Origin of the sequence: Macrococcus sp. DPC7161 (assembly GCF_004117835.1) — a bacterium.
In the GTDB taxonomy this organism is placed as follows: Bacteria; Bacillota; Bacilli; order Staphylococcales; family Staphylococcaceae; genus SDSC01.
This window is the reverse complement of record NZ_SDSC01000001.1, coordinates 173,014-230,684: the sequence shown is the minus strand read 5'-3', so window position 1 is coordinate 230,684 and position 57,671 is coordinate 173,014. Positions and strand designations below refer to the sequence as shown.

Genomic DNA, 57,671 nt, shown 5'->3' with positions numbered 1-57,671 from the left:
CATCAGAACTATTAGGTCGCATATAGTTAACCACTTTCATTTATAGATATCATACTTATTTTACCTTAAAACAATAAATATTTATCTTCCAAAGGGTCATTATTAATTAATTGTGTATTATTTTTTTCATTTATTTCTTCTACATTTTATTATTAAAAGTAAATTTGGAACGTGTAGGACTTACATGAGAAAAAACTACCATTCAACTCTATACACATGTAACTGATCAGATGGCTAAGGATTTAATAAATAAACTAAATGAACACGAAAAAAGGTGATATGACATTAAATCATACCACCTATTTTTATGCAATTTTATTAAATGTCCTATAAGTTGTCGTTTTTCTGTAGTTTTTTATAGTATACGAAACACCAAACACTATATAAAAGCTTATATAAAGCTACTTTACACCTATAACTACATCATCATATAAGGATTTATATCTATATTCAAAGTAAATTTCTCTTTTTGATAGAGCTCAAAGTAATAGTCATCCAAATAGTTTAAAGCTTTGAGTAATGCGGGTTCTGATTTGAATTTGATGAGTATTTGGAATCGGTATTGATTATTAATTCTTGCGATTGGTGATGGTGATGGTCCTAATACATAGCTTCTTGGCGTGAGGCTTTGTAATAATATTTTATGGATGTGTTTACTTTCTTTTAGGACGAAATTCAAACTTTCATGTTGAAATCCGATATGTATCATATAAAAATACGGTGGGTATTTTGCAAGTTTTCTAAAGGTCATTTCTGTTTCATAAAATGTTTGATAGTCATTATTTTTTGCACATTGTAATGCATAATGATCTGGATTGTATGTTTGAATAATGACTTCACCTTTTTTATCACTTCGTCCTGCTCTTCCGGATACTTGGGTGATGAGTTGGTATGTTTTTTCACTGGATCTGAAGTCTGGTAAATTCAATAATGTATCGGCATTTAATACACCAACAAGAGTGATATTTGGGAAGTCCAATCCTTTTGCGATCATTTGTGTGCCAAGTAATATGTTGGCTTCTCCATTTTTGAATTGGTTCAGCAATTTTTCATGTGCACCTTTTCGACTTGTTGTGTCAACATCCATTCGAATGACTTTTGCGTTTTCGAATTTTTGATACAAGAGTTCTTCTACTTTTTGTGTGCCAACACCCATTTCTCTAATGTGTTCTGAGCCACAGCTTGGGCATATATTAATTGCTGGTTCTTGGTAACCACAGTAATGACATTTGAGTTGGTCGTTGAATTTATGATATGTCAAACTGATATCACAGTTCGGGCACATCGGAACATGACCACAATCTCGACATAACATAAAGTTCGAATGTCCTCTTCTATTTAAGAATAGTACGATTTGTTCACCTTTATTGATTTTTTCCTGGATTTTTTCTGTCAATTCATTTGAGAACATTGAACGATTGCCATTTGCAAGTTCGTCACGCATATTGATAATGGTTGTTTCAGGCATATCGTTTAAATTGGCCCTTGTTGTCATTTTGAGTAATTGATAAACGCCACGCTCTGCTCTTGCATAGCTTTCTAAAGATGGCGTCGCACTTCCTAGGACAACTGGACATTGATGGTACTCTGCTCTCTTATCTGCTATTTCTCTTGCATGATACCTTGGATAATCCTCTTGTTTATATGTCTGCTCATGCTCTTCATCAATAATGATAATGCCTAAATGTTTAAATGGTGCAAAGATGCTAGATCTGGCTCCTACTGAAACACGTGCTTCCTTATTTTTGATTCTTCGCCATTCATCGTATTTCTCTCCTTGGCTTAATCCTGAATGTAACACTGCAACTTCATCACCAAATCGCGATTTGAATCGTTCAACCATTTGCGGCGTAAGTGCAATTTCAGGAACTAATAATATCGCTTCTTTGCCTTTATTTAATACTTGTTCAATCAGTTGTAAGTAAACTTCTGTTTTCCCTGAACCTGTAACTCCGTGTATGAGAAATGTGTCTTTTTGATTATTTTGAATGCAATGATTTATTTTGTCAAAAGCGTTTTGTTGCTCTTTATGCAATGTTTTTTTCTGATCTTCATAAAATACCTTATTTGCATATGGGTCTCTTAATTGTTCTTGTTCAAATTTAATTAAAAAGCCTTTTTTAACGAGTGCATTGACCATTGCTCTTGAATAACCCATATCAACTAATGTTGTGATTTCAAAACCATTTTGTGCATCATTCAAAATTGCAAGTATTTCTTTATGATTGTCAGATTTACACATATCTATTGCATGGTCAATATCATAATCTTGATTAAAGCGAACGCATTGAAGTTTTTTAATTTTATTTTGTTGGGTAACTTCGCTATCTTCAATAATGTGACCTTCAGCTATATACGGCAGCATTAACGGTAAAATATTTAATTCTTGCGCCCTTTGAAGTGTGATGCTGTCATTTTTAAAATATGATTTGAGTTGAACATCTACAACATCATGATTGACCAATTTTAATACTTTCTTATATTTGCCTTTAACAGCACTCGGTAACATTACATCCAATACAGAAATGCGTTTTGAAATGTGTGTGTGCGCCATCCACTCACTTAATGCAATCAGTTCTTCTGTCAATTCTGGCTTAATATCTTGAATTGCAATAATGTCTTTAAGTTTGCTTGTATCATAATTCGTTTCCTGACTGAGATTAATGATAAATCCTTGAATTTTTCTTGGACCAAAAGGAACTGCGACACGTTGTCCCACTTGAATCGATGATTGTAAATTTTCAGGCACATGATAATCAAATACTTTATCTACCCGTTTGCTATTCACATCTACAATGACATTTGCAATCATTTAAATCCCTTCTTATTGACATTTGATAATATTTGATTTGCAATGGCTTCTTTAGGTTGCTTTTTAATTTCGATTTTATCACCATCTTTAAAATGCATCGTCACTGCATTTTCATTGGACTTAAATCCAATAGATGTATCACCTACATTGTTTGAGACGATAACATCTGCATTTTTTCTTTTTAATTTGCCAATTGCGTTTTCTTCAACGTTTTCAGTTTCAGCCGCAAAACCAATGACATATTGATTTGTTTTATGTGTACCAATATAACTTAATATGTCTACAGTGCGTTTAAAAGTGATGGTTAAATCACCTTCTTTTTTCTTTAACTTTTGGTCATAAACTGTTTCTGGCGTGTAGTCTGCTACTGCAGCAGCTTTAATGATAATGTCCATGTCATTCATATGAGATTGAACAGCTTCAAACATATCTTGTGCACTTTCAATAGAAACCCAATTAATTGCAGGATGTCTTTCTAAAGGTAATGGATTAGAAATTAATGTAACATCTGCACCACGGCTAGCTGCTGCATTTGCTAGTGCATAACCCATCTTTCCAGAAGAACGATTCGTTAAATATCTCACTGGATCGATATTTTCAATGGTTGGTCCTGCAGTAATCATTACTTTTTTTCCTTTTAAATCTTGTTTTTGTTGATGAGATTGTATTTGCTCACCCTTTTTGTATGCTTCAATATATTCTATAATTTCTAGTGGCTCGCTCATTCTTCCTTTAGCAATATAACCACATGCTAAAAATCCAGCACCAGGCTCAATGATATGAATACCACGATTACGTAAAATATTAATGTTATTTTCCACTGCAGGATTAGCAAGCATATTAGAGTTCATAGCAGGTGCAATAAAAATCGGTTTTGTAGAAGCAAGTAATGTTGCACTTAACATGTTATCTGCAATGCCATATGTCATTTTAGCAACAGTATTTGCTGTTATCGGTGCTACTAATATTAAGTCTGCCCAATCCGCTAGATCAATATGCTTAATAACAGATGGGTCAGTTTCATCAAAAATATCAGTATGGACTTCATTTCGACTTAGCGCTTGGAAAGGTAATGTTGTAACAAATTTTTCTGCACTTTTTGTCATGATAACTTTTACTTCATGACCTTTTTGAACCAATTTACTTGTTAAATCAATCGCTTTATAACTTGCAATGCCCCCAGTTACACCTAATAGTATTTTCATAACGTCCTCCTAGCATATAAAAAGCTGACAAAAATTTTGTCAGCTTCAATTAATATTATTTTATTTGTTTTTTTAGTTTGTTTCAACAATGTGAATCTTACCTGCTGCAATCTCTTCAAGTGATTGTCCAACTGGTTTATATGATTTATATTTTTCTAATAAATTTGAATCTGGTAAGTCTTGTAACTCACGCGCACGTTTTGCAGCAAGTGTCACAACTAAGTATTTTGAATTTACATTTTCTTTTAATTTATCTAATGGTGGATATAACATTATTTTTTGGCCTCCAATATCATTTTTCTGAATCTACTTTCAATACGTTCACGTTTGCAATGTTCCGCTTCAACAATCGTTTGTACCTTATTCTTAGCATGAATGACTTCATCATTGATGACCACATAATCATATAAATTCATCATTTCAACTTCTTTTCTAGCTTCTGAAATGCGATGTTTAATTACTTCATCACTTTCTGTACCTCGACCAATTAAACGTGCTTCTAAGTGTTCCATCGTAGGTGGCGCTAAAAAGATGAACAATGCTTCAGGAAACTTTTTACGGACTTGTTTTGCACCTTCTACTTCAATTTCCAAAAAGACATCTTTACCTGATTCCATCGTATTTCTTACATAGTCTACAGGTGTTCCATAATAATTACCAACATATTCTGCATATTCAATGAAAGCATCTTGCTCTATTAATGCTTCAAATTCTTCTTTTGATTTAAAGAAGTAATCCACACCATCGACTTCTCCATCGCGCATTTTGCGAGTCGTCATCGAAATTGAATATTCAAAATTAGTAGTTGGATCATCGAATATTGCTTTTCGTACTGTACCTTTACCTACACCAGAAGGTCCAGATAGTACAATTAATAAACCTTTTTCTGTATCCATGGGGACGACCTTTCTTAATTAAAATAGTTATTAATAAATGTATCATAAATTCACTTAAAAATACAGGTTACTTTCAATTTAATCTTTAGAAATGTTTGTTCTATCATAATTTTATAATTAAAATTACATTTCGTGTTACAATAGACAATTGAAAGTGGTGATATTATGGCATTTGATGGATTATTTACACATCAAATTATGAAAGAACTTCAATTTTTAACAACAGGTCGTATCAATAAAATAACACAACCTGATCAATACACTGTCGTTATGACAATTCGTGCTGAAAGAAAAAATCAAAAATTACTTTTATCTGCGCATCCAAATTTCGCACGCATCGGTATTACAGAAACAACTTTAGAAAATCCATTTCATCCACCGATGTTTCTGCGTGTGTTACGAAAACACATTGAAGGTGGCATACTGACACATCTTGAACAAATTGGTAATGACCGTATCGTGAAATTTACAATACGAAATACTACTGAGATTGGTGATCCCATCACGCGTCATATTTATATCGAAATGATGGGTAAACATTCAAATATGGTTGTAACAGATGCTGATAATAAAATATTGGAATGTTTAAAACATTTAACACCAAATACCAATTCGGCAAGAACAATGATGCCTGGTTTTACTTATGAATTACCGCCTACAGAAAAGAAATTTAACCCTTATACATTGGATACTATAAGTGAACATATTAATCCCGAACTTAAATTAGAAAAAGCTATATTAAATGCATTAGAAGGTTTTAGCCCTTTAGCGATTAAACATATGCTTTCTTTAGATACGGATTTAGATAAAGCGTTCGTATCATTTATGGAACAAACAAATACTGTTCAAGCTCAAAGTTTTCAAATCATTGATCAAAATAAAGAAGATTTTTATTTCATGTCTTTAAAAGGCACTGAAAATGAGAAATATTTTGATTCATTAAGTCAGTTACTTGATGCTTTTTATAAAGACCGTGCACATATAGAAAAAATTAAAAATCAGACAAATGATTTATCTAGACATTTAAATGCTTTGAATCAAAAAAATCAAAAAAAATTAATTAAACTAATCCAAGAACTTGAAGAAACCAAGCAAAAAGATCAGTTCAATTTATATGGTGAGTTATTAACTAGTCATATGTATATGATGCATCAAGGAATGTCTGACATCGAAGTTACTAATTATTATAATAATGAACAAGTAGTGATTCCTTTAGACAAAAGAAAAACCCCTTCAGAGAATGCACAATATTATTATAAACAATACAACAAATTAAAAACGAGAAAGGTTCATGCCGAACAACAAATCAATGAAACAAAAGCAGAAATTGAATATATTGAAGGGATATTAAATCAACTTCAATATATTAAAACAGATGACATTGATGCCATTCGAAATGAATTAGCTGAACAAAAACTCATTAAACCGAAATACAAAACTCAAAATAAAAAGCCATCTAAAGACTTAAACATTGATTATTATTTATCTAGAGATAATGAAACCATCGCTGTGGGAAGAAATAACTTACAAAACGAATATGTTACACATAAATTAGCAAGAAAAGATTACATTTGGTTTCATGCAAAAGATATGCCTGGTAGTCATGTGGTTATCATGCATGATGATCCTACTCAAGGCACTATTGAAGATGCAGCAATCATTGCGAGTTATTTTTCAAAAGCACAAGAAGGTGCAAAAACTGAGGTCGACTTTACTGAAATTAAAAATGTCCATAAGCCAAGTGGTTCAAAACCAGGATTCGTTAATTATTTTGAGCAACAAACAGTCAATGTTATTCCTGACGCAGCATATGTACAATCATTAAGAGAGAAATATTTAAATCAATAATTTAAGATTACACAACTAAATAAAACATCAGTTTCTTCATATTTAAATAAATTATTTTTTTTATAACCGTTTGATTGGGCAGTCAATTTATGAAATTATATAATTGATTATTGTAAGATAATTTCCGTAAATCAAAATCACTTCAAATAGTACTTGTAATATGTTTGTAATCTTTGTAATATAATATATATATTTAAATTTGAATTTAGGTGGCGTTTTATGAAAAAGAATTACTTTCCTGGGTTAGACGGACTCAGAGCAGTTGCAGTTATTGCAATCATTATATATCATCTAAATCCGCAATGGCTTCCAGGAGGATTTTTAGGAGTAGATACATTTTTTATCATTTCGGGTTATTTAATAACCTCTATCCTACTCAATGAAAAGAATACAACAGGTAAAATTGATCTTGTTAAATTCTATATCAAACGATTAAGACGATTATTACCAGCTGTAATCTTTATGATATGTTGTGTATTCCAGTATTGTTTAATGTTTGAACAATCGATTTTATACCAACTAAAAAAAGATATGCTTGCTGCTTTACTGTATGTTTCTAACTGGTATTATATTTTTGATGGATTAGATTATTTCCAAAGTTTTGAGATGCGTCCATTAAAGCATTTATGGTCACTCGCAATTGAAGAACAATTTTATTTATTCTTCCCATTGTCATTAATATTGTTAGGTAAGTTCTTTAAGAAAAAAGGTATTATCATTACATACCTTGTTATTTCTATCCTTTCTTTATTATTAATGATGTTTTTATTTGATCCAGCAGAAAATATTGCAAGAATCTATTTCGGAACAGATACAAGACTGCAATCGATGTTACTTGGTGTTATTCTAGCGTTCATTTGGGTGCCATTTAAATTGAAAAGTGACATTCCTTGGACGTATCGATTTGCAATTGATTTAGTAGGAATTCCAAGTTTTATTATTTTATTATTAGGTTTCTTTTATGTTTCAGAAACTACGCCAATGTTATTTGAAGGCGGTCTTTACTATTTAGGGTTTATCACATTATTTATTATCGCAAGCTCAATTGTTAATAAAGGTATTCTTGCAACATTCTTATCAAATCGTTTGTTTGTACAAATCGGTAAATATTCGTATAGCCTTTACTTATGGCACTACCCTATCATTGCGATTGTAAGTCATCATTTTGTTCAAGGACAAATGCCAGTATATGCATATATGTTATGTATTATCTTAACAATTTTAATGGCTATCATCAGTTTCCATGTTATTGAAGAACCATTCAGAAAGTACTCATTTAAGAAATTAACAAACGTTAAGCAACGTAAAAATATTTTCACGTTAGCTTTAGCATTATATTTAGTAGTTTCAACACCTTTCTTCTATGCTAACGCAGATGCTAAAGCACCAGAAACTGCACATAAGAAAACAACAACTGCTAATCCAAAACAAGCTAAGAAAACAGTTGCTGATCCTAAAAAAGCTAAAGATAAAGCTGAAAAGGAAAAACTTGCAAAAGAGCAATCTAAAGCAAAAGAAGATGCTAAAAATAAAGATGCAAAAGATAAAACAGATAAAGAAAAATCATCTAAAGAAAAAACTCAAAGTGAAAAATATGCAGATATTATCAATAAATACCAAGTCTTGATGATTGGAGATTCTGTATTAGTTGATATTGAAAGTTGGGTAAGAGAAAAATATCCAAACGCATATATTGATGGTGAAATAGGTAGAAGTATTTATAAGGCCATTCCAGTAGCATCTGGTTACCAAAGGTTTAATAATAAAAATAGCGTGGTTGTTTTAGAAGTTGGAACAAATGGTGATTTCCAAGATTATCATTTAAAAGAACTTGTTAAAATGTTCGATAAAGCCAATGTTTACCTCGTTACAACACGTGTTCCAAGATCTTATGAAGGCCACGTAAATCAGTTAATGAAAGAAGCAGCAAAAAAATACAAAAATGTTCATTTAATTGATTGGTATGCCGCTTCAGCGGGTCATGTAGAATATTTCGCACCAGATGGTATTCACTTAGAAGCACCAGGTTCTGAAGCGATGACAGAATTAATCAATACAGAGATTGGAAAATCTTTAAGTAAATAACAATAAAAACGTAAACAATTTAATTTGTTTACGTTTTTATTTTATAAATATTGATTCTGCTTCAATAATGTTATAATGTAACTAATTCTTAAGATAGGTGGAAAATATGGATATAAGACAACTCAAATATTTTATAGCAGTCGTAGAAACAAAAAATATTTCAAAAGCAGCTAGAAATTTATTTATTACTCAACCTACCTTGTCTCAAAGTTTAAGAAAGCTTGAAACAGAACTAAACGCTAATTTATTTAATCATCATAATAAAACGTTTCAGCTTACACATACTGGGAAACTATTATATGAAAAAGGTAAATCCATTGTTGAATCTTTTGATGAATTAGTTGAAGAACTTCAAAATATTCAAGAACAAAAAACAGAAAAATTAAAAATCGGATTAACCTCATTATTTGCACTCCAGTTTATGAGGCAAATCAGTAAATTCATTTCAACACATCCGAATGTTGAAGTTTATTTAACACAAGAAGGTTCAAGAAAACTGCAAGAAAAATTAGTCGAAAATCAAATTGATATTGCGCTTGTTTCATTTCCTATCGAACAAGAAGGAATACATATTGAGCCACTTAATACAACGACTAAAGGATATGAGGTCAGTGTGGTATTACCGACGTCTAATCCACTTTCAGATCGAAAATCATTAGGATTTAAAGATTTAAAAAATGAAAATTTCTGTTCATTAACTGAAAATTTTATGCTAGGTAAATTATTAATAGAACGTGGAAAAGAATTAAATTTTACACCAAAAATTGCATACACACATAGTGATTGGGAAATATTAGTCCATAGTTTACATGATTTAAATGCTGTAACGCTACTCCCATCGGATTATGAAGATTATAATCATGTAGAAAATTTAAAATGGATTCCCTTAGCAGATAAAAATAATTTTTACCCAATCGGTATCGGATTACGAGAAGATTTTCCAGTAACCGAACTGATTCATGAATTTATAGACATGATTAAACAAAACTAAGCTCAGGCAAATGCCTAAGCTTAGTTTTCGTTTATCAATATTTATTCATTTTAAAAGCATCTGTGTTTTCACTACAAATTTAAATCAATTTCCAAATATCAGTTGCATACTCATGAATCGTTCTATCACTTGAAAACTTACCTGATTTCAAGATGTTCATCAAACTCATTTGGTTCCATTTCTTTTCGTCACTATATGTAGCCATTGCTGTTAAATGAATGTCCACATAACTATTGAAGTCTTTTAATAAGAAATAAGGATCATTATTCTTTAAAATATTAAAATATAAGTCTTGGAATGCAAAGTCACGTCCAAATTGACCGTCTTTTAATGCATCTAATGATGTTTGTACTCTAGAATCCGTATGATAAATATCTGATGCGTTATAACCACCATTTGTTTGATAGTGAATCACTTCATCTGAACTTAATCCGAAAATAAAGATATTTTCTTTTCCAACAAGTTCAGCAATCTCCACATTCGCACCGTCCATTGTGCCTAATGTAATCGCACCATTCATCATCATTTTCATATTTCCTGTACCTGATGCTTCCATTGAGGCTGTAGAAATTTGTTCAGATATTTCAGCTGCTGGCATGATATATTCAGCCAAAGTGACATTGTAGTTCTCTAAGAACACTACTTTAATTCTGCCATCCACATCTTTATCGTAATTTACAACTTCTGCAACTGCGTGAATTAATTTAATAATTTCTTTTGCAATATGATAGCCTGGTGCAGCTTTTGCACCAAATATAAATGTTCTTGGTTGTACTTTAATAGATGGCTTACGCTTGATTTCATTAAATAAATAAATGATATGTAATACATTTAATAATTGACGTTTATACTCATGAAGTCGTTTGACTTGTACATCAAATACTGAATGTTCATCAACTTCAATACCTGTTTTATCATAAATCACATCTTTAAGTACTTTTTTATTATGCAATTTGACTTCTTGTAATTGTTTTAAGAATGCATCATCGTTGTAATAACGCATTAATTGAGATAATTCTTGAGGTGATTTAATCCATTGATCACCTATTGCATCCGTAATTAAATTCGATAATTTAGGGTTAGATGCCATTAACCAACGACGATGTGTAATACCGTTTGTTTTATTATTGAATTTCTCAGGTGTTAATTTATAGAAGTCATTAAACGTATAGTCTTTAATGATTTCAGAGTGTAAAGCTGCAACACCATTAACAGAAAATGAGCCGACAATTGCAAGTTTACTCATATGTACTAAATCATGGCTAATTACTGCTAAATCAGCAATACGATCACGGTATTGTGGATGATTTTCGTATACATCACGGCAGAAACGTTCATTGATTTCATTGATAATCATAAATATTCTAGGATTCACGCGTTGCACTTGAGAAACTGGCCATTTTTCTAATGCTTCTTGCATGATGGTATGATTCGTATATGCATAAGTTTTCGTTGTAATTGCCCATGCTTCATCCCATGATAACCCTTCATCATCCATTAAAATACGCATTAATTCCGGAATACCAAATGTCGGGTGCGTATCATTGATTTGAATACAATTGTACTCATGAAATTTCGTAACGGGTTCGTTATATTTTTCTTTTAATTGCTTTATCAACGTTTGAATCGTTGAAGACACTAAGAAATATTGTTGTTTTAAACGTAAGAAACGCCCCTCTTCTGTTGAGTCATCTGGATATAAAAATCCTGAAATGCGTTCTACATTTTGCATGTATTCTAATTGATTTGGATGCATCGTTAATTCTGTGTCAGGAACTTCAGCACTCCATAGTCTTAATGTATTGACTACACCGTTATCATAACCAGCTACACCAACATCATAAGGTACTGCTAAGACTGTTTCTTGATTTTGATAATGGAATTTTAAACGTCCATCTGGCATCGTTTCAGAATAAACTTCTCCACCAAAATGTACTGTGATCGTTTCATCGGCTTTTCGTACTTCCCATGGGTATACTTCTTTTAACCAATTGTCAGGTAATTCAATTTGTGTCCCATCAATAATACGTTGCTCAAACAATCCATAACGGTATCGAATTCCAAACCCATTACCTAAATAGCCTAAAGATGCAATAGAATCTAAGAAACATGCAGCTAATCTTCCTAAACCTCCATTACCTAGACCCGCATCATTTTCTTCTGAATAAATTTTCTTAGGATTTCTACCTAAATCAATTAATACTTCGTTACATACATCCATTAATCCTAAATTGAGTAAATTTGATTCAATTAATCGACCAATTAAAAATTCCATTGATAAATAGTTAATTTGACGTTTTTTAGATTGAATATTGCCTTTTTTTGTCGTTACATTTGCTTGATTCATCTCATCTTTTACAATTGAAGCAATTGCATAAAATAAATCCGTATCTGATGTATCCTCTAAAGTTGAAGTACGTTTATTTATTAACTTTTTTTCAAGTAATGCTCTAAACGATGCTTTCGTATATTTATTCATGACTTTCTCCTCTGTAAATATTGATATACTGATTTGCCGATTGAATCCAACTATTATTAACTTTAGCAACATTTTGAATCAAATGTTTGTAATGTGAAGGATTATGATAAATAAACAATGCATAATGTAAGCGATCAAGTAGTTCATGTGCATTATAGTTCGCAAATGTTAAACCTGTTCCTTCATTTGTGTGTTCATTATATGGTTGTACAGTATCTTTTAAACCACCTGTTTCTCTAACAATTGGAATAGATTTATACTGTAATGCAATAAGTTGTGACAAACCACATGGTTCAAATAAAGAAGGCATAATAAAGAAATCACTACCTGCATAAATTTCTCTTGAAAAACTTTCATTAAATCCTAATGTCACATGTACTTTTTCAGGATATTTACTTTGTAACATTAAGAAATAATTTTCAAATTCTTTCTCTCCATTACCTAATACGACCAATTGTACATCTTGTTGAATAAATTCTTCCATAATGCGCATCACTAAATGTAGACCTTTTTGCTCTACCATTCTTGTGATAATTGCAAAGACAGGTATGTCTTCTTTAACAGGTAAATTCAATTTTTCTTGTAAATATAATTTATTTTCCTTTTTCTTAGGTATTGAACTTTTGAAATTCACATGAATATTTTTATCTTTCATTGAGTTATAATCATTGGCATCAATACCATTGATAATACCTAATAAATCTCTACTTCTCATTTGTAAAATCGTTTCTAAGCCTTCACCATAAAATGGTGTTTTAATTTCTTCAGCATATGTTGGCGATACTGTTGTAATTTTATCTGCATGGAAAAGACCAGCTTTCATTAAATTCAACATACCATTCCATTCAAACCCCGCAAAATGTTCTCTTTCAATTGTCAATAACTCATCGAAAGCATCATACATTAAATAGCCTTGATATTTTATGTTATGGATAGTAAATACGGTTTGAATGCCTGGCACAGGTTTTTTTATATTGCAAATCGCCACAGCAGCACCTGCTTGCCAGTCATGGCCATGCAATACATCAGGTTTAAAATCTCCACGATAAATAAATTCTATTACAGCATTTGAGAAGAATACAAAACGCTCTCCATCATCACCGTAGCCATACATGCCACCACGACCAAAATATTGTAAATTATCAACAAAATAATACGTAACCCCTTGATGAATCAACGAAAGTATTCTCGTATATTGAAAACGCCATCCCACTTGCGTTTGAAAAATCATTTCTTCTTTTAATGCATTTCGAAATGGTTCTTTTAATCCTTCTACACCATCATATAAAGGCAAAATTACACGTACATCACACTTTTTCGTTGCGTTCAAATATTGAGGAAGGCTGCCGATTACGTCAGCCAGTCCTCCAGATTTATAAAAAGGTGTGCATTCTGATGCAACAAACAATATTTTTTTCATGATTATACCTCTTTCTAAATGGTTTGACGTTTTGCTACGACAAATGGTTTTTCTTCAGAACCAATTAATTTTTTTCCTTCTGATACAACAACATCTTTATCTAATATTACATTTTCAATTTGTGCATTCTCATGAATGTCGCAGCCTGTCATAATAATAGAATTTTTAATAACGGCACCTTTTTTCACACATACACCACGATAAAGAATACTATTTTCAACTGTACCTTCAATTAAACAACCATTCGCAATTGCTGAATTTTTAACTTCACAGCCATCAACAAATTTTGTCGGTGGTTGATTAGATGTTTTCGTTTTAATTCTTGTATCTTTCATAAATAAATTTTTATATAAGTCTGGACGTAAAATACGTAAATTATTTTTATAGAATGACTTTAAGTCATTAATATACATCGTTGTTACATCAATATTGTAATACGTAACAAACATTTCAAGTAATCGTTCTTGAATACCATTCAAGAAAAATTGCTCTTTATAGTTTTGAATACAATAATCAACGATTTCTAATAATTTATCTTTTTTAATAATATAAGTACCTGTAAAAACATGTGGATTATTCGTATCATGGTTGATAAATGTAACTCGATTATCTTCAGAAATAATACGTTTTAAAGGATTATGCATTGCCTTAAATTCTTTAATATCTTCAGTAATTAAAGTTACATCTGCATTTGTTTCCACGTGATATTTAAATGCATCTTTAAAATTTGTGTTTGTAATAAACTGACTTCCAGAAATAATCACATCTGTCGCTGTTGAACGATTAAAGAAATCTCTATTGTTATGGAAATGTCTTAAGTCCCCACGAGAAATATCACTTGGATCATGCCAATCTGGAGGTAATACAAATAATCTTGATTTTTTTCCATCTAAACCAAAGTTATCACCATTTTCTAAGTGATCGAGTAGTGAACGATATTTAGTGTTGGCAAAAATTGCGACTTCATGGCAACCAGAATTAACAATATTAGAAAGACTGAAATCAATTAAACGATATCGACCAGCAAATGGTACGCTTGCACCTGTTCTAAAGTATGTTAACTCTTCTAAGTAATCATTTTCATTTGCTAAATTAATAAGACCCATTAAACTACGCATTTATTTTGCCCCCTTGTTAAATTCATTGATATTATCTGGACCAATTACAATCGGTTCATCATATTGATTGCCATCGATGACAACATCATTATCAATATTGATCCCTTCCATAATGATGGCCTTTTTAATTGTGCAACCTTCACCAATTACTACTTCTGGATGAATGATTGAATCTTCAACGACTGAATTTTGGCCTACTGTAACTTCACTAAAAATAACTGAATGCTTAATGTGTCCTAATATCATCGATCCTGGACAAATTAATGAATCAGATAAAGATGCTGTCTCTCCAATAAATTGAGGTGGTAAATTCGCCTCATGTGAATACGTTGGCCATGATTTAGAGTTCAATAATTGACCTAAATCTTCTTTTAATAAATCCATCGTTGCTTCCCAATAGCTTTGAATCGTTCCAACATCTTTCCAATAACCATCGAATCGATAAGCATACATTAACTTTTGATCATTTAGCATTTTCGGAATGATGTCATTACCAAAATCGTGTTCTGAGTTTGAATCCTTCTCATCTTCTAATAAATATGCACGTAATGTTTTCCAATTGAAAATGTAAATTCCCATTGATGCTAAGTTATTTTTAGGAACTTTAGGTTTTTCGTCGAATTCATAAATTTTCAAATCTTCTTCTGTATTTAAAATACCGAATCGGCTCGCTTCTTCAATTGGCACTTCAATAACAGAAATCGTTACATCTGCTTGTTTTTCTTTATGAAAATCTAACATCTTACGATAATCCATTTGATAAATATGGTCACCTGATAAAATAAGTAAATATTCAGGATCATATTGATCAATAAAATGAATATTTTTCGTAATTGCATCCGCTGTACCTTCAAACCAAGATGCTCCCGTTTGGTCAGCAAATGGTGCTAATACTGTAACACCACCATCTTGAACATCTAAGCTCCATGGCTTCCCCATACCGATATGACGATTTAACATTAAAGGTGCATATTGAACGAGAACACCGACCGTATCGATATCTGAATTAGATAAATTACTTAATGTAAAATCAATAATACGATACTTTCCACCAAATGGAACTGCAGGCTTTGCAATATTTTTAGTTAATTGACCTAATCTTGTACCTTTACCACCAGCTAATAACATACCAACTACTTCTTTAGACATCAAATTACCCCTTATCCTTAATTTTTTCTTTTACTTTTTTTAATATAAGCATTCCATAAGGCGGAACTTTTACCGATAAAAACTGTGTTCTTCCATGTATTAAACCTTGTTGTGTAAACAAATAACCAGAAATCGTTTGATGTGATCCTCCATATTGTTTTAAATCCGAATTCATAACAACACGATATTTACCAGGATCATTGACACCAAGATTAAAGTCATAATAAACTTGATCAGAAAAATTTAATACAACAATTAACGATTCATTATTTTTTGACTTACGTATATAACTGATAACCTGTTGTTCATAATTATTAACATCAATCCATTCAAATCCATTTGGATCATAATCAGCTTCATAAAGTGACTTTTCACGCAAATAAATCTTATTCATATCTTTAATATAATCATGTAACCCAATATGAATTGGATACTTTAATAAGAACCAATCGACTTGTTCTTGATCTTTCCATTCTGCATACATCCCAATTTCAGAACCCATAAAATTAAGTTTCTTACCTGGAAATGTCATTTGATGGCCATACAACAAGCGGTACTGAGCAAATTTACGCCACTGATCTCCTGGCATCTTATCTAACATTGAAAGCTTGCCATGAACCACTTCATCATGAGAATAAGGTAAAATATAATTCTCGTTATAGCGATACATCATTGGGAATGTTAGCTTGTGATGTAAATCACGACGGTTGCCTTCCATGTAATCTAATGTATCATGCATAAAACCTAAATCCCATTTGAAATTAAATCCTAGACCGCCTTTTTCTACAGGTGCTGTAATCATCGGTCTGTCTGAAGAATCTTCAGCAATTAATAAAAATTCATTTCGATTTTCAAACAATACTTTGCTTAAATTTTGTAAAAATAAAATTGCAGGTCGATTATCTTCTGTACCATCTGGATTGTATATTTTTTCATGCGCTACATGATTTTCAAAATTTAAATCAATCATAGAATGTACTGCATCGACTCGAATACCATCGATATGGAATTCTTCAACAAAATACATCGCACTCGAAATTAAAAATGAATTTACTTCAGGCTTACTAAAATCAAAACTTAAAGTCCCCCATCCTCTTTTATCAGCTAAACGAGCATCACTTGGCTCAAATAATGGAGAACCGTCAAAAAGTCTAAGTCCATGGTCATCACGATTGAAATGTGCAGGCACCCAATCTAATATCACCCCAATATTATTTTGATGACATTGATCAATGAAATATTTAAAGTCATCTGGTGTACCAAATCTTGAAGTCGGCGCAAAAAAACCTGTGACTTGATATCCCCAACTCAAATCAAAAGGATGTTCTGTAACAGGTAACAATTCTATATGTGTATATTTCATTTCTTTAACATATGGAATGATAACTTCTGCCATTTCACGATAAGATAAATGGGTTAAATCTGTATATTCGTCAATTGTTAATTGCGTTTTTAATTGCTCATCAATTTCATGTTTTTTAAACGTGCCTAAATGCAATTCATAAATATTCATTGGAGCATCATATGGTAATTTATTTTTTTTCTTTGTTTGCCATTTTTCATCTGCCCATTGATATGTTGATTCATAAACAATAGACGCATTTAATGGCCTTTTTTGTGCAAATTTTGCAAATGGATCGGATTTTAAAAATTGTTGCCCATTTGCATGGATACAATATTTATAAATCGTGCCAATACCCACTTGAAAACTACCCTCAAATAATCCTTCTTCTGATATACGTTCTAATTCAAATCCTTTACCTGTCCAATCATTTTGATCACACGCAACACTTACAATACTTGCATTCGGTGCATGTACTCTAAATGTTGTCAACTTTGTATCATGATCATAATGCGAACCCATAAATTGATACGATTTTGTATGCGTGCCTTGATGAAATAAATATTGGTCTAGCTCTGATACCATATACATCATCCTTATCATTAGTCACTTGTAAATTTCTACTTATTATTATTTATTATAATCGATTTGTTAGAAAATTACGTCAAATTCAATTAGAATATGCATAATTTCTTACTTTTTTGTATTGAAATGATTAACTTGTATACTATTTTAAACGTTCTTTTTTAATACAGAGTAAATTTTCCACATTTACTTTATGATATTTTTGTAAATTTTATGACTTCAATGTGATTTGTTTTATAATGAATATATCAATTTAAAAGGAGGATTGTTGTGAAAGCATATATAGACGACTTTAATTTAATCGTATTAAAGTTAGACGTTGGTGAGGATTTTCATGATGAATTTTATTTAATCTCACAACAAATTCATAAACCTTTAACCTTAGAAAATATAGTGACGACACATGACGGTACCTATATTCATCTCACAACAGAAGAAATTGATCCTTCATACAAATACTTTATTTCTATGCGAGCCAAATCAGGTGCAATTACTATACCCGTTTATATTGGGAATATAACGAAACTCAATCGTTTTGAACAACTTTATGATGCGACAAATTATGAATTTGGTGCCCTATGTAATGAACAGCAAACTACTTTTAGAGTCTTTACACCAGTTGCATATCATGTGGAACTCTTATTAGATAAAGAAGTTTATGTAATGACACGTCATCCGAAAGGTTTTTATGAAATCACTATTGAAGGCAATCATCATTTAAAACCATATAATTACCGCGTTCAAGTGAATCATCAGACATACGTCACTACAGATCCTTATGCAAAAGGGCTAACAGTAAATTCTGAATCAGGCGTTGTTATCGACATAAATCAACTCAATATAAACCCTGTTTCATATATTGATATTCAAAACAAAGATGCAATCATATATGAAGCACATGTAAGAGATTTAACGATGCATCAAAATAGTGGTGTTATAAATAAAGGTAAACTCGCAGGCATTATTGAAACAAACACGAAAATAGATGGTTATTCAACTGGTTTCGATTACATCAAATCTCTAGGTATTACACATTTAGAACTTTTGCCAATTAATGATTTTGCACGGGTTGATGATATTAATTTTACAAATCGTTACAACTGGGGTTATGATCCAGAACATTTTCAAACGATTGATGGTAGTTTTTCAATCCATCCAGATCATCCATCAGAGCGCATTGAAACATTTAGTAACGTAGTTAGTGCCTATCACGAACACGGCATTGGTATTATATTAGATGTTGTTTTCAATCATATCTTTATTCAAAAATCTTCAAATTTCGAAATGCTTGTACCTGGATATTATTTTAGGTACAAGGAAGACGGGGAATTGTCCAATGGTACAGGCGTAGGTAACGACATCAAAACTGAAAGTAAAATGATGCGCCATTTTATTTTAGATACATTACGTTATTACACTAAGACTTTTGGTGTTGATGGCTACCGATTTGATTTAATGGGTGCAATCGATATTGATACTATGAAAGCTATACAAGATGAATTAGTTTCGATAAATCCACACGTTCTCCTTTTAGGTGAAGGCTGGGATTTAATGACGGCACTAGATTCAAATAAAAAAACAATTCCTAAAAATAGTATGTCATTACCATCTATCCATTTCTTTAATGATTATTTTAGAGATTTATTGAAAGGTAATAATTTTAACTTGAGTGAAACCGGTTATTTTAATGGAAAAGGTCATCAAAAAGATCAATTGCAATATTTATTCCAAGATAACCACGTAGCATTAAATAAATCCATTAACTATGTAGAAGTGCATGATAATCATACATTGTTTGACCGTTTACATTTTGTAAATGACCTGAATTATAAACATAAAATTATGATTCATCAAATGGCCACTGCATTTACAATATTCGCCCCAGGAATTCCTTTTATACATGCTGGTCAAGAGTTTTTTAGAACAAAATATGGTCATGGGAATACTTATAATTTGGGAGATATGATCAATCAAATGGATTGGAACAGACGTGTGCATTTCGATAAAGAAATTCAATTTTTTAAACAATGTATTGCATTACGTAAAAAATATCCTGTTTTTAAAGCAACACATAAAGAAGATATAAAATCAATACATGTGTGCCAAACAAACGATGAACACTTTACTGTCATCTACTTTGATAAACAAGCAGAAATCATTGTAATGTATAACCCTACTGACCGAGAAATCGATGCTAAAATACCAAGGCATGGTGTGTACCAATGTCATTTAACAAACCAAGAAATAGATTCAATAAGTAGATCAAAGACAATAACAACATCTTATTCATTAAAACCATATGAAATTTCTGTCTTAATCAAATCTCGACAATATTAAAATATTTTAAATATTTAGCTTTTTAGTTGTAACCGGTTCATATTTGGAGTTTAATTAAATTAATAACCAAAGAGGAGCGATGAAGTTGTCACAAGAATTATGGGAATCACATTTAGATAACAGTTTAATTTCAAGAACAGCATATGAAAAAGAAACAAAAGAGAGTTTAGAAGACAGTTACAGTGGAAATTTAGCGTTTGGTACTGCTGGTATTCGTGGAAAAATTGGTTTAGGTCCTAATAGATTGAATCGTTTTACAGTTCAAAAAGTAGCTTTCGGATTAGCCCAATATTTAAATGAATTAAAAATTGATGCAAAAGTTGTTATTGCATATGATACAAGACATTTTTCTCCTGAGTTTTGTGATGAAATTGCAAAAGTTTTAGCAACTAACGGTATTCAAACGTATATTTATGATCGCTATCATACAACACCAGAGCTATCTTTTAGTGTACGTTACTTAAAGGCAGATGCGGGTGTTATGATAACAGCCAGTCATAATCCTCCAGAATATAATGGCATAAAAATTTATGGACCTGATGGCGGACAATTGGCACTAGAAGGTTCAAAAAAAGTAAGCAAGTACATTGATCAAATTGAAGATATCTTTAATATAAAATCCGTTGAAAAATCATCTTTAGTTGAATCTGGTAAAATTAAAATATTAAATGATGATGTCATAAAAGCATACAAAAATGAAGTACTACAATTGATTAAAGAAATCCCTATTTCAGATTTAAAAGTAATCTTTACAAGCTTACATGGAACAAGTGTCCCTATTGTTCCTGAAGTATTAAAATCATTGAACTTCAATCAATTTGAACTTGTTGAAAGTCAGTGTGTACCAGATGCTAATTTCTCATCAGTTAAAAGTGCGAACCCTGAGGATCATGCAGCATTTGATCAAGCAGTTGAAATGGCCAAAAAATCAAATGCTGATTTATTAATCGCTACTGATCCCGATGCGGATAGAATGGGTATCGTTGCTAATGTTGATGGTACTTTCCATTACTTTAATGGTAATCAAATTGGTGCGTTGTTATTAAACTACATTATACAAAATACAACAGGCGATAATCGTGCTGCTGTTAAATCTATCGTAACAAGTGAATTAGGAAAAATTATTGCCGAAAGAAATAACGTCAAAATGTTTGATGTTCTTACTGGGTTTAAATTTATTGCTGAAAAAATCGCTGAATTTGAATCTACAAATAATTATCAATACATCTTTGGTTATGAAGAAAGCTATGGCTTTATGGCTGGTAGCTTTGTAAGAGATAAAGATGCAGTTCAAATTGTACCGTTGATAATTAAAATTGCTTCTGAATTAAAAAATCAAGGTAAGACTATTGTTGATCAAATGAATGAAATTTATGACACATATGGTCATTATCAAGAAAAGTTATTCAGTCATACATTTGAAGGACAATCTGGCAAAGAGAAAATCCAAAATATCATGAATACATACCGCAATCATTCACCACAAGAAATCGTAGGTATGAAAGTGATTAAAGTTGAAGATTACTTAATAAGTGAATCTAAAACAGCAAATGGTGTTGAAAAAATTAATTTACCATCTGCTGATGTGCTTAAGTTCTATTTCGAAAATGGATGGATTGCTTTGAGACCATCAGGAACAGAACCTAAAATTAAGTTATATGTATCATTAATAACAGAAAATATTAATGATATCTCTGAAAAAATCAACAAAGAAATTTTTGAATAATAATAAAAGGCATGGGATACCCATGACTTTTATTATGTATTTGGTTATAAATTAAATTGGTTTTATGCCTTATTCAATAAACTTGGTACATCTAAATTAAAGTAGTGTAACCATGGAATATCTTTTGTAAGATATAAATAAATCACAATAAATATAAAGCTGACCATTTGTAGTGAATAAATATCTACGGATTTTTTATCTTCATGGTATTCATAAAATAATCGCATAGGAATCGTTACAATCATTAAAAATGATAATAAATGCATCGTTCCCGATAAATTTTTCATAAATACTTGAAGTGCAATTTGAACAATGATAATCAAATTAAAAATCGTATAGTAGCTGACTGTATCAACAAACACTTTTAAATATGTTATTTTTGTATTGATTGCTACATATTGTATAAAATAAGTAATCATAATTAAAAACAATGAAAAGCATACGCCACTAGTTACATCAAATAATCCTTCTTTTATATTGATGTGATCAGATTGAATACTGCCATGTAAAAATAAAAACAATAAAAATACTAGATAATGAATGATTGCAAATAGAAAATATGTATCACTTTGTTTATATTGCACTATGGTTTTTGGCATGAATAATGAGCGATAAACAAAGCTATAATAAGATTCTATATTTTTATCAAATTGTGGTAATTGTTTTTCGAGCGGTTTACTTTTGATGATTGCTTTAACTTTATTTCTTGTGGTTCTTTTAGGTCTTTTATTTTTATCTTTTAAAAATTGATTGATGTGTTCGAAACGTTTCGACATATTTCACCTCAAAAAAAGCATTTGTTACGTTTATCATAACAAATGCTTTTAATTTTATACAATTATACCAATTGATTACGCCATTCAATCAATGCATCAATATCTTTAGTTTCTATTTTATTCATTTGGCTAGCGACTTTAACTAACGTATCAAAATCACTTAAAGTGTAATATGTATAACCGCTTTCTTCTAAACGTGTTTTCCCTTTTTGTAAGTTGTAAGTAAAAATAGCTACAATGCCAAGCACTTCAGCACCTGCTTCTTTTAATGCATTACATGCATCAATCGCAGATCCACCTGTTGAAATTAAATCTTCAACTACAACTACTTTTTGACCTTTTTTTACTAGTCCTTCAATTTGATTACCTTTGCCATGTTTTTTATTCGATGATCTCACATAACTCATTGGTAGATTCATTTTTTGAGAAACAAACGATGCATGAGGAATACCAGCTGTAGCTGTTCCTGCAATCACTTCAGCATCACTGAAATGCGTCTCAATTAATGTTTTTAATCCTGATGCAATTTCATCACGAACTGCAGGATAACTCATTGTTAAACGATTATCACAATAAATTGGACTTTTTATGCCAGAAGCCCAAGTAAACATATCATTTGGTTGTAAAGATACCGCTTCAATTTCTAATAATGATTTTGCTATTTGCTCATTTAACATGATTTTTCCCACGCTTTCATAATTCGATTATATTTTCCAACTGGATTTGGATCTTGAGTAATTGATCGACCTACAACAATATGCGTTGATCCATTTTCCTTCGCAAATTCAGGTGTTGCAACACGTACTTGATCACCAACTGCATCCGAAAATGTTCGGATACCCGGTGTCACTTTTAAAAACGCTTCACCTAAATGTTGTCTTAACATATTACTTTCATTTGCAGAACAAACGACGCCATCTAAACCTGCTTCTTTTGCTAATGTTGCATAGTTTAATATACATTCATCTATCGTTAAAGGTATACATTGTTCATTTTGCATTACTGCTTCTGATGTACTCGTCAATTGTGTCACTGCAATAAGTTTAGCTTCACTGCCTGCATCTCGTAACCCTAGCAACGCTTCACTCATCATTTTCTTACCACCCGCTGCATGCACATTAATCATTTGAATGTCCAGTTTACCGAGTCCAAACATGGCTTGACGCACTGTGTTTGGAATATCATATAACTTTAAATCTAAGAAAATTTCATGACCTTGATTACGTATTACCTTTACGATTTCTGGCCCATTTTGCATAAATAATTCCATACCGATTTTTACAAATAACGGTTCTTCAAACGGTTTTAAAAATGCATTTACTTCATCCATATTTTTAAAATCTAATGCAATAATCGGTTTATGAAACATTTATTTTGCCTCCAGTATTTTATGTGTTCTATTTTTTAATTCATGAATATGATTAACACCAAGTTGATCTAAATAAGTTGGTAAACTTTTGATGATGTCTAAACATACAGTTGGATTTTGGAAATTGGCAGTACCCACTGCAACTGCGTCTGCTCCAACTGATATATAGTCAATCACATCTTGAGCATCTGTAACACCACCCATTGCGATGATAGGAAAGTCAGGTAATGCTTTACGAACTTCATATACCATACGCATCGCCACTGGTTTAACAGCTGGGCCACTTAAGCCACCAATCACGTTAGCAATAATCGGTGCACCTGTTTTTTCATTGATTCTTAATCCTACGAGTGTATTAATCATCGTGATGCCATCCGCATATTGTGCAATTGCTACAGCCATATCAACAATATTCGTCACATTAGGAGAAAGTTTAACATACACTGGTACAGAAGAAACAGCTTTTACTTTACGTGTTAATTCAGCAGCAGTATGTGGATCTGTTCCAAACTGAATGCCACCTTCTTTTACGTTAGGACAACTAATATTTAATTCTAATGCCTTTACATTTGGAGATTTTGAAATTTTTTCTGCTACCAAAACATAGTCTTCTTCTTTAGATCCTGCTACATTTGCAATAATCGGAGTATCAAATTGTTCTAACCATTTTAATTCATGGGCAATAATATGGTCTACGCCTGGATTTTGTAACCCAATTGCATTAATCATCCCACTAGATGTTTCTGCAACACGAGGTGTCGGATTTCCAAAGCGTGATTCTGGTGTCGCCGCTTTAATCATTATGGCACCAAGTTCATTTAAATCATAGAAGTTCGCAAATTCTTTTCCAAATGCAAAGCAACCACTTGCTGGCATGATTGGATTTTTTAATTCTAAACCTGGCAAACTCACATTTAATCGACTCATAAATTTAATGCCCCTTTCTCAAAAACTGGACCGTCAGTACAGATTTTTACATAGCCTTCCTCGTTATCAGCCTTGCATACACAAGCATAGCAAGCACCAATACCGCAACCCATACGTTCTTCCAGAGAAACATAGCCTGGTGTTTCAGGTAAAGTAGATTCAATCGCTTTAATCATCACAATTGGACCACACGTGTAAAACGTATCATAATTCTTAGGAAGTGCTTGAATCACATCAGTAACAAATCCTTGAGTTCCAAATGATCCATCCACTGTTGCCACGTGCGTTTCACCTAATTGACTAAATTGTTCTAAATAAAACATATCTTCTTTTGATTGGAAACCTAAAACGTGTATCGTTTTAATACCACGTGCATTTAATTGTTTAGATAATTCATATAATGGTGGTACACCTATACCGCCACCGATAAGTAAAGCAGTATTTTTTGCGGCATCCACTGGGAAACCGTGCCCCAGTGGTGCCAAAATATTTACTGTGTCATTTGTTTTTAATGTCGAAAGTGCAGTTGTACCTTTCCCTTCTGCACGGTAAAGACATGTTAATGTATGTGCTGTTTGATCAACTGAGCAAATTGAAATGGGACGACGTAACATAAATTCTGAATTATTCCCAATTCTTATATGTACGAATTGTCCAGGTGTTTTCATTTCTTGAGTGATGTCACCTTTTAGTACGATTTCAAATATATTTCTAGCGATACTTTTTTGACTAACGACGCGCATTTCTTCTTGCATCATGATCCCCCTTACATTTGATTCATATTAAATGTCATGCTTTCAATAACTTCGATTAAAGCACGTGCTGTATCTAATGATGTTAAACAAGGTACACCATTATCTACAGAATCTCTTCGAATTTGGAACCCATCACGCTCTGTTTGTTTTCCATTTGTCATAGTATTAATGACAATTTGAACATGTCCATCACGGATGACATCTAATAAGTTAAATTCTGTACCGATTTTACTTACTTCAACAACAGGAATATGATTTTCTTGTAGTAATTTAGCTGTTCCGCTTGTTGCCATTATGCGATATCCAATTTCATGTAATCTTTTTACTAAAGTTAAAGCTTCTTTCTTATCTTTATCAGCAACAGTAATTAATGCTGTACCGTGATCTTTCACTTGTAAACCACTCGCTACTAATCCTTTATATAATGCTTTTTCTAAAGTTAAGTCTTTACCCATAACTTCACCAGTAGATTTCATTTCTGGCCCTAATGCAATATCAACATTTTTAAGTTTAGAGAAACTAAATACTGGTGCTTTAACATAAACGCCTTCTTTGAATGGTACTAAACCATCTTTATAACCTTTTTCTAATAAAGATTCTCCTAAAATTCCTTTCATCGCTAAATTCGCCATTGGAACATCAGTAATTTTACTTAAAAATGGTACAGTTCTTGATGCACGTGGGTTAACTTCAAGCACATATACTTCTTCATCTGCAATAACAAACTGGATGTTTAATAGTCCGATAATCTCTAAACCATGTGCTAAACGAGTAGTATAGTCTACTAAAGTATCAATTTGTTTTTGAGTTAATGTTTGTGGTGGATATACAGCAATTGAGTCACCTGAGTGAACGCCAGCACGTTCAATATGCTCCATAATTCCTGGAATAACTACTGTCTTACCATCACAAATGGCATCCACTTCAATTTCTTTACCAGTTAAATAACGGTCAATTAAAACCGGGTGTTCTGGACTTGCTTTTACAGCTCTATTCATGTAATCCACTAGTTCTGATTCATTATAAACAATTTCCATTGCACGTCCACCTAATACATATGAAGGACGTACTAGTACAGGGTATCCAATATAATTTGCATTTGCTACAGCTTCTTCTACAGATGTTGCTGTTTTACCTAAAGGCTGTGGAATTTCAATTTTTTGCATTAAGGCTTCAAATTCTTTACGGTCTTCCGCTCTATCTAAGTTTTCTAATGAAGTTCCTAATACTTTCACACCGTATTTTGTTAATTTCTCAGCTAAGTTTATTGCTGTTTGACCACCAAACTGTACTACAACACCTTCAGGTTGTTCTAAATTGATGATGTTCATTACGTCTTCTTCAGTTAATGGTTCAAAGTATAATTTATCTGAAATAGAGAAATCTGTAGATACAGTTTCAGGGTTGTTGTTAATGATGATTGCTTCGTAACCCATTTCTCGAATTGCCCATACAGCATGGACTGTTGCATAGTCAAACTCTACCCCTTGACCGATACGAATTGGACCAGATCCAAGTACAATGACTTTCTTTTTATCGCTTACAATTGATTCATTTTCCGTTTCATATGTACCATAGAAGTAAGGTGTATTTGATTCAAACTCTGATGCACAAGTGTCAACCATTTTAAATACAGGATTAATGTTGTTGGCTTGACGTAAATCATAAACTTCACGTTCAGTCATATTCCAACGGTGTGCAATCACGCGATCACTAAAGCCATATTTTTTCGCCCATTCTAAACGATCAATATCAGCAACATGCGCTTTTAGGTCATGTTCAATATCAATGATATGTTGGAATTTATTTAAGAAGAAGTAATCAATCTTCGTCCAAGCGTGAATATCTTCTAATGAAATACCTCGGCGAATGGCTTCTCCAATAAAGAATAAGCGCTCATCATCTTGTTCTTTAATACGTTTTTCAATAAAATCAAGTTCGAATTTTTCACCATTTGGTAATCCTAAATGATGTACACCGTACTCTAAAGATCGAATGGCTTTTAATAATGACTCTTCATATGTACGACCAATTGCCATTACTTCACCAGTCGCTTTCATTTGCGTACCAAGAACACGTTCACCTTTTTCAAATTTATCGAATGGGAATCGTGGAATTTTTGAAACAACATAATCTAGTGCTGGTTCGAATGCTGCATAACTCGTTCCTGTAACTGGATTTAACATTTCATCTAAAGTTAAGCCTACTGCAATCTTCGCGGCAAGTTTCGCAATTGGATATCCTGTTGCTTTTGAAGCTAATGCTGATGAACGAGATACACGTGGGTTAACTTCGATAATGTAGTAATTGAACGAATGTGGATCTAAAGCTAATTGTACGTTACATCCACCTTCAATTTTTAGGGCACGAATAATTCTTAAAGAAACATCACGTAACATGTGGTATTCTTTATCACTTAACGTTTGTGAAGGTGCTACGACAATTGAGTCCCCGGTATGGATACCCACCGGGTCAATATTTTCCATGTTACAAACAACAATTGCATTGTCATTTGAATCACGCATTACTTCATATTCAATCTCTTTGTAGCCTGCAATTGATTTTTCAATTAAACATTGTGTTACTGGAGAATATTTTAATCCGTTAGTTACGATATCAACCAATTCCACTTCGTCATGACAAATACCGCCACCTGTTCCACCCATCGTAAATGCTGGACGAACAATCACAGGATAACCAATTTCATTAGCAAATGAAATTGCTTGTTCTACCGTGTTAACAATATCACTTTCAGGTACAGGAACATCTAATTCATACATTAAGCTTCTAAATAAGTCTCTATCTTCGGCTTGGTTAATAGAAGATAATTCAGTACCTAAAAGCTTTACATTATTTTCTTTTAAAATGCCTGCTTCTTCTAATTGGACAGCCATGTTTAATCCAGTTTGTCCACCTAATGTTGGTAATAATGCATCAGGTTGCTCTTTACGAATGATACGTGCAACAAAGTCTAAAGTTAATGGCTCGATGTATACTTTGTCTGCAATTTCTGTATCCGTCATGATAGTTGCTGGATTTGAGTTCACTAAAATAACGCGATAACCTTCTTCTTTTAAGGCAAGACATGCTTGAGTGCCTGCGTAATCAAATTCTGCAGCTTGTCCAATAATAATTGGGCCAGATCCAATTACTAAAATTGTTTTAATATCTGTACGTTTTGGCATTATTTCGCACGCTCCTTAAAGTTAGTCATTAATTCAATAAATTCATCAAATAAATAGTTTGGATCATGTGGTCCAGGTGAAGCTTCTGGGTGATATTGTACACTAAATGCTGGTAATGTTTTGTGTTTTACACCTTCAACTGTACCGTCATTTAATGCAATATGTGTAATTTCTAAATCTGTATTTGCAATTGAATCTGCATCAACAGCATAACCATGGTTTTGTGAAGTAATTTCAATTTTACCTGTCTCTAAGTTTTTCACTGGATGATTCGCACCTCTGTGACCGAATTTCAATTTAAAAGTAGTCGCACCACATGCTAAACTGAATAGTTGATGTCCTAAACAAATACCGAAGAATGGCACTTTACCTAAAATGCCTTTAATCATTTCAATTCCTTCAGTTACAACTTCTGGGTTCCCTGGACCGTTTGATAGCATCACACCGTCAGGATGTACACGTAAAATTTCTTCTGCAGTAGTTGTATAAGGCATTACTGTGACATCACAACCACGTAAGTTTAACTCACGGACGATGTTTTCTTTTTTACCAAAGTCAATTAATACAACTCTGTAATCATGCCCTGTTGATACGTAAGGCGTTTTTGTCGATACCTGAGCTACTTCATCTGTTGGTAAATCTGTTGTTTTTAACATTTCAACAGTCTCATCAATTTTACTTTCATCATTGATCATTGCGGCTTTTAATACACCATGTTTTCTTATAATTCTTGTTAACATACGTGTATCAACACCATCAATACCAGGGATATCATAACTCTTTAACGTTTCATGTAAATTTGCTTTGTTTCTAAAGTTACTTGGGAAATCACATAACTCACGAATAACCATCCCTTTTAGAGATGGATTTAATGTTTCAAAATCATCTCTATTAATACCGTAATTTCCAATCAAAGGATATGTAAATGTAATAATTTGACCAGTATATGATGGGTCAGAAAGCGTTTCTTGATAACCTGTCATTGCTGTATTAAATACGATTTCACCAACAATTTCTTTTTCACTACCGAAAGCATAACCTTTAAATACTGTACCTTCTTCTAACACTAAATATCTTTTATTACGCATGGTGCGCCCCCTTATAAACTATTTTGCCATCAACCATTGTTAATGTTACATCACCATAGACTTGTTCACCTATAAATGGTGTATTGCTTGATTTTGATAAGAAGTCTTCTGCTTTAATTTCATATGATTTTTCTAAATCAATCACCGTAATATCAGCTAAACTGCCAACTTCTAATGATTTTCCATAAGGTAAGTTAAATACTTCACCTGGTTTAACGGCTAAATAATCAATCAATTGCTGTAAAGACCAATCTCCATTTTTCACAAACTTTGTATAAAGTAATGGAAATGCTGTTTCACTACCTACAATACCAAATGGTGCTTTCGTCATCGGTTGCGCTTTCTCTTCTGCTGCATGAGGTGCATGGTCTGTGGCAATAAAATCAATTGTTCCATCTAATAATGCTTCAATTAATGCCTCTTGATCTTCTTTTGCTCTTAAAGGTGGGTTCATTTTTAAAATTGCATCATCTTTAGTAATTACTTCTTCGTTTAGTAACAAATGATGTGGTGTAACTTCTGCTGTTACTTTAATACCTGCACGTTTTGCATCACGAATCACTCGAACACTTTCCTTACTTGATACATGACATACGTGGTAATGACAATCTGCTGCTTCAGCTAATAATACGTCACGCGCAATTTGTACCGCTTCACATATAGAAGGAATACCTGGAATATTGAGTGATTTACTTACCTTTCCTTCATGCATTGCACCACCATAAATCAATGAGTTATCTTCACAATGTGCAACGATAGCCATATCAAGTGCTGCTGCTTGTTGCATTGCCTCATACATTACTGAAGCGGTTTGTACGCCAACCCCGTCATCTGTAAATGCAAATGCACCGTGCTCTTTTAAAGCTTTAAAATCAACTAATTCTTCACCTAACTGGCGAATAGAAATTGATGCATATGGTAATACACGAACTTGTGCATTTTGCTTAATAGATGCATTTAATGCTTCGATATGTTCTACTGTATCAGGTACTGGTCTTGTATTTGGCATTGGACAAACCGTTGTAAATCCACCTCTTGCAGCTGCTTTTGTACCTGTTTCAATCGTTTCTTTATGTTCTCCACCTGGCTCACGTAAATGAACATGAACGTCAACAAACCCTTGAGATACAAATTGACCGTTTAAATCAATAATTTCAGAATTATATACATTTAATTTTTCACCAATTTCAGTAATTTTATTACCTTCAATTCGAATATCTCTTTCAACTAATGATCCATCAATTAATAATTTTCCACCACGTAATAATGAAGACATATTTACACCCCTAAGATTAATATTTAGTAATTAATTATTTACGGTTATTCTCGATGACTTGTGCTAAAATACTCATTCTTGTGTATACACCGTTTGACATTTGTTTAAAAATTCTAGATTTTGGAGCTTCAACTAAACTATCATCAATTTCAACGCCTCGGTTTACAGGTGCTGGATGTAATACAATTGCTGTTTCCTTCAACTGATTATATCTTTCAATAGTTAAACCATAGCCATTATGGTAAGTTTCTTTCGTAAAATGAGATTTTGAATCATGACGTTCATGTTGCACACGTAAAAGCATACATACATCTATATCATTAATGACATCATCAATATCCACATATTCTGCATCAATTGTGTGGTCTTGCCAGATTTCAGGTGCAACAAATTGGACATGTGCTCCTAAGCGCGTTAATGCTTCAAAGTTACTTCTTGCAACTCGAGAGTTTAATATATCCCCACATATTACTACTTTTAATCCTTCAAACTTGCCGTACTCTTCATAAATTGTCATTAAGTCTAATAAACATTGTGTTGGATGTTGTCCTGATCCATCTCCACCATTGATAATTGGAATATTTAATCCTTCTAACTGTTTATAATAATCTCTTTCAGGATGTCTGATAACGAGTACATCACACCCTATACTTTCCATCGTTTTACAAGTATCATAAAGACTTTCTCCTTTTGAAACAGAAGAAGTACTTGTTTCAAAAGGAATAACATGCATACCTAATTCTCTTTCAGCAACTTCAAATGAACATTTTGTTCTTGTTGAATTTTCAAAGAACAAGTTGGATACAAATACGTCTGGTAACTGATCATACCCGCCATTTTTAATTTTAATTGCACGTTGAATCGTTTCAATAATCGCTTCGTTCGATAAATCTGTGATTGAGTGTAAATACTTCATATACCATCCATCCTTTTTAAGAAATTCTATTCTGTATTACATTATTTACTTACAAAATCAATACCTTAATAATCTTCATGTGTTTTTGATTCAGGTAAAATTGCATTTAATATGATACCTGATAATGCTGCTAAAGCCATACCTTCAATATTTAAGTTAATTTGACCTACTGTAAAGTCTAAGTGTGCTTTACCAATACCTAAAACTAATATCACTGAGGCAATCACTAAATTACGTTTGTCACCAAAGTCTACCTTTGATTCTACTAACATTCTTAAACCACTTGCTGCGATAATACCAAAGAGTAAGATTGAAACGCCACCCATAACTGGTGTTGGAATACTTGAAACAAGTGCTGTAAATTTACCAACAAATCCTAATATTAAAGCAAGAACTGCTGCGCCACCGATTACCCAAATACTATAAATTCTTGTAATCGCTAATACCCCAATGTTTTCACCGTATGTCGTACTTGGTGGTCCCCCAATTAATGAACTTAACATTGTTGAAACCCCGTCACCAATTAAACTTCTATGTAAACCAGGATCTTTAAAGAAATTGCGTCCAACAATTTTGTTAATTACTACTTGGTGTCCAATATGTTCACTCACAGTAACAAATACGATAGGTAACATAATTAAGATCAGCAGCCAATCAAAACTTGGCGTGTAATTTACAAATGGTACATAAATGTCTGGTAATTGTAACCATCCTGCTTTTTGAATGCCTGAAAAATCAACGATGCCAGCAATCACTGCTGAAATGTAACCTACGATAATCCCCATTAATACCGGTATAATTGATAAAAATCCTTTAGCCATCACTGAGAAGATAATCACTGTTAATAATGTGATACCTGCAACGATAATATACTTAATATTGTATCCTGTCATATTGCCTGAGTTTGTATACATTGCCATATTCACTGCAACTGGTGCTAACCCTAATCCAATAACCATAATAACTGGACCAACCACTACTGGAGGTAACAACTTTAATAACCAGTTGGTACCGACAAGCTTAATAACGATACCGATGATGACATACATTAAACCACTCATAAATAATGCCATCAGCATTTCACCAAGGTTATGAGATTTTAATCCAACGATAATTGGTGTAATAAATGCGAAACTTGATCCTAAATATGCTGGAATCTTTCCTTTAGTAATTAGTATGTATAATAACGTCCCAAGACCTGATGCAATCAGTGCTGCAGATACTGGTAATTTCGTTAAAAATGGCACTAACACTGTCGCACCAAACATTGCGAATAAATGTTGTGAACTTAGTAAGAACCATTCACTTGCTTTCGGTTTTTCATGAACATCCAAGACCGGCTCAACTGTTCTTTCGTAAATTTCTTCGTTTGTATTCATTTTTGTACTCCTTTTATGTTTATATTTAATAAAAAAAGTCTCTTTGCGTACGCAAAGAGACTTAAGTGTCTGATACTCACTTAAACCCTTTGCTGGTATCTCGTACCAAATTAAAAGGATTATTTAATATATACTTGTGTTTTTTCGTCAATTTCATCTAGCATCACAACAATCTCTTCATTTGTTGAAGTTGGAATGTTTTTGCCGATAAAATCTGCTCGAATTGGTAATTCACGATGTCCTCTGTCTACTAAAGTAGCTAAACTGATGCGCTTAGGTCGAACATGATCTAAAATTGCATCAAGTGAAGCTCTTACTGTTCTACCAGTAAATAAAACATCATCCACAATCACGACATGTTGATTACTTAAATCACAATCAATATCATAAGCAATCACATCTGGACTTACACGATCCGTTACATCATCACGGTAATGCGTAATATCGATAACTCCCGTTGGTATACTTACACCGTCAATACGTTCAATTTTAGATTGAATACGTTTTGCTAAGAATTCACCTCTCGTGCGAATACCTAAAAGTACTAAATCTTTAGCACCTTTATTATTCTCTAAAATCTCATGAGAAATTCTCGTTAATGTACGGTCGATCGCTTTGTCATCTAACACAATTCGTTTTTCCACATTATTTCCTCCTAAAAAACCTCACGTCAAATAGACGTGAGGTTTCCTCGACGCCTTTTAAGCCTCTCTGGACTTATTTAAAAGCATTAACGTGATTTAATTTATATTTATATTACCATACATAATCAATAAGTCAACAACCTATTTTTTTAACTTACGTATCAATTCCGTAAAGTATTCAGGTAACTCAGCTGTACGTTCGATATATTCACCAGTTACAGGATGTGTGAATCCAATGACACCGGCGTGAAGTGCTTGGCCGCCAATATCTAAAGTCTTCTTCGGACCATATTTTGGATCACCTACAAGTGGGAATCCAATATGTTTCATATGCACACGAATTTGGTGCGTTCTACCTGTTTCTAATTGACATTCAATTAATGAATACTTATCAAAGGTTTCAATCACATTAAAGTGCGTTACTGCTTCTTTACCATCATCTAAAATAGCCATTTCTTGACGATCTCTTGGGTTACGACCTATTGGTGCATCAATAGTACCAAATTCATGTGGAATTACACCATGAACCAATGCTGTATATTTACGAGTGACTGTTTTATCTACTAATTGATCAACCAATCCACGATGTGCAATATCATTTTTTGCAATCATTAATAAACCAGATGTATCTTTATCAATACGGTGTACGATACCTGGACGAATTTCACCATTAATCCCTGATAAATCTTTAATGGCATACATTAAGCCATTTACTAAAGTGCCATTTGGATGACCTGGTGCTGGATGAACAACCATACCTTTTGGCTTGTAAACTATCGCTACATCTTTATCTTCATAATAAATTTCAATGCCTAAATCTTCAGCCACTAAATCTACTTCTTCAACTGGTTTTTCAGTCACTTGAATTTCATCATTTAATCTTAATTTATAATTAGATTTAATAATGCGACCATTTACTAAAATCAATTCATGCTTAATCCAATCTTGAATTTGACTTCTAGACCAGTCTGGATTCATTTCTGATATAAATTTATCAATACGTAATCCTACTTCTTCTTCACTTACTATAAAATTATAAACTTCCACTTTGTTTCTCCTCTTTTTGGTTAAATAATATTTCAATGATTAAAACGAACACACCAATAGTCAAACAAGCATCTGCGACATTAAATATTGGAAAATCATAATTGATGATTTTCGTATCAATAAAATCAACAACACTACCTCTAAACAAACGATCAATAAAATTACCGATAGCCCCTGCAAATACTAAAGTTAATCCTAATTGCATCAATACTTTATAAGACGCTTCTTTAATGTAAAAATAAATAATCATCGCTAATACGACTAAAGTCACAATAAAAAATAACCACATTTGATTTTGCAACATGCCCCAAGCAGCACCATGATTTCGATGAGATGTGATTTCTAAAATATCACCAACAACAGAAATACTATCTCCTACTTGCATCGTCTTTACGATGATATATTTTGTTAATTGGTCTGCAAAAATTAAAAATATTGCCAAACTGCCCATGACAGCATAATTATATTTGTTTTTCATCGTTTCACTCCAATCTTTTATATATTATCACATATCTGCAAATAAGTCTTTCAATCTCTAGTTAACATAATATATTTATTTTATTTTTATTTTTAAACGTATTATCAATTTCATTTTAATACAAAATAATTTAAAAAGGATTGAGACTTTCATCTCAATCCTTAAAAATACATGCATTTAATTATCTTTTATTTTTGTGTACGTTCTAATACATCTAAACATCTTGGACAAGCACTTGGGAATAAAGCATCAGATGGTGTTAATTGTGTTGAGTAATTCCAACATCTTTCACATTTCTCACCTTCAGCACGTTGTACTAATACGTTTAAGCGTTCATAGTCTTTACCTAACTTTTCACCAACAACTTGTGCTTTAGAAACAATCAATACTTGATGTAAATTAGAAATAGATTCAAGTAATGCTTTTTCAGCATCGTCTTGAGCAAAAATTTGAACACTTGCTTCTAATGATTTACCAACTGTTTTTTCACTTCTTGCTTCTTCAATCGCTTTTAAAACATCATTTCTTAATGTTAAGATTTTTGTCCATTTTTCTAATAATGCTTCATCCACGTCACGTGTTTCAGGCATATCCGCTAAATGCACACTTTCTTCTGTAACGTGTGGTGTATGTGACCATACTTCTTCAGCTGTGTGTGGAATAACTGGTGCTAATAATTTATTTACAGAAGTTAATACTTCATAAATTACTGTTTGCATACTGCGTCTATCATGGTCATTTGGTGCTTGGATATATAAAATATCTTTACCGTAATCTAAATAGAAGTTACTTAACTCGACATTAATAAAGTTTTGTAAATCTTGATAAATAAATAAGTAGTCATTGTTTTCATAATTTTTTAAAGTAGCATTGATAAATACATTTAAACGATTCATCATAAATTGATCTACTTCATTTAAATCATCATAGGCAACTTTATCTGTCTCTGGATTAAAGTCATGTACATTTCCTAATAAGAACTTATAAGTGTTACGGATTTTACGATATACTTCTGAAACTTGTTTTAAAATGTCATCAGAAATACGTACATCTGCTAAATAATCCACTGACATTACCCATAAACGAATGATATCAGCACCCATCTGTTTAACAACTTTTTCTGGCACAATCGTATTACCTAATGATTTACTCATTTTACGACCTTGACCATCCATTACGAAACCATGTGATAATAATTTTTTATATGGTGATTGACCACGTGTTGCAACTGCAGTTGTAATTGATGAGTTGAACCAACCACGGTATTGGTCACTTCCTTCAAAATACATATCTGCTGGGAATGAAAGTTCTGGTCTTGCTTCTAATACACCTCGGTGACTTGATCCAGAATCGAACCAAACGTCCATGATATCTGTTTCTTTAGTAAAGATGCCATTTGGACTTCCTGGATGTGTATAACCTTCTGGTAATAAGTCTTTCGCTTCTCTTTCATACCAAACGTTTGATCCATGTTCTTCAACTAACGAAGCAACGTGTTCAATCGTTGCTTCTTCCATGATGATATCACCATTTTCAGCATAAAATACTGGTAATGGTACACCCCAAGCACGTTGACGAGAAATTACCCAATCCCCACGATCACGAATCATGTTATAAATACGTGTTTTACCCCATTCAACTTTAAATTCAGTTGCATCAATCGCATTTAAAATATCTTGACGCACTTTGTTGATTGAAGCAAACCATTGTGGAGTTGCACGGAAAATAACAGGTTTTTTCGTTCTCCAATCATGTGGATATGAATGTGTAAAGAATTCAAGTTTTAATAATGCACCAACTTCAGTTAAGCGCTCTGAAATCACTGGATTTGCTTTATCATAAAACAACCCTGCAAATTCTCCAGCTTCTTCTGTAAATACACCTTTTGCATCAACAGGTGAAATGACAGGTAAATCATATTTTTGACCTACAATAAAGTCATCTTCCCCGTGTCCAGGCGCTGTATGAACACAACCTGTACCTGCATCAGTCGTAACATGATCTCCTAAAACGATTAAAGATTTTCTATCTTCAATTAATGGATGTTGTGTTTGAATATATTCTAATTCAGAACCTTTGAATTCTTTTTCTAATACAACCGCTTCTTTATCCCAACCAATCGCATCACAAACACGATCTAATAAAGCTTGCGCAACAATGTAAGATTGTCCATCAACTTTGACTTGAACGTATGTTAAATCAGCATTTAAAGTGATGGCAACATTTGCAGGAATTGTCCAAGGTGTTGTTGTCCAAATAACAAATTTAACACCATTATCAACGATACCTTTACCGTCAACAGTTTCAAATGCTACATAAATTGAAGCTGATTTTTTATCTTGGTATTCAATCTCTGCTTCAGCTAAAGATGATTCAGAAGATGGTGACCAATATACTGGCTTTTTACCTTTATAGATATAACCTTTTTTCGCCATATCACCAAATAAACGAATTTGTTCCGCTTCAAATTTTTCTTGAAGTGTGATGTATGGGTTTTCCCAGTCACCATTAACACCTAATCGTTTAAAGTCTGATTTTTGCATTTCTACTTGCTCTAATGCATATTCACGACAAAGTTCTCTAAATTCAGCAACCGACATTTCTTTACGATTAACACCTTTTTTAGTTAACGCTTGTTCAATTGGTAAACCGTGTGTATCCCAACCAGGAACATAAGGTGTATAGTGACCTGTCATCGCTTTATGACGTGTAATAAAATCTTTAATGATTTTATTTAAAGCATGACCCATATGAATTTGACCGTTTGCATATGGAGGGCCATCATGAAGAATATATGGTTTTTTACCTTCATTTTTTTTCAAAATTTTATTGTATAAATCCATTTGTTGCCATTTTTCTTGAATTTGAGGCTCTTTTGTAGGTAGTCCACCTCGCATTGGAAAATCAGTTTTTGGCATTAATAAAGTATCTTTGTAGTCCATAATATCCTCCTTAATAAATAAAAACTCTATAAAATTAAGCTGGGACGAAATTTTCCGCGGTACCACCCAGATTAACTCTATAGAGTTCACTTTAGTATATTGAGTTATGCTTAAAATTGTTAAGAATAACGTATCAATTTATTGATGATTTAGACTGATCTCATTATAATGCTTCATCTTAGGCTCTCACTATCCCTAATTCGCTTAAATCCACCTTTTATAATGCGGTTCTAAATACTTTAAATAAATATATCATGTTTTGTGACTTTTGATAAGTCTAAATTTAAAATGACTTTTAAATATCTTTTAAAATAAATTTTTATGAAAAATTCGTACTTGTATCGCTATGCTTCAGGTGATTCGTTTTCTGATTGCGTTGAAGGCTTTAATGGTTCAGCATCTAAATGGTAATTTAATAAGTGATCCCAATCTTCATTTTTTAATAAATCTAATTGCGCTTCAACTAACATTTTAAAGCGTGCTCTAAATATTTTAGATTGGCGTTTCATATCTTCAGTTTGGAAGGCGATTTCTCGTGCACTAATTAATGCATCGTTGATAATTTTGTCTGCATGTGTTTTTGCATCTTTAATAATTACATCTGCTTCCATACCCGCTGCTGCTTTCACTTCTTCTCCTGCTTTTTGTGCAACTAGTAATGCTTCTGAGATTGTATTTTCAACATTTTTAAAACGATTGATATTTTCATCTTTATCTGCAATCAATTGTTCTAACATTTTCTTTTCTCTTCGCAATGTTTCCAATTCATTGCTAAGTTCACCTAAATAATCTCGTACTTCATTTTCATTTAATCCTTTATGTACGATGTTAAAAGTCTTTTGATTAATTTCTTCTGGCGTATACATAGTTCACCTCTTATTTAAATAATGTTCCAAATGTTATCCTAATTTTATCTTTTTTTGTTCGATCACCTATTTGCATCACTTTTGCACGGCCGTAGCCTTTAATAGACAATAAATCTTCAGATTCAACCATAAAGTTTGGTTTTGTAACAACAGCATGATTGACTTTAACATGTTCATGTTCAATATGTGCTTTTGCAATGGCTCTAGATTTATTGATTAAACTGCTCACTATATTATCTAATCTTAAACTTGAAACTGTTGTATCACGTTGCGTATACAATTCATGTTGCATTACAATTTGCTGTGCATCTATAGGTATTAATGTCACCTTAGATCCTTTAAGCTTCGTTAATTGCATTGTTACATAATCCGTTAAATGTTTTGCTATAACAAATTGTACCTTATCACCAACAATAATATCACCTAATAAGTCTCGTTCAAAACCTAAATGCATCAGTGCACCTAGAATATTACGATGATTAATGGATACAAACTTGTCTGCATACTTAATTTCAATCCACTGTAATTCAAAATCTTCTTCTTGCATTTCATAATACGTTGGTGCTATCATTGCACGTTTTCTCTCAACACCATCATGTCCACCATAAAAATAAACCTCTAATTCTTGATATCTACCAACAATTGAAGATAATATATAGCAGCCTCTAGGGTCTAGAAATGGTGTTAAAACAGGTGCATAAGATTGTTCAGCACGATCTGCTAATGATTCTAATGATTTGATTAACGGCATTTCTTCTTGCCTAAAATGTTGATATATACTCATAATTCCCCTTAAAAGGAAAAAATCTCATTAAAGAGATTTAAACCATACTCGCTAAAATTAAATTGACGATTGATGCAACACCCACCATAAAAAATTGTAAGACAAACATTGCTGGTATTGCAGATATATCGATAAATCCAATTGGTGGGATGATACGTCTAAAAATGCTTAAATAAGGTTCACAAATTTTGCCTAACCATTCTCCAATGACACCTTCACGAATTGCAGGCACCCACGAACTAAAAATGTATACCAGAAGAATATAAAAATAAATTTTCGTGATGAAGATAATAAAATTACCAACCATTAATACTAATTCATAATTTGACATATTAATCTTGATACTCCATATCTTCAGGTGCTTCAATCATTTCAGTAATACTGCCCGCAACTTCAACATTATCAGGTGTACATAAAAAGATATCAGAACCTACTTTTTGAATGTCTCCCCCAATGGCATAAACTGTACCACTTAAGAAATCGATAATACGTTTTGCAGATAATTTATCAATACGCTGTAAATTCACTAATGTTGCACGGCGTCTTTTTAATTCATCTGCGATATCTTGTGTATCTGAAAAAACGCGTGGCTCAAACAAACATACTTTTGAACTTGAGCTTGCGTAATCTTGTTCAATGTTAACAATATTTTGATTTGGCATGACTTTTTTCTCAGCCACCTTTAAATTATTTTTTTCTGGTTGTTTTGATCTTATTACACGTTGTCTTTCAACTTCTGTATTTACTTGTTGTGTCGCTTGTCTAGGTGTTTGTTTAGGTTGTTGTGCTTGTTTAACCTCTTTTTCATACACCATTTCTTCCTCGTCTTCAAAAGTGAAGAAATTATTAAAAATATCTTTTATTGCCATAATATCCTCCTAGCCAACCAGTTTTGTACCTACACGAATATAAGTTGCACCACATTCTACTGCTATTTTGTAGTCATTACTCATACCCATTGATAATTCATGACACGGTACATTTTCATATTTTAGCGCTTCAATTTTTAATTGTAATGCTTTTAAAGCATTGAAATAAGAATAAATCTCTTCATCCGTTGCTTGTTCAGGTGCCATTGTCATTAAACCTACAACTTCAATATGATTGTAATCTTTAATGGTTTCAATAAACGCATCTACTTCTTCAACTTTTAAGCCACTTTTTGATGCTTCGCCACTTACATTGACTTGTACAAAACATTTTACACGGTGATTTGCACGTTTTTCAATTTCATTGGCCAATGACAAACGATCTAAAGAATGTAAATAATCAACTTCATTAATGACATCTTTAACCTTTCTAGTTTGTAAAGTACCTATAAAATGCATTGTAACATGTTTTAATAAATTTTTCTTTTCTAAATACCCTTCAATACGATTTTCTCCAAAATGTTGAACACCAGCGTCTAATGCTTCAAGTGCTCTTTCATTTGAAACGTATTTCGTAACCGCTACAAGATTAACTTTTTGGGCATAGGGCGACTTTTTTAAATGTTCGTTAATTTCATTTTGAATTAATTCTAAATTTTCTTTAACCTTCATTAAAAATCCCTCATTCCTATAAATGCAAGCATTCTACCTGTTTTTCCTTTTTCCAAACGATATGAAAAGAAATGTTCATTTTGGTCCGTTGTACATCTTGAAGTGATTAAAATTTGAGCTTCTGGTACGCCTGCTAATTGTGCTATTTTAGCATTAATACCTTGTAAATTAATCTCATATAAATCTTTAGAACGAACAAAATATGACTCTAAGTTCATATTCAGTGCATCAAATTGATTTTTAATAAAATCATCGATCAAATAATTTTTTGAAGTCACTGATGGACCAATTGTAACATGGAGATCTTTGACATCCCCTTTGTAGGCTTCAATCAGTTTTTTTAAGATTAAGCCTACTGTTCCACGCCATCCAGCATGACCAAGTGCGACAAAATCATCTTTTTTACTATGAATATAAACTGGCACACAATCTGCATAACACATTGTTAATAGTACATCTTTTTCATATGTATACAACCCATCAATCCCATGCCATTTATCGGTTAAACAATCAATGTTTGTGCCTTTGTCACTTTTATGCACTTCTACAATTTTATTCTCATGTGTTTGTATCGGAAACACCCAATTTAAGCGGTCAAAATTAATTAAATCGGCAACAACTTCTTGATTTTTAATAACATTTTCAGTTGTGTCATCGATATAATGTGCCATATTCAATGAATGATTAGGATATTGACTGATACCACCATGACGCGCCGTAATTCCTAAAACCAAATTTTCTTTTTGATCACTTAAAAATACATGTTCTTTTAATTTAAAGGGTTCCATAATTCACCTCATGAAAAAAGGGGTGATACATAACTAGATGTCTCACCCCTTAAGCGATTTTTATATTAGCGTCTTGAACGACGACGACTACTTCTATCTTGTAAAAAGCTTGGTACATCTAAGTTTTCTTCTCTAGAAGTTTCTTGTGTACTTGTGAATGAAGAAGCAGATGATGTTTCTTCTCTTTCACGTGTTGGCGTACCAAATGATTGCGTTTGTGGTTTAACATTACGAGAAGTTTTTTCGTTAAAGCCTGTTGCAATAACAGTAACTACGATTTCATCTTGTAATTCTGGATTAATTACTGTACCGAAAATCATGTTAACATCTTCATCAGCAGCATCTTGAACGATATCAGCAGCTTCTTGTGCTTCAAATAAAGTTAAAGATTCGCCACCCGTGATGTTCATTAACACACCTTGAGCACCAACGATTGATGTTTCTAATAATGGAGATGAAATTGCTTTTTTAGCCGCTTCAATCGCACGGTTTTCACCACTTGATACACCTATACCCATTAATGCTGAACCTTGGTTAGACATAATCGTTTTAACGTCAGCGAAGTCTAAGTTTACTTCACCTGATACAGCGATTAAATCAGAAATACCTTGAACACCTTGACGTAAAACGTTATCTGCTTCTTTGAACGCTTCCATCATTGGTGTTGATTTATCAACGATGTCTAATAAACGGTCATTTGGAATAACGATTAAAGTATCAACCGCAGCTTTCATTGCCTCTACACCAGCAGCTGCTTGAGTTTGACGTTTACGACCTTCAAATGAGAATGGACGTGTTACAACACCAACTGTTAATGCACCCATTTCCTTTGCGATTTTTGCAACAACAGGAGCTGCACCAGTACCAGTACCGCCACCCATACCGGCAGTTACGAATACCATATCTGCACCTTGAATGGCATCTTCAATTTGTTCACGTGACTCTTCTGCAGCTTTTTTACCGATTTCAGGGTTTGCACCAGCACCTAAACCACGCGTTAATTTTTCACCAATTTGAATTTTTGATTGTGCTTTTGATAAATTAAGTGCTTGGCCATCCGTATTGATTGCAATAAACTCAACATTGTTCATGCCATGATCGATCATTCGGTTTACTGCGTTATTACCACCGCCACCTACACCGATGACTTTAATAGTTGCTAAATGGTTAAATCCTTGTTCAAATTCTAACATTAAATTTTCCTCCTATACTTTTCTGGCCAATTAATCGAATAAAGATTTCATAATTTTTTTCATAAATCCAGGTTTTTCTTCAGTAGTTTCATTATCATTTTTTGTTTGTTCAACTGAATCATATGTTTCATTCGTTGATTGAACTTGTGCTTCTTTTTCTTTACGCTTAAACAGATTGCCTAAACCATTTTGTTTAGGTGTTTCTACAACTTCAACCTCTTCTTCTGTTTCAGTGACTTCATGATTATTAATTGTAACATAATCTAGTAACTCATCAAAGGCTATACCACTTGAAATTGTAGAAATACTTGATGAAAATTCAGGTTTACGTATTCCCATTTGTTGTGGTACGTGTATTCTTACTTTTTCAGTCACCATATCAGATAATAATTCTTTAATACCTAAAAGGTTTGCACTACCGCCTGTAATGATAAAGCCACCATTAATTTTGTTTAAGCCCATATCTTGAAGTAAATCGAACACTTGTAAGAAAATTTCTTCAACACGTGCTTCAATCACATCACTTAATTCTTTTTGATTAAATGATTTCTTTTCTTCTGTGTCATTTTGACTCACTGTAAAGATATCTTGTTCACTTGCTAAATCATAAAAAGCGTGACCATATTGTTCTTTAATTTTTTCTGCTTCTTCGAATGTTGTATTTAATGCGTATGCCACATCATTCGTTACATTTTGACCACCCATTTCAATACAATCAGCATCATATAGGCTACCGCGTTCAAAATAAGCGACTTGAGTTAATTGATCTCCAATATCAATCACAACAGCTCCTAATTCTACTTCTGTAGCCGATAATAGGTGTTTGTAGTTATATGCATCAGAATAAACATCTAAAACATGTACGCCACAGCTTTCAACACATTTTAATGTATTGATTAAAATCGATTTATTAATCGTAATAACACCAGCATCCACAGCTAAACTTTGTGTGGCATTCATTCCTTTAGGATCTGTCATTTCATGTAAGTCATCAACTTTGAATATTTTAGGGAACACACCAATAATTTCGATTTCATTAGAAGTATTTTTTTCACGGATACCTTCTAATAAATCTTCAATATGTTCTCCTGTAATTGCAGTTTCAACACCATTAAATGTAATTTCATGTTCAATATCATGAATTTCAGTATGCACGATTGGCATTTTTAAAAACACATCTTTAAATTCAATACCTGAAGCAATTTGTGCTTTTTTGATTGTATCTTTAATTGCATGTTGTGCAACATTAAAATCATCAATGATTCCTTTTTTAATACCATCCGTAAAAGTCTGTCCTGTACCTATCACATTAATGCCTTTATGAAACTTTTCTCCTACTACTACTTTTACACTCGATGAACCAATATCTATACCAACATAGTAATGTTCTTCCATCGATAGGCACCTCCTTAACACAATTTAATCAATTCTACACTATCAATAGTTTATATTATAGCCTTAATAAAGTGAACTATAAACCTATATTATTTCAAAATTTTATATTTTTTTTATAATTCGCATATTTTTTTACCATCTTTTTCTTATTTTGTATGTTATTGAGCTATTTCGGTAGATGGTGTTGCTTCTTTTGTAGATGCATCTGTTGAATCTTTAGTTGTATCTTTATTAGATTGACTTGCTTTAACTTCATTCAATTGATTTTTTAAATCATTTACTGCTGATTCAACTTTAGATTTTTCTTTCTCTGATTTTGCTTTCATTTCTGATTCCATTTCTATCCTTCTTGTTTCGGCTTTTTTAGATTCATATGGAATAAATACCGCACCAACTTCTAAATCGATAAGACCCGGCTTCACCAACTTGCCATTCGCATCTTTTTTAATATTTTTTGCCATTGATGGGTAGTAATTTAATTTATCTTGAATGGTTCTTAAATCACCTATTACTTCAATTCCATCTTTCATAAATAATTGGATTCTACTAGATGCTTCCACGTTTGGCACAAAATTAATTTCAGAAATGTGATTAATTATATCTGGCTTTGTTGCCACTAAAACTTTCACCAATTGATTTAAGCTTTTATCAGTGAAATCATTTATCTCAGGTGCATCATATGGTGTTTTAAATTCAACCTTTTTTAATATTTGACCATTTTCTAAAATTGGATGAAATATACTGCCATCTTTAAGCATCCCAACCACTTTAAATTCATTTACTTGGATACTTACTTTATTAGGAAAATGTCTCTTAACTTCAACTGATTTAACACCGTCTAAATATTCTATTTCAGAAGCAATATTATTAGGATCAATCGCGTATATGCGATCGCTTTTTTTAATATTTGCTTTTTTTAGTATTGCCTTTTCACTTTGAATCATCGTAGGATTCACTGATACAGATTTTACATAACTGATGTTCGTAAACATAAATAATAAAATTAGCATCATTATAGCGACAACTGTTAAAAAAATTGCTAATTGAATGCGTCGGCGCTTTATGCTTTTTTTCTTCTTTTCTAAAACAAAATTTGGTGTCTCTATGACATTATTTTGAGTCAATCGCCTCACCCTTAACCATTAGTTTCACTTGATTGATAAAAGCATCTCCACGCATTTCATAGTTTGGATATTGATCCCATGAAGCACAAGCAGGACTTAATAAAACGACTTCTCCTTCATTTGTAAACTGAGCCGTTTTATTCACAGCATCTTTAACATCTTTACAAACTTCGTATGGAATTTGATGCTGTTCTGCAAATTCAACAAGCTTATTCGTCGTTTCCCCAAAGATATACATATGCACAACTTTACTGATGTATTGATTTAAATCTTCAAAGCCATTACCTCGATCTAAGCCACCACACAACCAATGAATTGGTTGTTGAAAGGCACTTAACGCAAATTGACTCGCTAAAGTATTCGTCGCCTTTGAATCATTATAATATTTAACACCTTGAATGGTCTTAATAAACTGTAATCGATGTTTAATACCTTCAAAAGTTTTTAAAGTATGAATAATACTTTCGTTTGAAATGTTAGATAATTTACAAGCTGCAATACTCGCTAGAATATTTTCCAAGTTATGTGCACCAGGTAATACTATATCATCAACACTAATGATTTTTTCATCATTAAAGTAGATAATATCGTCCTTTATATATGCACCCTCTTTTAATGGACTCGTACTAAAATATACGATTTTACTTTTAATTGGACGATTTATCAATATTTCTTTTTGTTTTTCATTAAATATTAAATAATCATTTTCTGTTTGATTCTTTACAATATTAAGTTTTGCTTCAACGTATTCATCTTGGTTTTTATGATAATCAAGATGTGCTGAATAGATATTCGTAATAACAGCAATATGAGGTTGATAAGTTTCGATTCCCATCAATTGAAAACTAGACAATTCAGTGATTAATGTATCTTCTGGTTTCGCCATTTGCGCGACTTTACATGCAACAAACCCAATATTGCCACTTAAAAGCCCTTGTTGATTACTATATTTAAACATATCTCCAATGAGTGATGTTACAGTTGTTTTTCCATTTGTACCTGTAATGGCGATTGTTTTACCCTCATTGATTTCAAAACTTAATTCAACTTCTGTAATGATTGGTATATTTTTTTCTAAAGCTTTTTGTACGAAAGGAATTTTATAAGGAATACCTGGATTTTTTACGATAAGATCAATATCGTTTAATAAATCTTCTGGATGCTCCCCAGAAACAACTTTGATATTTAGCGCTTCAAGTGCATGACATTCCTCTGTTTGACTTACATCTTTCCCATCATTAACTGTTACAATGGCGCCTAATTGTTGTAAAAGCTTTGCTGTTTCAAAACCACTTTTGCCAAGTCCTAAAACTAAAATGTGCTTATCTTGATATTTTGTGATGTGTTTCAATTTAATTCACTCCTAAATAAATACCGACTAATCCAGAAATTAAGCCAACAATCCAAAAAACAATAACGATTTTCCACTCGCTCCAACCACAAAGTTCATAATGATGATGCAGCGGGCTCATCTTAAATACACGTTTACCTGTTAACTTAAACGAAGTGACTTGAATCATAACAGATAAAGTTTCTAAAATGAAAACCAATCCAATAAATAAAAGCGTAAGCTCTTGATTAAGCATAATTGATACCGTTGCAATAATACCACCTAAAGCAAGAGACCCAGTATCACCCATAAATAGTTTGGCTTTATTCTTGTTATAAAGTAAGAAACCACCAAGACTACCAATTAAAATAGCTAGATAAACACTCATACCATCATTATTAAAGTGATTTGCTAGAAATAAATAACAAGAGAAAGCAATTATAGACAAACCTGTTGCTAAACCGTCTAAACCATCTGTTAAATTGACTGCGTTTGAAAAACCAACTTGCCAGAAAATAATAAATACAACGTAAAATAACGATAAAGGAATTGAAAATTCAGTAAATGGTAAATTAATACTATTCTCAAGTGTTAATAAACCAAATCCATTACTAATCACATAAAAAATAACAGCAATCAGTATTTGGAATAGAAATTTTTGTTTTGATGTCAATCCTTGATTGTCTTTTTTAACAACAATAATATAATCGTCTACAAAACCAATAAGGCCAAACCCTAATGTAACAAGAATTAATAATATGATTGGCGCATTATCTTTTACAAAAAATAATGCGACTAAACTTAATATGATCGTTGTTGTTAAAAACGTTAATCCACCCATCGTAGGGGTACCACTTTTAACTTGGTGACTTTGTGGTCCTTCTGTACGTATTGATTGCCCAAATTTTAATCGTTTTAATAATGGGATAAATAACGGTACCAAAATTGCGGTAATAATAAATCCTAAAATTCCAAATAATCCAGTTTGCATAATCATCACTTAATCAGTATTCTGATTTCCTTTCAAAATTAATTTTCTTTACCATTGGTTGTTTCAGTCTTTTTTTTAGAAGTTTCTGTTGTTTTTTCTTCTGTTGAACTAGTATCTTTCGTCTGTGTATCTTTAGACTTTGAATCTTTATTACTCGACGATTGACGTTCTTTTTCTTTTAATGCTTTATCTTTTTCTTCTTGAATTTGCTTTTTCAATGCATTTTCTTCATCTTTTCGTAAAGCATCAACGACATTATCATATGCTGCAGATTGTTTTAATGGGTCTAATGAATCCATTGAAACAATAATTTTATCTCCAGCTTTCACCGCTGTACCTACATTTACATTTTGTTTTTTGACGTAACCATTACCGTCAAATTGAATATCAACTCGTGTTAAAGCTTCATACATTAATAAATCTCGTTTTGACCAACCTGTAAAGTCAGGTACTGTTTGATTGCCATCCGTTAATAATAATACACGATCGCCATGTAGTAATGGTGTACCTTGTTTTGGTAATTGTGCAATGACTTTTGTCCCATTACCTATTACGACAGGTTTTAAGTTTGTTGCTTCAACTTCTGTTTCAGCTTTTTGAGCATTCATTTTTTCAACATCAGGTACATTTTCAGTATAAGACGCTTTAGATTTTTTTGTGCCAACATCTAAATATTTCAATGTATTTTCCATTAAAGGTTTATAGCCTTTTGAAACACCAATATCATATGCTTCACCAGCATTTTTTTGTGCCAAGCTCATTGCCATATATACAATGACTTTAGGATTATTTGCAGGTGCATACCCGATAAAACTTACCATATAAGGCTGATATCCTTTAACATAACCTCCATTTTTAGTATCTGGCACTTGTGCTGTTCCTGTTTTACCGGCAATTTTGTAGTCTTTAATTCTGTAACTATATGCATGCTGTTCACTTCCATAAACAACATCATAAAGCTGTTTCATCGTTTTCTTTGCAGTTGATTTTGAAACAGGTTTACCTACAACTTCTTTTTCACCTTTATAAACAACGCTTTTATTTGGTGAAGTAATATCTTTAACATAATATGGTTTCAACATTTCACCTTCGTTAATGATTGCTGATTCTGCCTGAATCATTTGTGCAGGTGTTACAGTTGTTGATTGACCAAATGCTGAAACTTTTTGACTTAATGGATCACCCCATGATATATGTCCAGACGCTTCTCCATCAAATATTGCACCAGTTGGTTTACCAAACCCAAACTTTTGATAGTAGGATTTCATTTTGTTTAAACCAACTTCATCTTGTAATTTCATCATTAAGACGTTCGAAGACAATTGAAAACCTTTATTTTCTGTAATTTCTCCCCAACCAGTTTTATTCCAGTCATAAATCGTTATGCCATTAATGTCACGTTCACCTGATTGGTATTTCTTTTTAGGGTCAAATTTATTTTCTTCTATTGCCGCTGCTAAACCAAATGTTTTAAATGTTGATCCAGGTTCATAAGTATTTTGATAGAAATCATTTTGCCATTTTGAACCGAATCCTTCACGCGTTTCTGGGTTAAATGTTGGCCTTTGAGAATAACCTAAAATTTCACCCGTTTTCGCATCGACAACTGTCGCAAATAGATCTTTCGGTTCATATCTTGCTACCATTTGATCTAATGCATCTTCTACAAAAATCTGTATGTTTTTATCCAATGTTAATTTAACATTATCCCCATTCACGGCAGGTATCGTGTTACTTGAATTTGGCAAGATGTATTGCCAAATATCCTGTTTAAATGACGATTTACCAGGTTTACCTGATAAATAACTATCAAATATTTTTTCTGCACCTAACATACCATGAATTTCATTTGTGTCAGGATTTTTTTCTGCATATCCAATTAAATGAGATGCAAAATTGCCATTTGGATAGAAACGTTTTTTCTCTTCAAAAAATGTAATTCCAGGTAATTTTAATGCTTCTATCGCTTTTTTCTGTTGGAAAGTTAAATCTTTCCCCGCTTTTCCAAACTCTACTTGGAATACTTTAGATTTTAACCTTTTATAAATGTCATCTTCAGACATATCGATGATTTTTGATAACTTTTTTGCTGTATCTTTTTTATCAACAACATGAATCGGTGTTCTATTTTTTTGGCTAATACGTTTATCCAAAACCGCTACGAGTTTATAAGAATTCACATCTTCTGCTAAAACTTCACCATTTCGATCAAGTATTTTGCCTCGTTCAGGTTTATCGATAATATTCCTTACATACTTTTCACTTGCTTTTAATGCCAAGTCTTGCCCGCTTGAATGGCCTGTAATCATTACAAAAGAATATCTAAAAATTAATAGAAAAAAGAGCAGTCCGAAAAAGAATATCAGAAGGACCGCTCCTATTTTATTTTTTTTAATTTTAGACATTAAATAAAAAAATGATTTAATTTGATTTACTAACATCTTTTTGCACTACCTTTACGTTATCATTATTCAAGCTTAAGCCGAAACTTTTCGCTTTACTATAGATACGTTCATAAGAAGATTGCTTCATTGCTTCAGATTTCAATTCACTATTAACACTTTTTTGGTGACTGATTTTGTTTTCTGTGATTAAAATTTTACTGCTAGTCGCATACGCATCATACTTTAAAGATAGCATATAAATACTGACTAAAGCAATCAATGTTACTAATGATAAATAGATTAATCGTTCAACTTTTGATAAATTTACAACGTGCGTTTTTGTTTTAGTTACAGTAGTTGTTTTCGTTTCATAACTTCTTTGATAAACATTTTGATTTACATACTCTACAGCCATTTTGTCACCTCTATTTTAATATCTCACAAACTCTTAATTTCGCACTTCTTGCTCTATTGTTCTCGTTTAATTCATCATCAGATGAAGTAATAGGTTTTCGGTTAACACGTTTTAATTTAGGTTGATACGCTTCTGGTATCACAGGAAGGTTTCTTGGGATGTCAGGACCTTTCTCATACTCAGCAAACACTTGCTTACATAAGCGGTCTTCTAAGGAGTGGAAAGTGATGACTGAAATTCTGCCACCTACTTTTACAGATTCAATCGCTTGTTCTATCGATGACTCAAATGCACCAATTTCATCATTCACAGCAATTCTGATTGCTTGGAAGACTCGTTTTGCTGGGTGCCCACCTTTTCTTCTTGCAGCAGCTGGAATAGCATCTTTAATGATGTCAACTAATTCTGTTGTCGTTTCAATTTTTTTGTTTTCTCGGTAAGCTTCAATTTTTCTTGCTATTTGTTTTGAAAACTTTTCTTCTCCATATCTAAAAAAGATGGATACTAGTTTTTCATAAGGGTATTCGTTAACAACTTCATAAGCAGATAAACTTTGTGTTTGATCCATTCGCATATCTAGTTTTGCATCTTGATGATAACTAAAGCCTCTTTCCGCAACATCTAATTGTGGACTTGATACGCCTAAGTCATACAAAATGCCATCTACTTTATCAATGTCTAATTCATCTAAAACATCTCTTAAATTTCTAAAGTTATTTTTGACTAAAATGACTTTATCAAGATGATCTTTTAAAACGATTTTTGCGTTGTCTAATGCTGTTTGATCTTGATCAATACATATCAACTTTCCTTGATCCAGTTGACTAACCAAATAGTGACTATGACCTGCACCACCTAATGTACAATCAACATAAATGCCATTTGGATTGATATTTAATTGATCGACAGTTTCTTTTAATAAAACGGTTACGTGGTGAAACATCATATCCTCCTAAAAATCAAAATCTATTAATTCTTCAGCAATTTCTTCAAATTGATCTTCAGTATCTTCATAAAATTGGTTCCAACCATTTTTATCCCAAATTTCAATTCGATTCGAAACGCCTATAACAGTACATTCTTTTGATAAACCCGCATATTCTCTTAAATTCTGAGGAATGTTTATGCGCCCTTGTTTATCAATTTCAACTTCTGTTGCACCAGAAAAGAATAATCGCATAAATTTACGAGCATCTTTTTTAGTAATAGGTAGGGCTTTTAATTTTTCTTCGATTTTTTGCCATTCATCTAGCGTATAACCAAACAAACATTTATCTAGGCCACGTGTAATCACAAAATTTTCAGATAATGAATCGCGAAATTTTGCTGGGACAATCATTCGTCCTTTTGTATCCAATTGATGATTGAATTCACCCATAAACACACGCATCACCTACCCTTATTACTAATTTACCACATCCCCCCACAATCCTCCACAATTTATACAAAAAAACATAAAAAAATATGAAAACAATAAAAAAAGCCCTCCACTTTGCATTTTTACAAAGTGGAGGGCTTTCCCAAAAAATATTAAATTTCAAACAAAATTTAAATTTATATGGTAAATCTATCTACAAATATTAGTACTAATAATAAAAAATATTATGGTTGGATTACCAAGTGGTCGAATGTATAACTTTCAATTTGATTTAATACATCATCAAATAATGATGTACCATATTGATTCAATAATTGAAGGGGATGCATCGTACGTTCTTGTAATCCGTTTCTAGGGTGCAATGTATATTCTAATGTACGAATCACATTAATTTCATGATGATATTGACGTTTAATCATTTTTTTATAATGTTTCTTAAAATAGTCAAACTGTGCCTGGTGATGCATCACATTATTACCTAACAACAATTTAAGCTCTATAGATTCCGCCATTTCATTAGACAATTGTAAATACTTTTCATCAATTTGATGTTTTAACGCATTTAATGCATTTAATAAATCTTTATCTTCTTTCTCAAATACATATGTTTTTTCATATTCGCCTAATCCATGAACGATAATATTTTCTAAATTGAATTCAAATTTATTAATATATTTCAATATTTGTTCATTAATATACGTCATACGCATACGTGGAACAACGAGCGGCATTTTCATGTCGAAACATTCGAAAACAGATTTCAATTCTCCCCAGTACTTCACTTCAGAAGGACCACCGATAAACGCAAGTGTGTTAAACAGCATTTCTTGCATCAACGGCCTTGTAACAACATTATTCGAAAAACGCTCAGGCGTATCATGTAACATTTTTAATAGTTCAGACTTCGTTAATCTCACATCTGATTTTCCTAAAATATAAAATTCACCATCGTATTTAAGTAATTCACGCTTTTCTTCATAAGAAACAAATAGATGAACATTTGAATCTGTTATTATCTGTTTTTCTTGAATAAGCTGATACATTGCTTCTTGGTCTTTTATAAATGATTCATGTATTTTTTCGTGTGCATTTATCATTTTTTCAAACATTGGCACTTCTAACTTTCTAAGTGGTGCAAAATGGCTATCAATCAATAATAAACCATGATGTTTAAATAAAGATTGTATCAATAAAGCAAATTGATCTGTCCATTGAACCGACTGTTGAGGTAAAGATTTTATCCAATTATAAATCTCTTTTGTAGAAGTTGTTTCATTTAACTGAGTAATGAATTGATCAATAATAGATTTAAAATTATCTCGTTCAATCGAAAGTGATGATACAGAATCAGTAACATCAACATGTTGATAGTACTTTACCTTCTTTAACTCTGCTGGCTGTTTTACAATATATGCATGATTGACTTCATCAAAATCATGGTCTTCTCCTGCAATCCAAAAAACTGGCACAATGGGTTGACCTAGCTTTTTCGATTGTTCTTTTGCTAATACAATGATTGAAATGATTTTATGAATCGTATATGTAGGTGAAACAAGTAAACCTGCTTGCTGACCACCTATAACTACTTTAGCGCCATTTTTTAAATGGTCTAGTTGCATTTTTTGTGATTCAGAAATATCAAATGGGGTCATATATTGTTCAATCACTTCACCTAGTGATGTTTCTAATCCATTATTATTAACTTCAAGTCTTCTATCATATGAGGATTGCTTCGAAATATCATAATGAAATTGTTGTTGAAGTTCTTGATGTGTAATTTGATAAAGAAACGACTGTTCTTTATCTTTTATATTTGATAGTATCTTCACGCTTGATACCCACCTCTCAATTAATCATTACTTAGTATAATTAATATATTCAAAAAATACAATTTTACGGCTTATAAAAATTACATTTTTTCAATATAAAAATATCAAAAAAAGGACAAAAAAAAGTATCGCAAATGCGATACTTATTTTGAAACAACTTCTTTACCATTGTATGAACCACAAGCTGGACATACACGGTGAGATAATTTCATTTCACCACATGATGGACATTCAACCATACCAGGTACTGATAACTTGAAGTGTGTACGACGTTTTCTTTTTGCTGTTTTAGATGTTCTTCTGAAAGGAACTGCCATTATTTTTTCCTCCTATACTTACTTTAATTACGATTCATCGCTAAATTTCAAATTTTGAAGTTTAGCAAATCTCGGATCTACCTTTGGTTCTGCTTCTTCAAGCAACTGACTTTCATCAATTACTTCCCAACCGTTACCCTTTAACTGTTCTAATTCAACATCCTCTTTTACCACACGTACAGGTTTGTTGATTACAATCAGCTCTTCGATTACCGGTTTTAAATCGATAACACCGTTAACGATTTCATGTCTATTCTCATCTTCTTCTATATCAAAATCACCTTCATCAAAGATTTCAATTGATGAAATATCAAAAGGTACTGCAACATCTTCTAAAGATCTTGCACATGTCATTACATATTGTCCAGTAATATTAATATCAGCTATCACTTCGTGACGTTTAATATTTAAATTTCCAGAAACATGCACAGATGATAAATCAATAAGTTGTAAATCTTTAACTAAATGTTCTAATGTAATATCTGATTCAAATAAAAATGGTTCATTACGATGTTTATTGAGTTCAGTTATAGACCATTTCATATGGTTTCACCTCTTACAAACACAAAATTTATTTTAACTTCTTTTATAGTAGTTTGTCAAGATATTTTCTTAACAGCTAATTTGTTACAATCTATATTATATATTACAAAGGGGGTATTATTCTAGTGGAATCTGTCGCAATCATTTCAGAATACAATCCATTTCATAATGGACACTTATATCAAATTAATCAAATTAAAAAAATATACCCTAATCACGTTATCATTGCCATTATGAGTGGTCAATTTGTACAACGTGGTGAACCCGCATTTTTCAATAAATTTATAAGAACTAAAATGGCGTTACAAGCTTGTGATCTTGTCGTAGAGTTACCTCAATTTTATGCAATGAGTTATGCAGATGACTTTGCTTATGGTGGGGTTCAAATTGCAAAATCATTGCAAGCGGATGTATTATCCTTCGGCTCTGAAATTGCAGATATAAACCAATTAAATGATTTAAAAAATCAATTGCAAACCAATCAAAAAAATACGAATAATAAGCTTAGCTATGCTGCGCGTTTATTAGACCCATCCGTTATTCAATCTAATACCATATTGGCATTACAGTATATGATTCAACTTGAAAAAATTAACGCAAATATTGGATTATTACCGATTGAACGCATTCAAAATCAATATAATGACCGCTTCTTAACCGGACATATATCAAGTGCTACTGCCATCAGAAATGAACTCTTAATGAAAAATGACGTTTCACATACTGTGCCAAACCCTGAATTTATGAACAATAAAGATGGTGTTACATTAGCACAATTCTATCCATATATTCGCTATTCATTAATTCAAAAAGACACTGATGAATTAAAACAAATTTATACAATGTATGAAGGACTAGAAAACCGATTAAAACAGGCTGCGATTAATAATGAATCCTTTGATACATTTTTTAAAGCAATACAAACAAAGCGTTATACAAATGCAAGGTTGCAACGATTACTGCTATATATTTTGTTTAATATACAAGAAAAAGATAAAAACAAATTTGAACAGTTTAATCATATTAGAGTACTTGGAATGAACGACAAAGGGCAAGCTTATATAAAGTCTTTAAAACAATCAGATTCAACTATAAATTTTGCAACGAATATTAACAAAAGTAATAAAATACATTTCGATTTGGAAATAAAGGCCACTCAACTTTATAATATGATCGCAAAAAATAAAAAAAACGACTTTAACACGCCTGTTATCAGGTAGTTAAAGTCGTTTTTATTTAAATGAATGATTATTATAATATCTATTTTTTTATATCAAATTTCGACCACAATGCTTCAGCTACATGGTTTGGTACTATACTAGTAACATCGCCACCAAATTTAGCAACTTCTTTAGCCATACTCGATGAAATAAATGAATATTGATTGTTGGTCATCATATATAATGTTTCAATTTCATCGTTTAACTTCTTATTCATACTCGTTAATTGCATTTCATATTCAAAGTCACTGACAGCGCGTAATCCTCTAACGATTGTATTCGCATTAATAGATTGACAATAATCTACTAATAATCCGGAAAAATATCTAACTTTTACATTTTTAATATCAGAGACAGCTGCTTCTATCAATGCAATACGCTCTTCTACAGTAAATAAACCTTCTTTTTTTGTATTGTGTAGAACAGATACATGTATTTCATCAAATAACTTAGCGCTTCTTATAATGATATCTAAATGTCCTCTTGTAATCGGATCAAAACTCCCAGGGATTACCGCAATTCTTTTTTTCATGACGCACTCCTAAGTATTATAATTTTTGTGATGCCATATGTTTCATCTTTCAAAACTTCATAACCATGTGTTTCGATGATTTCTTGTTTCTCACATTCAACTAAAATTCTCGCATCTTGATTTAATAATTCGTATTCTAATAATAATGGCAAGACTTCATTTACAATGTCTTTCTGATATGGAGGATCTAAAAATACCATATCAAATTTTATTGCTCTCTTATGCAATGCCTTTAACGCTCTTTTATAATCATTTTTATAAATTTC

The 57,671-nt window shown here is 32.2% G+C and carries 50 protein-coding genes (2 of these 50 only partly in view); 6 read left to right on the top strand and 44 right to left on the bottom strand.

What is annotated here, in order from left to right:
- From ER639_RS01050 to gmk, 5 genes are all read right to left on the bottom strand, one after another.
- Positions 1–22, bottom strand: partial view of a hypothetical protein gene (locus ER639_RS01050; RefSeq protein WP_129063894.1) — the 5' end (the start) only. The gene continues 161 nt to the left of window position 1, outside the view; 22 of the gene's 183 nt are visible here — the first part of the coding sequence; it begins with the start codon at positions 20–22; the stop codon falls past the left edge of the window.
- 396 nt (positions 23–418) lie between these two features.
- Positions 419–2,812: a primosomal protein N' gene (gene priA, locus ER639_RS01045; protein ID WP_129063893.1), complete on the bottom strand. Its 2,394-nt coding sequence runs from the start codon at positions 2,810–2,812 to the stop codon at positions 419–421.
- Positions 2,809–4,017 carry a bifunctional phosphopantothenoylcysteine decarboxylase/phosphopantothenate--cysteine ligase CoaBC gene (coaBC, locus tag ER639_RS01040; protein WP_129063892.1) on the bottom strand — a complete coding sequence of 403 codons (1,209 nt, stop codon included), beginning with the start codon at positions 4,015–4,017 and terminating at the stop codon, positions 2,809–2,811. The genes priA and coaBC overlap by 4 nt, the downstream gene beginning before the upstream one ends.
- A 72-nt stretch (positions 4,018–4,089) precedes the next feature.
- On the bottom strand, positions 4,090–4,290 hold the full coding sequence (gene rpoZ / locus ER639_RS01035) for a DNA-directed RNA polymerase subunit omega (RefSeq protein WP_129063891.1): 201 nt from the start codon (positions 4,288–4,290) through the stop codon (positions 4,090–4,092).
- Complete coding sequence (gene gmk, locus ER639_RS01030; protein ID WP_129063890.1) at positions 4,290–4,913, bottom strand: guanylate kinase; 624 nt, start codon at positions 4,911–4,913, stop codon at positions 4,290–4,292. The genes rpoZ and gmk overlap by 1 nt, the downstream gene beginning before the upstream one ends.
- Positions 4,914–5,078: 165 nt before the next feature.
- On the opposite strand from gmk, the gene ER639_RS01025 reads away from it, so the two are divergent.
- The 3 genes from ER639_RS01025 (at position 5,079) to ER639_RS01015 (ending at position 9,837) form a co-directional block, all read left to right on the top strand.
- Positions 5,079–6,761, top strand: coding sequence for an Rqc2 family fibronectin-binding protein (locus ER639_RS01025; RefSeq protein WP_129063889.1), 1,683 nt, complete (start codon positions 5,079–5,081; stop codon positions 6,759–6,761).
- Positions 6,762–6,980: 219 nt separating this feature from the next.
- Entirely contained in the window at positions 6,981–8,846 is a 1,866-nt protein-coding gene (locus ER639_RS01020; protein ID WP_129063888.1) for an acyltransferase family protein, read from the top strand.
- Between the two features lie 106 nt (positions 8,847–8,952).
- Positions 8,953–9,837, top strand: coding sequence for a LysR family transcriptional regulator (locus tag ER639_RS01015; RefSeq protein ID WP_129063887.1), 885 nt, complete (start codon positions 8,953–8,955; stop codon positions 9,835–9,837).
- A 79-nt stretch (positions 9,838–9,916) separates the two neighbouring features.
- Here the strand turns inward: ER639_RS01015 and ER639_RS01010 are convergent, their stop codons facing one another.
- From ER639_RS01010 to glgB, 5 genes are read right to left on the bottom strand one after another with little or no spacing between them, the layout of a single operon-like run.
- Positions 9,917–12,316 (bottom strand): glycogen/starch/alpha-glucan phosphorylase, encoded by a 2,400-nt coding sequence (locus ER639_RS01010; RefSeq protein ID WP_129063886.1) that lies wholly within the window; start codon positions 12,314–12,316, stop codon positions 9,917–9,919.
- Positions 12,309–13,736 carry a glycogen synthase gene (locus tag ER639_RS01005; protein WP_164993316.1) on the bottom strand — a complete coding sequence of 476 codons (1,428 nt, stop codon included), beginning with the start codon at positions 13,734–13,736 and terminating at the stop codon, positions 12,309–12,311. The genes ER639_RS01010 and ER639_RS01005 overlap by 8 nt, the downstream gene beginning before the upstream one ends.
- A 14-nt stretch (positions 13,737–13,750) precedes the next feature.
- On the bottom strand, positions 13,751–14,854 hold the full coding sequence (glgD, locus tag ER639_RS01000) for a glucose-1-phosphate adenylyltransferase subunit GlgD (protein WP_129063884.1): 1,104 nt from the start codon (positions 14,852–14,854) through the stop codon (positions 13,751–13,753).
- Positions 14,855–16,003 (bottom strand): glucose-1-phosphate adenylyltransferase, encoded by a 1,149-nt coding sequence (locus ER639_RS00995; RefSeq protein ID WP_205757681.1) that lies wholly within the window; start codon positions 16,001–16,003, stop codon positions 14,855–14,857.
- Between the two features lie 4 nt (positions 16,004–16,007).
- Complete coding sequence (gene glgB, locus ER639_RS00990; protein WP_129063882.1) at positions 16,008–17,930, bottom strand: 1,4-alpha-glucan branching protein GlgB; 1,923 nt, start codon at positions 17,928–17,930, stop codon at positions 16,008–16,010.
- Positions 17,931–18,200: 270 nt separating this feature from the next.
- Between glgB and pulA the strand changes: the two genes are divergently transcribed.
- Both pulA and ER639_RS00980 read left to right on the top strand, forming a co-directional pair.
- Positions 18,201–20,267 carry a type I pullulanase gene (pulA, locus tag ER639_RS00985; RefSeq protein ID WP_129063881.1) on the top strand — a complete coding sequence of 689 codons (2,067 nt, stop codon included), beginning with the start codon at positions 18,201–18,203 and terminating at the stop codon, positions 20,265–20,267.
- An 85-nt stretch (positions 20,268–20,352) separates the two neighbouring features.
- A complete protein-coding gene (locus tag ER639_RS00980; RefSeq protein WP_164993315.1) occupies positions 20,353–21,993 on the top strand; it encodes a phospho-sugar mutase in 1,641 nt (546 codons plus the stop codon).
- A 62-nt stretch (positions 21,994–22,055) separates the two neighbouring features.
- On the opposite strand, the gene ER639_RS00975 is transcribed toward ER639_RS00980, so the two are convergent.
- The 32 genes from ER639_RS00975 to ER639_RS00820 form a co-directional block, all read right to left on the bottom strand.
- Positions 22,056–22,769, bottom strand: coding sequence for a hypothetical protein (locus tag ER639_RS00975; RefSeq protein WP_129063879.1), 714 nt, complete (start codon positions 22,767–22,769; stop codon positions 22,056–22,058).
- Positions 22,770–22,831: 62 nt separating this feature from the next.
- The gene (pyrE, locus tag ER639_RS00970) at positions 22,832–23,446 is read right to left on the bottom strand and encodes an orotate phosphoribosyltransferase (protein WP_129063878.1); all 615 of its coding nucleotides are present in this window, start codon (positions 23,444–23,446) and stop codon (positions 22,832–22,834) included.
- Positions 23,440–24,138, bottom strand: a complete 699-nt coding sequence (gene pyrF, locus ER639_RS00965) for an orotidine-5'-phosphate decarboxylase (protein WP_129063877.1) — start codon at positions 24,136–24,138, stop codon at positions 23,440–23,442. The genes pyrE and pyrF overlap by 7 nt, the downstream gene beginning before the upstream one ends.
- Positions 24,139–25,065 (bottom strand): dihydroorotate dehydrogenase, encoded by a 927-nt coding sequence (locus tag ER639_RS00960; RefSeq protein WP_129063876.1) that lies wholly within the window; start codon positions 25,063–25,065, stop codon positions 24,139–24,141. It abuts the gene before it with no gap.
- Complete coding sequence (locus ER639_RS00955) at positions 25,062–25,826, bottom strand: dihydroorotate dehydrogenase electron transfer subunit (protein WP_164993346.1); 765 nt, start codon at positions 25,824–25,826, stop codon at positions 25,062–25,064. The genes ER639_RS00960 and ER639_RS00955 overlap by 4 nt, the downstream gene beginning before the upstream one ends.
- 5 nt (positions 25,827–25,831) lie before the next feature.
- On the bottom strand, positions 25,832–29,005 hold the full coding sequence (carB, locus tag ER639_RS00950; RefSeq protein WP_129063874.1) for a carbamoyl-phosphate synthase large subunit: 3,174 nt from the start codon (positions 29,003–29,005) through the stop codon (positions 25,832–25,834).
- Positions 29,005–30,093 carry a glutamine-hydrolyzing carbamoyl-phosphate synthase small subunit gene (gene carA / locus ER639_RS00945; protein WP_129063873.1) on the bottom strand — a complete coding sequence of 363 codons (1,089 nt, stop codon included), beginning with the start codon at positions 30,091–30,093 and terminating at the stop codon, positions 29,005–29,007. Before carA ends, carB begins: the two co-directional genes overlap by 1 nt.
- Entirely contained in the window at positions 30,086–31,369 is a 1,284-nt protein-coding gene (locus ER639_RS00940) for a dihydroorotase (protein WP_129063872.1), read from the bottom strand. Before ER639_RS00940 ends, carA begins: the two co-directional genes overlap by 8 nt.
- 34 nt (positions 31,370–31,403) lie before the next feature.
- Positions 31,404–32,285, bottom strand: coding sequence for an aspartate carbamoyltransferase catalytic subunit (locus ER639_RS00935; RefSeq protein ID WP_129063871.1), 882 nt, complete (start codon positions 32,283–32,285; stop codon positions 31,404–31,406).
- 65 nt (positions 32,286–32,350) lie between these two features.
- Positions 32,351–33,664, bottom strand: a complete 1,314-nt coding sequence (locus ER639_RS00930; RefSeq protein ID WP_129063870.1) for a uracil-xanthine permease family protein — start codon at positions 33,662–33,664, stop codon at positions 32,351–32,353.
- A 119-nt stretch (positions 33,665–33,783) separates the two neighbouring features.
- On the bottom strand, positions 33,784–34,308 hold the full coding sequence (pyrR, locus tag ER639_RS00925; protein WP_129063869.1) for a bifunctional pyr operon transcriptional regulator/uracil phosphoribosyltransferase PyrR: 525 nt from the start codon (positions 34,306–34,308) through the stop codon (positions 33,784–33,786).
- Between the two features lie 141 nt (positions 34,309–34,449).
- Complete coding sequence (locus ER639_RS00920; RefSeq protein WP_129063868.1) at positions 34,450–35,355, bottom strand: RluA family pseudouridine synthase; 906 nt, start codon at positions 35,353–35,355, stop codon at positions 34,450–34,452.
- On the bottom strand, positions 35,342–35,833 hold the full coding sequence (gene lspA / locus ER639_RS00915; protein WP_129063867.1) for a signal peptidase II: 492 nt from the start codon (positions 35,831–35,833) through the stop codon (positions 35,342–35,344). The genes ER639_RS00920 and lspA overlap by 14 nt, the downstream gene beginning before the upstream one ends.
- A 188-nt stretch (positions 35,834–36,021) precedes the next feature.
- Complete coding sequence (gene ileS, locus ER639_RS00910) at positions 36,022–38,775, bottom strand: isoleucine--tRNA ligase (protein ID WP_129063866.1); 2,754 nt, start codon at positions 38,773–38,775, stop codon at positions 36,022–36,024.
- 344 nt (positions 38,776–39,119) lie between these two features.
- Positions 39,120–39,641 carry a DivIVA domain-containing protein gene (locus ER639_RS00905; RefSeq protein ID WP_129063865.1) on the bottom strand — a complete coding sequence of 174 codons (522 nt, stop codon included), beginning with the start codon at positions 39,639–39,641 and terminating at the stop codon, positions 39,120–39,122.
- A 10-nt stretch (positions 39,642–39,651) separates the two neighbouring features.
- On the bottom strand, positions 39,652–40,425 hold the full coding sequence (locus tag ER639_RS00900) for a YlmH family RNA-binding protein (protein WP_129063864.1): 774 nt from the start codon (positions 40,423–40,425) through the stop codon (positions 39,652–39,654).
- Positions 40,426–40,462: 37 nt separating this feature from the next.
- A complete protein-coding gene (locus tag ER639_RS00895; protein ID WP_129063863.1) occupies positions 40,463–40,756 on the bottom strand; it encodes a YggT family protein in 294 nt (97 codons plus the stop codon).
- 1 nt (position 40,757) lies between these two features.
- A complete protein-coding gene (locus ER639_RS00890; protein WP_129063862.1) occupies positions 40,758–41,294 on the bottom strand; it encodes a cell division protein SepF in 537 nt (178 codons plus the stop codon).
- A gap of 9 nt (positions 41,295–41,303) precedes the next feature.
- Positions 41,304–41,966, bottom strand: coding sequence for a YggS family pyridoxal phosphate-dependent enzyme (locus ER639_RS00885; RefSeq protein ID WP_129063861.1), 663 nt, complete (start codon positions 41,964–41,966; stop codon positions 41,304–41,306).
- The gene (pgeF, locus tag ER639_RS00880; protein ID WP_129063860.1) at positions 41,966–42,754 is read right to left on the bottom strand and encodes a peptidoglycan editing factor PgeF; all 789 of its coding nucleotides are present in this window, start codon (positions 42,752–42,754) and stop codon (positions 41,966–41,968) included. The genes ER639_RS00885 and pgeF overlap by 1 nt, the downstream gene beginning before the upstream one ends.
- A 65-nt stretch (positions 42,755–42,819) precedes the next feature.
- Entirely contained in the window at positions 42,820–43,947 is a 1,128-nt protein-coding gene (gene ftsZ / locus ER639_RS00875) for a cell division protein FtsZ (protein WP_129063859.1), read from the bottom strand.
- A 30-nt stretch (positions 43,948–43,977) separates the two neighbouring features.
- On the bottom strand, positions 43,978–45,342 hold the full coding sequence (gene ftsA, locus ER639_RS00870; RefSeq protein WP_129063858.1) for a cell division protein FtsA: 1,365 nt from the start codon (positions 45,340–45,342) through the stop codon (positions 43,978–43,980).
- Positions 45,343–45,500: 158 nt separating this feature from the next.
- The gene (locus ER639_RS00865; protein WP_129063857.1) at positions 45,501–46,466 is read right to left on the bottom strand and encodes a cell division protein FtsQ/DivIB; all 966 of its coding nucleotides are present in this window, start codon (positions 46,464–46,466) and stop codon (positions 45,501–45,503) included.
- Positions 46,453–47,817 (bottom strand): UDP-N-acetylmuramoyl-L-alanine--D-glutamate ligase, encoded by a 1,365-nt coding sequence (gene murD / locus ER639_RS00860; protein WP_129063856.1) that lies wholly within the window; start codon positions 47,815–47,817, stop codon positions 46,453–46,455. The genes ER639_RS00865 and murD overlap by 14 nt, the downstream gene beginning before the upstream one ends.
- A gap of 1 nt (position 47,818) precedes the next feature.
- Positions 47,819–48,787 (bottom strand): phospho-N-acetylmuramoyl-pentapeptide-transferase, encoded by a 969-nt coding sequence (mraY, locus tag ER639_RS00855; protein ID WP_129063855.1) that lies wholly within the window; start codon positions 48,785–48,787, stop codon positions 47,819–47,821.
- Between the two features lie 38 nt (positions 48,788–48,825).
- Positions 48,826–51,192: a penicillin-binding protein gene (locus ER639_RS00850; RefSeq protein WP_129064412.1), complete on the bottom strand. Its 2,367-nt coding sequence runs from the start codon at positions 51,190–51,192 to the stop codon at positions 48,826–48,828.
- 16 nt (positions 51,193–51,208) lie between these two features.
- Entirely contained in the window at positions 51,209–51,586 is a 378-nt protein-coding gene (gene ftsL / locus ER639_RS00845; protein WP_129063854.1) for a cell division protein FtsL, read from the bottom strand.
- A 10-nt stretch (positions 51,587–51,596) separates the two neighbouring features.
- A complete protein-coding gene (rsmH, locus tag ER639_RS00840) occupies positions 51,597–52,529 on the bottom strand; it encodes a 16S rRNA (cytosine(1402)-N(4))-methyltransferase RsmH (RefSeq protein ID WP_129063853.1) in 933 nt (310 codons plus the stop codon).
- Positions 52,530–52,538: 9 nt separating this feature from the next.
- The gene (gene mraZ, locus ER639_RS00835) at positions 52,539–52,970 is read right to left on the bottom strand and encodes a division/cell wall cluster transcriptional repressor MraZ (RefSeq protein WP_129063852.1); all 432 of its coding nucleotides are present in this window, start codon (positions 52,968–52,970) and stop codon (positions 52,539–52,541) included.
- 218 nt (positions 52,971–53,188) lie between these two features.
- Positions 53,189–54,793 carry a bacillithiol biosynthesis cysteine-adding enzyme BshC gene (gene bshC, locus ER639_RS00830; RefSeq protein ID WP_164993313.1) on the bottom strand — a complete coding sequence of 535 codons (1,605 nt, stop codon included), beginning with the start codon at positions 54,791–54,793 and terminating at the stop codon, positions 53,189–53,191.
- A gap of 143 nt (positions 54,794–54,936) precedes the next feature.
- Entirely contained in the window at positions 54,937–55,110 is a 174-nt protein-coding gene (gene rpmF, locus ER639_RS00825; RefSeq protein WP_129063850.1) for a 50S ribosomal protein L32, read from the bottom strand.
- 27 nt (positions 55,111–55,137) lie between these two features.
- Positions 55,138–55,653: a YceD family protein gene (locus ER639_RS00820; RefSeq protein ID WP_129063849.1), complete on the bottom strand. Its 516-nt coding sequence runs from the start codon at positions 55,651–55,653 to the stop codon at positions 55,138–55,140.
- Between the two features lie 125 nt (positions 55,654–55,778).
- On the opposite strand from ER639_RS00820, the gene ER639_RS00815 reads away from it, so the two are divergent.
- Entirely contained in the window at positions 55,779–56,873 is a 1,095-nt protein-coding gene (locus ER639_RS00815) for a tRNA(Met) cytidine acetate ligase (RefSeq protein WP_164993312.1), read from the top strand.
- A gap of 40 nt (positions 56,874–56,913) precedes the next feature.
- On the opposite strand, the gene coaD is transcribed toward ER639_RS00815, so the two are convergent.
- A complete protein-coding gene (gene coaD, locus ER639_RS00810; protein WP_129063847.1) occupies positions 56,914–57,405 on the bottom strand; it encodes a pantetheine-phosphate adenylyltransferase in 492 nt (163 codons plus the stop codon).
- Positions 57,402–57,671 carry the 3' portion of a 16S rRNA (guanine(966)-N(2))-methyltransferase RsmD gene (gene rsmD, locus ER639_RS00805; RefSeq protein WP_129063846.1) on the bottom strand. The gene runs 267 nt beyond the window's last position, so only the last 270 of its 537 coding nucleotides appear in the window; its start codon lies off the right edge, out of view; it ends in the stop codon at positions 57,402–57,404. The genes coaD and rsmD overlap by 4 nt, the downstream gene beginning before the upstream one ends.

Bases quoted from the DNA above. Each gene is read 5' to 3' on its own strand.
- priA (WP_129063893.1), bottom strand. From the start codon at position 2,812: ATGATTGCAAATGTCATTGTAGATGTGAATAGCAAACGGGTAGATAAA.
- coaBC (WP_129063892.1), bottom strand. From the start codon at position 4,017: ATGAAAATACTATTAGGTGTAACTGGGGGCATTGCAAGTTATAAAGCG.
- rpoZ (WP_129063891.1), bottom strand. From the start codon at position 4,290: ATGTTATATCCACCATTAGATAAATTAAAAGAAAATGTAAATTCAAAA.
- gmk (WP_129063890.1), bottom strand. From the start codon at position 4,913: ATGGATACAGAAAAAGGTTTATTAATTGTACTATCTGGACCTTCTGGT.
- ER639_RS01025 (WP_129063889.1), top strand. From the start codon at position 5,079: ATGGCATTTGATGGATTATTTACACATCAAATTATGAAAGAACTTCAA.
- ER639_RS01020 (WP_129063888.1), top strand. From the start codon at position 6,981: ATGAAAAAGAATTACTTTCCTGGGTTAGACGGACTCAGAGCAGTTGCA.
- ER639_RS01015 (WP_129063887.1), top strand. From the start codon at position 8,953: ATGGATATAAGACAACTCAAATATTTTATAGCAGTCGTAGAAACAAAA.
- ER639_RS01010 (WP_129063886.1), bottom strand. From the start codon at position 12,316: ATGAATAAATATACGAAAGCATCGTTTAGAGCATTACTTGAAAAAAAG.
- ER639_RS01005 (WP_164993316.1), bottom strand. From the start codon at position 13,736: ATGAAAAAAATATTGTTTGTTGCATCAGAATGCACACCTTTTTATAAA.
- glgD (WP_129063884.1), bottom strand. From the start codon at position 14,854: ATGCGTAGTTTAATGGGTCTTATTAATTTAGCAAATGAAAATGATTAC.
- ER639_RS00995 (WP_205757681.1), bottom strand. From the start codon at position 16,003: ATGTCTAAAGAAGTAGTTGGTATGTTATTAGCTGGTGGTAAAGGTACA.
- glgB (WP_129063882.1), bottom strand. From the start codon at position 17,930: ATGGTATCAGAGCTAGACCAATATTTATTTCATCAAGGCACGCATACA.
- ER639_RS00975 (WP_129063879.1), bottom strand. From the start codon at position 22,769: ATGTCGAAACGTTTCGAACACATCAATCAATTTTTAAAAGATAAAAAT.
- pyrE (WP_129063878.1), bottom strand. From the start codon at position 23,446: ATGTTAAATGAGCAAATAGCAAAATCATTATTAGAAATTGAAGCGGTA.
- pyrF (WP_129063877.1), bottom strand. From the start codon at position 24,138: ATGTTTCATAAACCGATTATTGCATTAGATTTTAAAAATATGGATGAA.
- ER639_RS00960 (WP_129063876.1), bottom strand. From the start codon at position 25,065: ATGAGTCGATTAAATGTGAGTTTGCCAGGTTTAGAATTAAAAAATCCA.
- carB (WP_129063874.1), bottom strand. From the start codon at position 29,005: ATGCCAAAACGTACAGATATTAAAACAATTTTAGTAATTGGATCTGGC.
- carA (WP_129063873.1), bottom strand. From the start codon at position 30,093: ATGCGTAATAAAAGATATTTAGTGTTAGAAGAAGGTACAGTATTTAAA.
- ER639_RS00940 (WP_129063872.1), bottom strand. From the start codon at position 31,369: ATGTCTTCATTATTACGTGGTGGAAAATTATTAATTGATGGATCATTA.
- ER639_RS00935 (WP_129063871.1), bottom strand. From the start codon at position 32,285: ATGAAGTATTTACACTCAATCACAGATTTATCGAACGAAGCGATTATT.
- ER639_RS00930 (WP_129063870.1), bottom strand. From the start codon at position 33,664: ATGAATACAAACGAAGAAATTTACGAAAGAACAGTTGAGCCGGTCTTG.
- lspA (WP_129063867.1), bottom strand. From the start codon at position 35,833: ATGAAAAACAAATATAATTATGCTGTCATGGGCAGTTTGGCAATATTT.
- ileS (WP_129063866.1), bottom strand. From the start codon at position 38,775: ATGGACTACAAAGATACTTTATTAATGCCAAAAACTGATTTTCCAATG.
- ER639_RS00905 (WP_129063865.1), bottom strand. From the start codon at position 39,641: ATGTATACGCCAGAAGAAATTAATCAAAAGACTTTTAACATCGTACAT.
- ER639_RS00900 (WP_129063864.1), bottom strand. From the start codon at position 40,425: ATGAGTATATATCAACATTTTAGGCAAGAAGAAATGCCGTTAATCAAA.
- ER639_RS00895 (WP_129063863.1), bottom strand. From the start codon at position 40,756: ATGTCAAATTATGAATTAGTATTAATGGTTGGTAATTTTATTATCTTC.
- ER639_RS00890 (WP_129063862.1), bottom strand. From the start codon at position 41,294: ATGGCAATAAAAGATATTTTTAATAATTTCTTCACTTTTGAAGACGAG.
- ER639_RS00885 (WP_129063861.1), bottom strand. From the start codon at position 41,966: ATGAAGGTTAAAGAAAATTTAGAATTAATTCAAAATGAAATTAACGAA.
- pgeF (WP_129063860.1), bottom strand. From the start codon at position 42,754: ATGGAACCCTTTAAATTAAAAGAACATGTATTTTTAAGTGATCAAAAA.
- ftsZ (WP_129063859.1), bottom strand. From the start codon at position 43,947: ATGTTAGAATTTGAACAAGGATTTAACCATTTAGCAACTATTAAAGTC.
- ftsA (WP_129063858.1), bottom strand. From the start codon at position 45,342: ATGGAAGAACATTACTATGTTGGTATAGATATTGGTTCATCGAGTGTA.
- mraY (WP_129063855.1), bottom strand. From the start codon at position 48,787: ATGCAAACTGGATTATTTGGAATTTTAGGATTTATTATTACCGCAATT.
- ER639_RS00850 (WP_129064412.1), bottom strand. From the start codon at position 51,192: ATGTCTAAAATTAAAAAAAATAAAATAGGAGCGGTCCTTCTGATATTC.
- ftsL (WP_129063854.1), bottom strand. From the start codon at position 51,586: ATGGCTGTAGAGTATGTAAATCAAAATGTTTATCAAAGAAGTTATGAA.
- rsmH (WP_129063853.1), bottom strand. From the start codon at position 52,529: ATGTTTCACCACGTAACCGTTTTATTAAAAGAAACTGTCGATCAATTA.
- rpmF (WP_129063850.1), bottom strand. From the start codon at position 55,110: ATGGCAGTTCCTTTCAGAAGAACATCTAAAACAGCAAAAAGAAAACGT.
- ER639_RS00820 (WP_129063849.1), bottom strand. From the start codon at position 55,653: ATGAAATGGTCTATAACTGAACTCAATAAACATCGTAATGAACCATTT.
- coaD (WP_129063847.1), bottom strand. From the start codon at position 57,405: ATGAAAAAAAGAATTGCGGTAATCCCTGGGAGTTTTGATCCGATTACA.